Source organism: Streptomyces sp. NRRL F-2664, assembly GCF_000719345.1.
Lineage (GTDB): Bacteria > Actinomycetota > Actinomycetes > Streptomycetales > Streptomycetaceae > Streptomyces.
Genome location: NZ_JOFX01000008.1, coordinates 106,926 through 161,030, shown reverse-complemented (window position 1 = coordinate 161,030; position 54,105 = coordinate 106,926). Strand labels below are relative to the sequence as shown.

59 protein-coding genes and 2 pseudogenes (2 of these 61 running past the window's edge) are annotated in these 54,105 nt (G+C 73.8%); 34 read left to right on the top strand and 27 right to left on the bottom strand.

The window, feature by feature from the left end:
- The 8 genes from IF89_RS0111740 to IF89_RS0111705 form a co-directional block, all read right to left on the bottom strand.
- Positions 1-174, bottom strand: the 5' portion of a protein-coding gene (locus IF89_RS0111740; protein WP_051806983.1) for a TetR-like C-terminal domain-containing protein. It extends 555 nt beyond the left edge of the window; only the first 174 of its 729 coding nucleotides appear in the window; it begins with the start codon at positions 172-174; the stop codon falls past the left edge of the window.
- Between the two features lie 116 nt (positions 175-290).
- A complete protein-coding gene (locus IF89_RS0111735) occupies positions 291-2,843 on the bottom strand; it encodes a discoidin domain-containing protein (protein WP_234327728.1) in 2,553 nt (850 codons plus the stop codon).
- 159 nt (positions 2,844-3,002) lie between these two features.
- Positions 3,003-5,387, bottom strand: coding sequence for an ATP-binding cassette domain-containing protein (locus IF89_RS0111730; protein WP_030765164.1), 2,385 nt, complete (start codon positions 5,385-5,387; stop codon positions 3,003-3,005).
- Positions 5,388-5,477: 90 nt separating this feature from the next.
- Positions 5,478-5,891: a VOC family protein gene (locus IF89_RS0111725; protein ID WP_030765161.1), complete on the bottom strand. Its 414-nt coding sequence runs from the start codon at positions 5,889-5,891 to the stop codon at positions 5,478-5,480.
- Between the two features lie 10 nt (positions 5,892-5,901).
- Positions 5,902-6,390 carry a helix-turn-helix transcriptional regulator gene (locus IF89_RS0111720; RefSeq protein ID WP_030765158.1) on the bottom strand — a complete coding sequence of 163 codons (489 nt, stop codon included), beginning with the start codon at positions 6,388-6,390 and terminating at the stop codon, positions 5,902-5,904.
- Positions 6,391-6,458: 68 nt separating this feature from the next.
- The gene (locus IF89_RS0111715; RefSeq protein WP_030765156.1) at positions 6,459-7,553 is read right to left on the bottom strand and encodes a carboxylate-amine ligase; all 1,095 of its coding nucleotides are present in this window, start codon (positions 7,551-7,553) and stop codon (positions 6,459-6,461) included.
- A gap of 82 nt (positions 7,554-7,635) precedes the next feature.
- A complete protein-coding gene (locus IF89_RS0111710; RefSeq protein WP_030765153.1) occupies positions 7,636-7,887 on the bottom strand; it encodes a hypothetical protein in 252 nt (83 codons plus the stop codon).
- 37 nt (positions 7,888-7,924) lie between these two features.
- Entirely contained in the window at positions 7,925-8,248 is a 324-nt protein-coding gene (locus IF89_RS0111705; RefSeq protein WP_030765150.1) for a hypothetical protein, read from the bottom strand.
- Positions 8,249-8,414: 166 nt separating this feature from the next.
- On the opposite strand from IF89_RS0111705, the gene IF89_RS0111700 reads away from it, so the two are divergent.
- Positions 8,415-8,678 carry a DUF6213 family protein gene (locus tag IF89_RS0111700; RefSeq protein WP_051806982.1) on the top strand — a complete coding sequence of 88 codons (264 nt, stop codon included), beginning with the start codon at positions 8,415-8,417 and terminating at the stop codon, positions 8,676-8,678.
- A gap of 72 nt (positions 8,679-8,750) precedes the next feature.
- Here the strand turns inward: IF89_RS0111700 and IF89_RS46960 are convergent, their stop codons facing one another.
- Positions 8,751-9,206 (bottom strand): DUF5133 domain-containing protein, encoded by a 456-nt coding sequence (locus IF89_RS46960; RefSeq protein WP_234327727.1) that lies wholly within the window; start codon positions 9,204-9,206, stop codon positions 8,751-8,753.
- A 188-nt stretch (positions 9,207-9,394) separates the two neighbouring features.
- Here IF89_RS46960 and IF89_RS0111690 point away from each other — a divergent pair, with 188 nt between their 5' ends.
- Positions 9,395-10,324 carry a hypothetical protein gene (locus IF89_RS0111690; RefSeq protein WP_030765142.1) on the top strand — a complete coding sequence of 310 codons (930 nt, stop codon included), beginning with the start codon at positions 9,395-9,397 and terminating at the stop codon, positions 10,322-10,324.
- A gap of 54 nt (positions 10,325-10,378) precedes the next feature.
- On the opposite strand, the gene IF89_RS0111685 is transcribed toward IF89_RS0111690, so the two are convergent.
- A complete protein-coding gene (locus tag IF89_RS0111685; protein WP_030765140.1) occupies positions 10,379-11,293 on the bottom strand; it encodes a PaaX family transcriptional regulator C-terminal domain-containing protein in 915 nt (304 codons plus the stop codon).
- Positions 11,290-11,847, bottom strand: a complete 558-nt coding sequence (locus IF89_RS0111680) for a GNAT family N-acetyltransferase (protein ID WP_078628237.1) — start codon at positions 11,845-11,847, stop codon at positions 11,290-11,292. The genes IF89_RS0111685 and IF89_RS0111680 overlap by 4 nt, the downstream gene beginning before the upstream one ends.
- Positions 11,848-12,074: 227 nt before the next feature.
- Here IF89_RS0111680 and IF89_RS0111675 point away from each other — a divergent pair, with 227 nt between their 5' ends.
- The 3 genes from IF89_RS0111675 (at position 12,075) to IF89_RS0111665 (ending at position 14,920) form a co-directional block, all read left to right on the top strand.
- Positions 12,075-13,091: an alpha/beta hydrolase family protein gene (locus IF89_RS0111675; RefSeq protein WP_030765134.1), complete on the top strand. Its 1,017-nt coding sequence runs from the start codon at positions 12,075-12,077 to the stop codon at positions 13,089-13,091.
- A gap of 89 nt (positions 13,092-13,180) precedes the next feature.
- Positions 13,181-13,603, top strand: a complete 423-nt coding sequence (locus IF89_RS0111670; RefSeq protein ID WP_030765131.1) for a secondary thiamine-phosphate synthase enzyme YjbQ — start codon at positions 13,181-13,183, stop codon at positions 13,601-13,603.
- 816 nt (positions 13,604-14,419) lie between these two features.
- Complete coding sequence (locus tag IF89_RS0111665) at positions 14,420-14,920, top strand: N-acetylmuramoyl-L-alanine amidase (RefSeq protein ID WP_051806980.1); 501 nt, start codon at positions 14,420-14,422, stop codon at positions 14,918-14,920.
- Between the two features lie 17 nt (positions 14,921-14,937).
- On the opposite strand, the gene IF89_RS0111660 is transcribed toward IF89_RS0111665, so the two are convergent.
- The 3 genes from IF89_RS0111660 to IF89_RS0111650 all read right to left on the bottom strand — a co-directional run bounded on the left by IF89_RS0111660 (position 14,938) and on the right by IF89_RS0111650 (position 17,995).
- A complete protein-coding gene (locus IF89_RS0111660; protein ID WP_030765125.1) occupies positions 14,938-16,413 on the bottom strand; it encodes a M1 family metallopeptidase in 1,476 nt (491 codons plus the stop codon).
- Positions 16,414-16,979: 566 nt separating this feature from the next.
- Positions 16,980-17,264 (bottom strand): DUF11 domain-containing protein, encoded by a 285-nt coding sequence (locus IF89_RS49025; protein WP_267882095.1) that lies wholly within the window; start codon positions 17,262-17,264, stop codon positions 16,980-16,982.
- 272 nt (positions 17,265-17,536) lie between these two features.
- Positions 17,537-17,995 carry a hypothetical protein gene (locus tag IF89_RS0111650; RefSeq protein WP_030765119.1) on the bottom strand — a complete coding sequence of 153 codons (459 nt, stop codon included), beginning with the start codon at positions 17,993-17,995 and terminating at the stop codon, positions 17,537-17,539.
- Between the two features lie 175 nt (positions 17,996-18,170).
- Between IF89_RS0111650 and IF89_RS0111645 the strand changes: the two genes are divergently transcribed.
- The 6 genes from IF89_RS0111645 (at position 18,171) to IF89_RS0111620 (ending at position 24,184) form a co-directional block, all read left to right on the top strand.
- Positions 18,171-19,103: a YhjD/YihY/BrkB family envelope integrity protein gene (locus tag IF89_RS0111645; protein ID WP_234327725.1), complete on the top strand. Its 933-nt coding sequence runs from the start codon at positions 18,171-18,173 to the stop codon at positions 19,101-19,103.
- 17 nt (positions 19,104-19,120) lie between these two features.
- A complete protein-coding gene (locus IF89_RS49325) occupies positions 19,121-21,868 on the top strand; it encodes a LuxR C-terminal-related transcriptional regulator (RefSeq protein ID WP_324605323.1) in 2,748 nt (915 codons plus the stop codon).
- A 116-nt stretch (positions 21,869-21,984) separates the two neighbouring features.
- Positions 21,985-22,182: a hypothetical protein gene (locus IF89_RS0111635; RefSeq protein WP_030765110.1), complete on the top strand. Its 198-nt coding sequence runs from the start codon at positions 21,985-21,987 to the stop codon at positions 22,180-22,182.
- A 123-nt stretch (positions 22,183-22,305) separates the two neighbouring features.
- Positions 22,306-22,764: a DUF7144 family membrane protein gene (locus tag IF89_RS0111630; RefSeq protein ID WP_030765107.1), complete on the top strand. Its 459-nt coding sequence runs from the start codon at positions 22,306-22,308 to the stop codon at positions 22,762-22,764.
- A gap of 371 nt (positions 22,765-23,135) precedes the next feature.
- Positions 23,136-23,375, top strand: coding sequence for a chaplin (locus IF89_RS0111625; protein WP_051806978.1), 240 nt, complete (start codon positions 23,136-23,138; stop codon positions 23,373-23,375).
- Between the two features lie 161 nt (positions 23,376-23,536).
- Positions 23,537-24,184, top strand: coding sequence for a hypothetical protein (locus IF89_RS0111620; protein WP_030765102.1), 648 nt, complete (start codon positions 23,537-23,539; stop codon positions 24,182-24,184).
- A 64-nt stretch (positions 24,185-24,248) separates the two neighbouring features.
- On the opposite strand, the gene IF89_RS0111615 is transcribed toward IF89_RS0111620, so the two are convergent.
- Positions 24,249-25,730 carry a cellulose binding domain-containing protein gene (locus IF89_RS0111615; RefSeq protein ID WP_030765101.1) on the bottom strand — a complete coding sequence of 494 codons (1,482 nt, stop codon included), beginning with the start codon at positions 25,728-25,730 and terminating at the stop codon, positions 24,249-24,251.
- 199 nt (positions 25,731-25,929) lie between these two features.
- Positions 25,930-26,256 (bottom strand): alpha-amylase, encoded by a 327-nt coding sequence (locus IF89_RS37900; RefSeq protein WP_063831284.1) that lies wholly within the window; start codon positions 26,254-26,256, stop codon positions 25,930-25,932.
- Between the two features lie 383 nt (positions 26,257-26,639).
- Here IF89_RS37900 and IF89_RS0111605 point away from each other — a divergent pair, with 383 nt between their 5' ends.
- Positions 26,640-26,924, top strand: coding sequence for a hypothetical protein (locus IF89_RS0111605; protein WP_030765096.1), 285 nt, complete (start codon positions 26,640-26,642; stop codon positions 26,922-26,924).
- Positions 26,925-26,969: 45 nt separating this feature from the next.
- On the opposite strand, the gene IF89_RS0111600 is transcribed toward IF89_RS0111605, so the two are convergent.
- Complete coding sequence (locus tag IF89_RS0111600) at positions 26,970-27,341, bottom strand: VOC family protein (RefSeq protein WP_030765093.1); 372 nt, start codon at positions 27,339-27,341, stop codon at positions 26,970-26,972.
- A 69-nt stretch (positions 27,342-27,410) separates the two neighbouring features.
- The gene (locus IF89_RS0111595) at positions 27,411-28,229 is read right to left on the bottom strand and encodes a LysR substrate-binding domain-containing protein (protein WP_078628229.1); all 819 of its coding nucleotides are present in this window, start codon (positions 28,227-28,229) and stop codon (positions 27,411-27,413) included.
- Between the two features lie 58 nt (positions 28,230-28,287).
- Between IF89_RS0111595 and IF89_RS0111590 the strand changes: the two genes are divergently transcribed.
- Positions 28,288-28,692 (top strand): DUF5997 family protein, encoded by a 405-nt coding sequence (locus IF89_RS0111590; protein ID WP_030765087.1) that lies wholly within the window; start codon positions 28,288-28,290, stop codon positions 28,690-28,692.
- Here IF89_RS0111590 and IF89_RS0111585 read toward each other — a convergent pair.
- Positions 28,640-29,404 (bottom strand): YdeI/OmpD-associated family protein, encoded by a 765-nt coding sequence (locus IF89_RS0111585; protein ID WP_078628228.1) that lies wholly within the window; start codon positions 29,402-29,404, stop codon positions 28,640-28,642. The two genes, IF89_RS0111590 and IF89_RS0111585, sit on opposite strands and share 53 nt — an antisense overlap.
- Positions 29,405-29,453: 49 nt before the next feature.
- Complete coding sequence (locus IF89_RS0111580; RefSeq protein WP_043193683.1) at positions 29,454-29,909, bottom strand: DoxX family protein; 456 nt, start codon at positions 29,907-29,909, stop codon at positions 29,454-29,456.
- A gap of 219 nt (positions 29,910-30,128) precedes the next feature.
- On the opposite strand from IF89_RS0111580, the gene IF89_RS0111575 reads away from it, so the two are divergent.
- Genes IF89_RS0111575 through IF89_RS0111550 form a run of 5 tightly spaced genes read left to right on the top strand, consistent with a single transcriptional unit; the run spans position 30,129 to position 35,047 of the window.
- Positions 30,129-31,076 carry a tellurite resistance/C4-dicarboxylate transporter family protein gene (locus IF89_RS0111575; protein ID WP_234327724.1) on the top strand — a complete coding sequence of 316 codons (948 nt, stop codon included), beginning with the start codon at positions 30,129-30,131 and terminating at the stop codon, positions 31,074-31,076.
- 58 nt (positions 31,077-31,134) lie between these two features.
- Positions 31,135-31,569 carry a VOC family protein gene (locus tag IF89_RS0111570; RefSeq protein ID WP_030765079.1) on the top strand — a complete coding sequence of 145 codons (435 nt, stop codon included), beginning with the start codon at positions 31,135-31,137 and terminating at the stop codon, positions 31,567-31,569.
- A 42-nt stretch (positions 31,570-31,611) separates the two neighbouring features.
- The gene (locus tag IF89_RS0111565; protein ID WP_030765076.1) at positions 31,612-32,298 is read left to right on the top strand and encodes an epimerase; all 687 of its coding nucleotides are present in this window, start codon (positions 31,612-31,614) and stop codon (positions 32,296-32,298) included.
- Positions 32,299-32,355: 57 nt separating this feature from the next.
- A complete protein-coding gene (locus IF89_RS47580) occupies positions 32,356-34,668 on the top strand; it encodes an AAA family ATPase (RefSeq protein ID WP_234327723.1) in 2,313 nt (770 codons plus the stop codon).
- Positions 34,669-34,678: 10 nt separating this feature from the next.
- Positions 34,679-35,047, top strand: a complete 369-nt coding sequence (locus IF89_RS0111550) for an NYN domain-containing protein (protein WP_030765074.1) — start codon at positions 34,679-34,681, stop codon at positions 35,045-35,047.
- Between the two features lie 9 nt (positions 35,048-35,056).
- On the opposite strand, the gene IF89_RS0111545 is transcribed toward IF89_RS0111550, so the two are convergent.
- Positions 35,057-35,626, bottom strand: a complete 570-nt coding sequence (locus IF89_RS0111545) for an SH3 domain-containing protein (protein ID WP_030765071.1) — start codon at positions 35,624-35,626, stop codon at positions 35,057-35,059.
- 402 nt (positions 35,627-36,028) lie between these two features.
- Between IF89_RS0111545 and IF89_RS0111540 the strand changes: the two genes are divergently transcribed.
- From IF89_RS0111540 to IF89_RS45935, 5 genes are all read left to right on the top strand, one after another.
- A complete protein-coding gene (locus IF89_RS0111540; protein ID WP_030765068.1) occupies positions 36,029-36,403 on the top strand; it encodes a YbjQ family protein in 375 nt (124 codons plus the stop codon).
- Positions 36,404-36,453: 50 nt separating this feature from the next.
- Positions 36,454-37,083, top strand: coding sequence for a class I SAM-dependent methyltransferase (locus IF89_RS0111535; RefSeq protein ID WP_030765064.1), 630 nt, complete (start codon positions 36,454-36,456; stop codon positions 37,081-37,083).
- A gap of 176 nt (positions 37,084-37,259) precedes the next feature.
- The gene (locus IF89_RS0111530) at positions 37,260-37,718 is read left to right on the top strand and encodes an LPXTG cell wall anchor domain-containing protein (protein WP_051806977.1); all 459 of its coding nucleotides are present in this window, start codon (positions 37,260-37,262) and stop codon (positions 37,716-37,718) included.
- A gap of 8 nt (positions 37,719-37,726) precedes the next feature.
- The gene (locus IF89_RS0111525; protein ID WP_030765057.1) at positions 37,727-38,416 is read left to right on the top strand and encodes a SigE family RNA polymerase sigma factor; all 690 of its coding nucleotides are present in this window, start codon (positions 37,727-37,729) and stop codon (positions 38,414-38,416) included.
- Positions 38,413-38,946, top strand: a complete 534-nt coding sequence (locus IF89_RS45935) for a hypothetical protein (protein ID WP_051806976.1) — start codon at positions 38,413-38,415, stop codon at positions 38,944-38,946. Before IF89_RS0111525 ends, IF89_RS45935 begins: the two co-directional genes overlap by 4 nt.
- 65 nt (positions 38,947-39,011) lie before the next feature.
- Here IF89_RS45935 and IF89_RS0111515 read toward each other — a convergent pair whose 3' ends face one another.
- Complete coding sequence (locus IF89_RS0111515; protein WP_030765052.1) at positions 39,012-39,467, bottom strand: MarR family winged helix-turn-helix transcriptional regulator; 456 nt, start codon at positions 39,465-39,467, stop codon at positions 39,012-39,014.
- Between the two features lie 189 nt (positions 39,468-39,656).
- Here IF89_RS0111515 and IF89_RS0111510 point away from each other — a divergent pair, with 189 nt between their 5' ends.
- From IF89_RS0111510 to IF89_RS0111500, 3 genes are all read left to right on the top strand, one after another.
- On the top strand, positions 39,657-40,883 hold the full coding sequence (locus IF89_RS0111510; RefSeq protein WP_030765049.1) for an MFS transporter: 1,227 nt from the start codon (positions 39,657-39,659) through the stop codon (positions 40,881-40,883).
- A gap of 32 nt (positions 40,884-40,915) precedes the next feature.
- A complete protein-coding gene (locus IF89_RS0111505; RefSeq protein WP_030765046.1) occupies positions 40,916-41,350 on the top strand; it encodes a GlcG/HbpS family heme-binding protein in 435 nt (144 codons plus the stop codon).
- 64 nt (positions 41,351-41,414) lie between these two features.
- Positions 41,415-43,034, top strand: coding sequence for a beta-N-acetylhexosaminidase (locus IF89_RS0111500; protein ID WP_030765043.1), 1,620 nt, complete (start codon positions 41,415-41,417; stop codon positions 43,032-43,034).
- 29 nt (positions 43,035-43,063) lie between these two features.
- Here IF89_RS0111500 and IF89_RS0111495 read toward each other — a convergent pair whose 3' ends face one another.
- The 3 genes from IF89_RS0111495 to IF89_RS0111485 form a co-directional block, all read right to left on the bottom strand.
- Positions 43,064-43,366: a DUF3040 domain-containing protein gene (locus tag IF89_RS0111495; protein WP_030765040.1), complete on the bottom strand. Its 303-nt coding sequence runs from the start codon at positions 43,364-43,366 to the stop codon at positions 43,064-43,066.
- A 114-nt stretch (positions 43,367-43,480) separates the two neighbouring features.
- Complete coding sequence (locus IF89_RS0111490) at positions 43,481-44,305, bottom strand: endonuclease I family protein (RefSeq protein WP_030765037.1); 825 nt, start codon at positions 44,303-44,305, stop codon at positions 43,481-43,483.
- Between the two features lie 211 nt (positions 44,306-44,516).
- Positions 44,517-45,329 (bottom strand): glutamate ABC transporter substrate-binding protein, encoded by an 813-nt coding sequence (locus tag IF89_RS0111485; RefSeq protein ID WP_030765033.1) that lies wholly within the window; start codon positions 45,327-45,329, stop codon positions 44,517-44,519.
- 217 nt (positions 45,330-45,546) lie between these two features.
- On the opposite strand from IF89_RS0111485, the gene IF89_RS0111480 reads away from it, so the two are divergent.
- Together IF89_RS0111480 and IF89_RS0111475 are read left to right on the top strand one after the other, a co-directional pair.
- Positions 45,547-46,653, top strand: coding sequence for a hypothetical protein (locus tag IF89_RS0111480; RefSeq protein WP_030765030.1), 1,107 nt, complete (start codon positions 45,547-45,549; stop codon positions 46,651-46,653).
- Between the two features lie 123 nt (positions 46,654-46,776).
- Positions 46,777-47,328, top strand: a complete 552-nt coding sequence (locus tag IF89_RS0111475) for a TerD family protein (RefSeq protein ID WP_030765028.1) — start codon at positions 46,777-46,779, stop codon at positions 47,326-47,328.
- A gap of 148 nt (positions 47,329-47,476) precedes the next feature.
- Here the strand turns inward: IF89_RS0111475 and IF89_RS0111470 are convergent, their stop codons facing one another.
- Positions 47,477-48,109 (bottom strand): TetR/AcrR family transcriptional regulator, encoded by a 633-nt coding sequence (locus IF89_RS0111470; RefSeq protein WP_043193678.1) that lies wholly within the window; start codon positions 48,107-48,109, stop codon positions 47,477-47,479.
- A 152-nt stretch (positions 48,110-48,261) separates the two neighbouring features.
- On the opposite strand from IF89_RS0111470, the gene IF89_RS0111465 reads away from it, so the two are divergent.
- The 6 genes and pseudogenes from IF89_RS0111465 (at position 48,262) to IF89_RS0111445 (ending at position 54,101) form a co-directional block, all read left to right on the top strand.
- On the top strand, positions 48,262-49,134 hold the full coding sequence (locus tag IF89_RS0111465; RefSeq protein ID WP_030765022.1) for a phosphatase PAP2 family protein: 873 nt from the start codon (positions 48,262-48,264) through the stop codon (positions 49,132-49,134).
- Positions 49,131-50,030: a DMT family transporter gene (locus tag IF89_RS0111460; RefSeq protein ID WP_078628227.1), complete on the top strand. Its 900-nt coding sequence runs from the start codon at positions 49,131-49,133 to the stop codon at positions 50,028-50,030. The genes IF89_RS0111465 and IF89_RS0111460 overlap by 4 nt, the downstream gene beginning before the upstream one ends.
- A 120-nt stretch (positions 50,031-50,150) precedes the next feature.
- A pseudogene (locus tag IF89_RS44545) lies at positions 50,151-50,312 on the top strand (S-adenosylmethionine--2-demethylmenaquinone methyltransferase); the annotation flags it as partial.
- 62 nt (positions 50,313-50,374) lie between these two features.
- Positions 50,375-51,325, top strand: a pseudogene (locus IF89_RS0111455) (peptide-N4-asparagine amidase); the annotation flags it as partial.
- Between the two features lie 27 nt (positions 51,326-51,352).
- Entirely contained in the window at positions 51,353-53,095 is a 1,743-nt protein-coding gene (locus tag IF89_RS0111450; RefSeq protein ID WP_030765016.1) for a serine/threonine-protein kinase, read from the top strand.
- Between the two features lie 64 nt (positions 53,096-53,159).
- Entirely contained in the window at positions 53,160-54,101 is a 942-nt protein-coding gene (locus tag IF89_RS0111445) for a squalene/phytoene synthase family protein (protein WP_051806975.1), read from the top strand.
- On the opposite strand, the gene IF89_RS0111440 is transcribed toward IF89_RS0111445, so the two are convergent.
- On the bottom strand, positions 54,085-54,105 hold the 3' end of the coding sequence (locus tag IF89_RS0111440; RefSeq protein WP_030765004.1) for a LysM peptidoglycan-binding domain-containing protein. The gene runs 723 nt beyond the window's last position; 21 of the gene's 744 nt are visible here — the last part of the coding sequence; its start codon lies beyond the right edge, outside the window — the gene reads right to left on this strand; it ends in the stop codon at positions 54,085-54,087. The genes IF89_RS0111445 and IF89_RS0111440 overlap by 17 nt on opposite strands.

Sequence of the window (54,105 nt, the reverse complement as noted above, 5' to 3'; positions counted from 1 at the left end):
GCGGTGCGGGAAGACGGCTTCCACAGCGGTGACGGCCAGACCGCCGTCGCGCGCCACGACGTCCAGGGAGAGTCCGGCCGCCCCCGCTCGCGCCAGCTGCCGGCGGGCGATGTCCTTGACGACCGCTGCCGGCTGTACCACGTCGTCACTCGATTGCATGGTGGAAACGTCCATGCGCGAACCGTACCTGCGGGCGGCGGCACGGGGAGCCGGGTGGCCCGAACACCCGTGCCACCCGTCGTGATCCGGCCACGACGGGTGGCACGGGCGGGGGAGTCCGCGTCCCCGGGTCAGGAGACGGTGATGAACTTCCCGATGCTCGGCACCCCTTGGGCGTCCAGGGCGAAGAGCATGTACGTGCCCGGCAGCACCACACCGGTGTCCGCGGGGATCGCCACCGTGTACCCGCCCGTACCCGCGGGGGTGGACACGAGCGGGACCCGCCGCTGGTCGTTGTCGGTGGAGTGGGTCGCGGCCGCCGCCCGCATGAGGACGAACGACGCCACCGCCGAGTCGGTGCTCACCGTGAGCGTGGTCCCGGGAGCCGCCCGCGGGGGCACGCCCCCGGTGACGGCCGGCCGCGGCTTCGGCGTGCCGTCCGCGTTGAGCAGGTAGGGCGGCGTGAAGACCGCCCCGTCGGGATGGTTGGTCGCGCAGTCGCCGCACAGGCCGCCGCCGCCGGAGAAGATCCGGCCGTCCGGCAGCAGGTTGGCCACACTGTGGTAGTTGCGCGGGACGGCCATGGTGGCGAGCGGGGTGAACCTGCCGGTCGCCGGGTCCCACAGCTCGGGCGTCAGGACCGAGGTGGCGTCGCTGAACGGCACCGGATAGGCCTGACCGCCGAAGACGGCCACCTTGCCGTCCGGCAGGACGACGCTGTTGCTGAACGCGCGGGCGTACTCCATGTCCCCGGTCCGGGCCGCCTGGACCTGGCTGCCCGAGATGCCGACGGTGTACGCCCGCCGCGTCGCGGGGGAGTCCTGGTACGCGGGCGAGCCGCCCAGCGTGACCAGCTTGCCGATGTCGTAGGGGACGGCGTTGCCGGTCATGGCGTCCTGGCTGTCGGCCCGGGTGCCGGCCGGGGTGATGGAGCCCTGGCCGCCGGTCGAGATCCAGTTCATCTGCTTGCTGGGCCCCAGCTGCAGGACCTTGCCGCCCGAAGTGGCGTGCAGCCACATGTGGTTGTCGGCGCGGTAGGGGCCGGCGGGATCTGCCGTCAGTGCCGGGGCCGCCGGCACGCCGGGGAGTGTGCGCCAGGTACGGGTGGCCGGCGACCAGACCTCGCCGGCCTTGTCGGTGTCGGCGTTCCCGCTCCAGGACCCGCCGAGGACGAAGGCCTCGCCGGTGGAGAGCAGCGTCATGGCCTGATAGCCGCGGGCGATGCCCATACTGGCGGTCGTCGACCACGAGTCACTGGCCGGGTCGTAGATGCCGGCCTTCTCTGCGTTGCTGCCGCCGGTGACGAGGACCCGTCCGTCGGCCAGCATGGCTATGCCGGGGCAGAACATGTCGTGGCCGGTGTTGTCGATGCGGCGCTGTGTGACCTTGCCGGTCTTCAGGTCCAGGATCGCCGTCTGGGTGTAGCCGTTGCTGCCGCCGAAGCGGTCGACCGCGTACGCGGACCACGCGAGCAGCTTGTCCCCGGGCAGGGCGGCGGTGGCCACGGGCACCAGCGGGAAGCCGATGATCCGGCCCCAGGAGCCGTGCACGGCGGGGCTGGCCGGTCCGCTCAGGCGTATCTCGCCCGCCGAGGTCCACGGGCCGCGGCCGCCGGCTTCGCTGGTCACCGTGAGGCGCACGAAGCGGGCCTGCTCGGGCCGGGTGAAGGTGGCGGTCTTGACGGTGTCGTCGTCACGCCAGGTCCCGGAGGCGACCGCGGTGCCGAAGGCGGTGCCGTCGGTGCTGGTCGTGACGGCGTAGGCGCCCGCGCGTCCGTTCGGCCCGTCAGTGCGGGGATGGAGGACGAGGGCGGAGACGACCGTGGTGCGGTGCATGTCGATGGTGATGCTGTGCGGCAGCGGGGCGGCCGGCGCGGTCCACTTGCTGTGCCAGATGGTGTTCGCGTTGCCGTCGAGCACGTTGGCGGCGCGGCCGTTCTCGCCGGCGGTCTCCTCGTCGCTCGCCGTCGCCGTCCATCCGGACCGGGGCAGGTCGACGGTGGCGGCGGGGGTGCCGGGGTCGCCCAGCAGGTTGATCTCGGCGGCCGAGGTCCACGGGCCGCGGTTGCCGGCCTCGGTGAGTGCCGTCAGGCGTACGAACCGGGCACCCGTCGGGGCGAAGCCGAGGGTCTTGGCGGTGGCGTCGTCCGCGAGCGTGCCGGTGGCGAGGGGGGTGCCCCAGTTCTGACCGTCCGGGCTCACGTGGATCGCGTACTCGCCGACGCGGCCGTTGGGTCCGTCACCGCGGGGGCGGTGGACGAGGGCGGAGACGACGGCGGTGCGGTGCATGTCGATGGTGATGCTGTGCGGCAGCGGGGCGGCCGGCGCGGTCCACTTGCTGTGCCAGATGGTGTTGGTGTCGCCGTCGAGCACGTTGGCGGCGCGGCCGTTCTCCCCGGCGGTCTCCTCGTCGCTCGCCGTGGCCGTCCATCCGGCCCGGTCGAGGACGGGAGCCGCGGGTTCCATGGCGTTCGCCGGTGCGACGCCGTGGTGCGGTGACTGCACCGCCGCCTGCTGGTCGGTGGGGACGGGGGCGGCCCGTGGCCCCGGGGTGCGGCCGGCCGCGGTGCTCGTGACCGCGAGCCAGGGTGTCAGGCCGATCATCAGGGAGCCGAGGGCGAAGGCTATGAGCAGGTGGGAGCGGCGTAAGAGGCGGGAGAGCGCGAGGGAGCGCCTGGACTGCAATCTGACCTCCTGGGGCGAACTGGCGTGCCCCGGAGAACATAGTCAGCGCAGTGGCAACTCGTGCCGGATCGTGGAGAGTTGGCGGGATCCCGTGACGGTCGTCGCGCGTGCCGCGGCCCCCGGCGGCAGTGCCGGGGGACCGCGGGAACCGCAGCGGGGTCAGGCGCCGACGTAGGCCGCGAGGTGCTCCCCGGTGAGCGTCGAACGGTCGGCGACGAGGTCGGCGGGCGTTCCCTCGAAGACGACCCGGCCGCCGTCGTGGCCGGCGCCGGGGCCGAGGTCGACGATCCAGTCGGCGTGTGCCATGACCGCCTGGTGGTGCTCGATGACGATCACCGACTTGCCCGAGTCGACGAGCCGGTCGAGCAGACCGAGCAGCTGTTCGACGTCGGCGAGGTGGAGTCCGGTCGTCGGCTCGTCGAGGACGTAGACGCCGCCCTTGTCGGACATGTGGGTGGCCAGCTTCAGCCGCTGCCGCTCGCCGCCGGACAGCGTCGTGAGCGGCTGGCCGAGGCTGACGTAGCCGAGTCCGACATCGGCCAGCCGGTCGAGGATGCGGTGCGCGGCCGGCGTGGCCGCCGCGCCGGAACCGAAGAAGTCCAGCGCCTCGGTCACCGGCATCGCCAGCACCTCGCTGATGTCGCGCCCGCCCAGGTGGTAGTCCAGCACCGACGCCTGGAACCGCTTGCCCTCGCAGTCCTCGCAGGTGGTCGCCACACCGGCCATCATCGCCAGGTCGGTGTAGACGACCCCCGCGCCGTTGCAGGTCGGGCAGGCGCCCTCGGAGTTGGCGCTGAACAGCGCCGGCTTGACCCCGTGGGCCTTGGCGAAGGCCTTGCGGATCGGGTCGAGCAGGCCGGTGTACGTCGCCGGGTTGCTGCGCCGGGAGCCGCGGATCGCACCCTGGTCGATCGACACGACGCCCTCGCGGGCCGGGATCGAGCCGTGGATCAGCGAACTCTTCCCGGAGCCGGCGACTCCGGTGATGACCGTGAGGACGCCCAGCGGGATGTCGACGTCGACGTCCTGCAGGTTGTGCGTGGTGGCGCCGCGGATCGGCAGCACGCCGGTGGGCCGGCGTACCGTCTCCTTCAGCGCCGCCCGGTCGTCGAAGTGCCGGCCGGTGATCGTGCCGCCCGTGCGCAGCCCGTCGACGGTGCCTTCGAAGCACACCGTGCCGCCCGCCGTGCCGGCGCCGGGGCCGAGGTCGACGACGTGGTCGGCGATGGCGATCGTCTCCGGCTTGTGCTCGACGACGAGCACCGTGTTGCCCTTGTCCCGCAGCCGCAGCAGCAGGCCGTTCATGCGCTGGATGTCGTGCGGGTGCAGACCCGTGGTGGGCTCGTCGAAGACGTAGGTGGTGTCGGTGAGCGAGGACCCCAGGTGGCGGATCATCTTGACGCGCTGCGCCTCACCTCCGGACAGGGTGCCGGCGGGACGGTCCAGGGAGAGGTAGCCGAGCCCGATCTCGACGAAGGAGTCGAGGGTGTGGTGGAGCGTGGCGAGCAGCGGGGCCACCGAGGGCTCGTCCAGGGAGTCGACCCAGGCGGCCAGGTCGCTGATCTGCATCGCGCACGCGTCGGCGATGCTGACCCCCTTGATCTTCGAGGAGCGGGCCGCTTCGGTGAGCCGGGTGCCGTCGCAGTCGGGGCAGGTCGTGAAGGTCACCGCCCGGTCGACGAACTCCCTGATGTGCGGCTGCATCGACTCGCGGTCCTTGGCCAGCATCGACTTCTGGATCCGGGGGATCAGCCCCTCGTACGTCATGTTGATGCCCGCGATCTTCATCCTGACCGGCTCGCGGTGGAGGAAGTCGTGCAGCTCCCTCTTGGTGTACGCGCGGATCGGCTTGTCGGCGTCGTACAGCCCCGACTCGCTGTAGAGCCGGTAGCTCCAGCCGCCCGGCTTGTAGCCGGGGACGGTGAGGGCGCCGTCGTTCAAGGACTTGGAGTCGTCGTAGAGCTGCGTGAGGTCGAGGTCGGTCACCGAGCCCCGGCCCTCGCAGCGCGGGCACATGCCGCCGGTGATGCTGAAGGACCGGCGCTCCTTCACGGTCCGGCCGCCACGCTCCACGGTGACGGCGCCCGCCCCGCTGATGGAGGCGACGTTGAAGGAGAACGCCTTGGGCGAGCCGATGTAGGGCTTGCCGAGCCGGCTGAACAGGATGCGCAGCATCGCGTTGGCGTCGGTGGCGGTGCCGACCGTGGAGCGCGGGTCGCCGCCCATCCGCTGCTGGTCGACGATGATCGCGGTGGTCAGCCCGTCGAGGACGTCGACCTCGGGCCGCGCCAGTGTCGGCATGAAGCCCTGGACGAAGGCGCTGTACGTCTCGTTGATCAGCCGCTGCGACTCGGCCGCGATCGTGTCGAAGACCAGCGAGCTCTTGCCCGAACCGGAGACTCCGGTGAACACGGTCAGCCGGCGCTTGGGGATCTCGATGCTCACGTCCTTGAGGTTGTTCACGCGGGCGCCGTGCACGCGGATCAGGTCGTGGCTGTCGGCAGCGTGCCGGGCGGGCGGCTGCGTGCTCTTCCTCGTGGCCATGCTTGACGTCTCTTTCATCCATGGGGCGGGCCGCGGTCACGGTCGCGCCGGGCGGCCCGGCCGTGACCGGGCCGTCGGGCCGTGTGGTTCCTACTGCTTGCGGGGCTGATTGAAGCGCAGCATGTTGCCCGCCGGGTCCCGGAAGGCGCAGTCGCGGACCCCGTACGGCTGGTCGATCGGCTCCTGCATGACCTCGCCGCCGGCGGCCCGGATGCGTTCGAAGGTCGCGTCGACGTCGTCGGTGCTGAAGATGACGCCGCGGAGCATGCCCTTGGCCAGCAGTTCCGCCATGGCCTGCCGGTCCGCGGCGGGGGCGCCGGGGTCGGCGAGCGGCGGTTCGAGGACGATCTCGACGTCCTGCGAGGGCGAGCCGACGGTCACCCAGCGCATTCCCTCGAACCCGACGTCGTTGCGTACCTCCAGGCCGAGGACGTCGCGGTAGAACGCGATCGCCTTGTCGTGGTCGTCCACTGCGATGAAGCACTGCGCGAGGTTGATGTTCATGGCTCCGACGCTACGAGGCGCCCGCCGATTCCGCTTCTCCATTCCTGATCGGTCCACGGCGGACCGGTTCCCCGCCCGGGACCTGTTCCCCACCCGGGCCCGGTTCACGGCCCCGGACCGGTCGCGTCATGAACTTGGCGACGCACGCGGGGACGGCCTCGCCCGCTCCGTGCGGACGCGCCCGGTAGGAGCTCGGGCTCTCCCCGACCAGCTCGGTGAAGCGGGAGCTGAAGGACCCCAGCGAGGTGCTCCCGACGGCGAAGCAGACCTCCGTCACGCTCAGGTCGCCCCGCCGCAGCAGTGCCTTCGCGCGCTCCACGCGGCGCGTCATCAGATAGCTGTACGGAGTTTCCCCGAAGGCGGCGCGGAAGCTGCGGGAGAAGTGCCCGGGCGACATCAGGGCGACCTTCGCGAGGGCCGGAACGTCCAGTGGCTGCGCGTAGTCGCGGTCGATCACGTCCCGGGCGCGCCGCAGCCTCACGAGGTCTTCCAGGGTCATACGCACCAGCATCGCACGGTGCGCACCGCCCTCCCCGGGGCCCGGCGCCACCCGGGCCGGGCGCCGTCTCAGCCGGTGGGGGAGTCGCCGACGATCAGGTTCCGCAGGGCCGGCATCCCGCCCTCCCGCAGGGCACGGCGCTGCCGGTCCGCAGGCGTCCCCTCCTGGAGGAGCCGGTGGACGAGGGACGACACCTCGCGCTCGTCGCCGGACTCCGCCAACGCCGGAGCGACATGGGCGAGCAGGGAGGACAGTACGTCGCCGCTGCTGCGGCAGCGCCCGTCGGGATCGACCAGGGTGGAGTTCAGGCCGTGCCGGGCCGCGTGCCAGTTGGCCGCCTGCAGCAGTTCCGGCCGGCACCGCACCGGCGCGACCCCCGCCTTCTCCTCGGCGAGGGCGACCGCGACCAGTGCGCGGACCAGGCCGGCCAGCATCACCGCGTCGTCGGCGCGCAACTGCACGTCCAGGCAACGCACCTCGACCGTCGGGAAGCGGTCGGACAACCGCGCCTGCCAGTACAGCTGGCCGCGGTCGGCGATCACCCCCGAGGCGACGAGGGCGTCGATCCGCTGCTCGTAGTCCGCGAACCCGTCGAAGTACGGCGGCGGGCCGCTCACCGGCCACCGGCCGAAGACGATCGTCCGCCAGCTCGCGAACCCGGTGTCCTTGCCGTCCCAGAGGGGAGAGTTCGCCGACATCGCCAGCAGCGTGGGGAGCCAGACGCGGATCCGGTTGAGCACCGCGACGCCGGTCTCCGGATCGGGCACCCCCACGTGGACGTGCATCCCGTTGATCAGCTGCTCGTCCACCAGCTGCCGGGCCTGGTCCTCCATCCTCAGGTACCGGGGCTTGCGGGTGACCGGCACCGCCGAGGTGGACCTCAGCGGCGCGGCCGCGGCCATCGCCACCCGGCAGCCGTGCTCCTCCGCGGCGGACGCGACGGCGTGCCGCAGGCGCAGCAGGTGGCCGCCCACCTCCTCCAGCTCCGTGCAGACCGGTGTGGCGACTTCCACCTGAGCCTGGAGCAGTTCGTCCTGGACCTCGTCGTCCTCCGCGAGCGGCCCGAGACCGGCCGCACCGCGCACGTACTCGGCCCCGGGGACCGGCAGCACCGTCACCGGGTCCACCAGGAGGTATTCCTCTTCGACGCCGAATGTGATCACGCCCTGCGGTTACCCCGCGAGCGGCGCGATCATCCGCCGAATGCGCCGACCGGCGCAAGAGCTGTCCGGCCGACCGTGCGCCTCAGCCGTCCTCCGCGCCGGGCGGTGTGCGGTCGTCGCGCGGGGGCTGGGGGCGGGTCTGCTCCTCCCGCCCGGTGCCGGGCCGCTGCTGCTTGGCGGAATGGCCGCCAGCGCCGGAGCTGCCCGAGCCGCCCGGACCGCCTACGACGGCCTCGTCGGCCTCGCGGCGGGCCTCACGGTCGCCGCTCTCACCCGGAGCCTGCGACGGAGTGGTCCGCCGCCGGCCTTCGTGGCCCTGCCCGTGTCGTGTCATCGCGTGCTCCTCCTGGTTCTCGGGTCGGCGGTCCGGCTCAGTAGCCCAGCTCCCGCTTGAGCGCGGCCTTGTCCATGGAGGAACGGCCGTGGAGGTTCTTGCGCCGCGCCTCCTGGTAGAGCTGGTCGTAGGTCGGGCCCTGGGCCCCCTTGTGGGAGCGCTGTCCACCGCGTTTCGAGGACGACATGTCCTCCAGCGACGTCCGGCTCGCGGTCTTCGACTCGCCGGCGCGCGCCCGTTCCTTGTTCACCGTCCGCGCGGCGATCTCCTTCGCCCGCTCGGGGCTCTCGCCGCGCTCCTCGGCGCTCTCCTTGATGTGCTCGTACTGGCGCTCCCGCTTGGGGCTGGAACCGCGAGGCATGATCACTCCCTGCTGGTGTGCGGACGGTCCGGTACGCCCCGCGCCTACCCCTGGCGGGACCCGGCACACGGAGCCGCCCGTGTACGCCCCGCGGCGGGGCCCTGTGGATTGGCCGGCCGCCGACCGGGTAGCCGCCGCTGACAAGGGTTCTCCGGGAGGGCTTGCCATGATCCACGTGTCGATACCGCTGATCCCCGCGTCGGACGGCGTCCTGCTGATCCCCGCCGACCACGTGACCACCCTGCTGCGCCGTCTCGCGGCGGACTGGGTGGAATCGGCCGAGGCCGGCGAGCTGGGCGGTGACCGCGAGACCGCCGGCGACCTCTCCGGAGTCCTGACGGAGCTGGCCGACCAGATCGACGTCGAGTGCATCGGCTTCGCCTCCGCACTCGACGACGGCGCCTCGGACGACGCCCGGGACGACGCCTGAGGCCGGGCCCGGGCGGCACCGCGGCCGGGGCAGGCCCCGGAGGCCCCCGTACCCCGACGCCGCCCGCGCAGGTCAGTCGCGCCCCGCCAGGTGCAGCTCGGCCGCCAGGACCGCCTCGTGGACGGTCGACCGGCCCATCAGGACGCACAGGGTGTAGGCGATGTCGTCCATCGCGCTGCGGGCCGCCCCGTCGCCGGGGGCGGCGGCGAGCCGCTCCCGGCAGGTCCGGAACCGGATGAGGACCTCCTCCGTGCGGGTGCGGCTGGGCAGCAGCCCCACACCCCGGGCGTCCCGTACGCCCGGGCCGCCGTCCGGGCCGGGCCGGGGAGCCAGCAGGGCCGCGACCGCCCGGCGCAGGGCGCGCCGCCAGCGGGCGGGTACCGGCTGCCCGTGCCCGCCCGCCACCACCGCGGCCGCGAAGTCCGCCACCGGCGCCTGGGCCAGCTCGGCAGCGGCCGCCAGGACGAGCCGCGCCTCACGGGCACCGCAGGGCACCAGGGCCATCACCATCCCCGTCGCCCACTCCACCGCCACCTCGGCACGGGGAACCGGTACATACCCATCAGACGACTGATGAATGCTCAGAGAGGTCACCGATCATCCTTTCAACCGAAGGCTGCGTGCGCCGTGGAGTGAAGTATGAAAGGTATGCCCGCTCCGGTTGCCTTCCCACACCCTCAGGGCCAACCCCGCCCACCGCCTTGTAGGTTCGCCGTATGACCCTCACCACCCCGCCGCGGCCGCTCGATGTCGAGGCACTCTTTCCCGGGCTGGCCGCACACCGGGCGACGGCGACCAGGCTGCACCCGCGGCCCGGGCGTCCGACGGTGCGCGACAGCCACGTCGGCGGGCCGCTGCTGTGGCCGGCGGGCGAGCCGTGGCCGGAGTGCGAGGAGCCGCACCCGCACGCCGGACCACTGCTCGCGGTGGCCCAGCTCCATACCCGCGACATCCCGGACCTGGCGGCCGGACCCGACGGCTGCGACCTCCTCCAGCTCCTCTGGTGCCCGTTCGACCTCCACGGACCGACGGGCCACGGCATGCACGTGCGGCTGACGTGGCGGCGCTCGGCGGAGGTCGGCGAGGTGTCGGCACCCCGGCCCGGACCGGAGCGCGTCGGCTTCGAGGGCTATGTGCCCCGCCCCTGCGTACTGCACCCGGAGCGGGTCGTCGAGTACCCGTACATCGAGCTGCTGGCGGGCGAACTCGGTGAGCGCGTCGAGAAGTGGGAGGACGCCCAGGAGGAGGCCGCGGACGACGACGGGGCCGACGGCATGGACGCGGACCCACCCGATCGCGGTGCCCGGGACGGGGACGGCTCCGGGGACGGCCGGCGCACGGCCCCGCCGACCTACCAGGGCGACCTGTCCGTCGCACCCGGTTGGAAGGCCGGCGGGCACGCCGTGTGGAACGTCACCGGCCCCGGCAGCACGGACTGTCGCGGATGCGGCCGCGCGATGCGGCTGCTGCTGACCGTCGACTCCTACGAGTGGCGCTCCGACAGCGCGAGTTGGCGCCCGCTGCCCGCCGACCCCGCGGCCGACGCGGACCGTCCCACCGGCGTGGCGGTCGGCAACTACGGCCGGCTCAACGTCTTCGCCTGCCCGCACGACCCCGCCCACCCCCACCGCTTCAGCGTGCAGTGAGCCCGGCCCGCCCCGCCCGCGGCACGGCGCGTACGACGCCCCTGCGGGCCGCGGTCAGGCGGGCGGTGGCGGCGGCTCGGCGGCGGTGACGGCCTGTTCGTACAGGCGGAACAACCGCGGCTGCTCCGGGCCGCGGCCGTCACCGGCTGCGAGCTGCTCCCAGCAGCGTGCCGCCAGGCCCCGGGCGCGGGTGCCCGGCCAGGGCTGCGGCAGCAGCTCGGGAGGCAGCAGCGGATCGGGCCGCATGGCGGCGGTGAACACCGCAGCCAGCTCGACGGCGCTGGTCAGACGCTCGGTCCCGGTAGGCCGGTCCGGGCCGGCCAGGCGGCCCAGCAGCGCCGAGGCGAGGGTGGCAAGCGCCCGATGGCGCTCGGCGACCCGGCCGAGCGGCCAGAGCAGCGCGGCCAGCCCGCGCGGATCCGTCTCCTCGCCCACCCGCAGGTCGCGACTGGTGAAACGGGTCAGTGCGGGCAGCACGCCGAGCCGGGAGGCATGCGCCTCGACGATCGAGCCGATCGGGTTGGCGCAGACGTAGAGCCCGCCCTGGAGGGGAGCCGCACCGAGGTGCAGGAGGGTGTCGCGCAGGGAGTCGCGTGCCCGCCGTTCGGCCTCCGGGACGGCGAAGGCGAACAGGTGCCAGGTCCCGTCCCAGGGCGCCAGCCCCCGGTCCTGCCGGTAAGCGTGGCGCACGTACTCCACATCCGGGGCGATGGCCCCGGTGGCGTCGGCGCAGGCCTGCAACCGGGCCTTGCGGCCGCGGCCCTCCTGGGTGAACCGCCCCTCCGCGACCAGGCGCTTGACGCACAGCCTGACCTGCTGGTCGCTCATCCCGAGCGCCTCGGCGACGGCGTACAGCTCACCGGTGTCGACGGTGCCGTCCTCGCGCACCAGGGCGTGCACCAGGGTCCGGGTGCCGACCTCGGGCGCGGTCGGCTCCGACGGGGCCCCGTTCTGCTGTCCGTCGCTCACCGCGGCCCCTCCCCGGTGCGTGCGGGGACGGCCCGGTGCATAGTGGTCACCGCGCCGAAGCCCATGAGGCCCTTGAGGTAGGGCGTCCGCTCCGTCCGCACGGCTCGGAATCCGTGGCGCTCGTACAGTGCGCGGGCGCGCGGGTTGACGTCGACGACGTCCAGACGGATCCGAGAACAGCCCGCCTCGGCGGCGACGGCCGCGATCTCCGCCAGCAGTCGGCTGCCCGTACCCATACCGCGGTGGGAGGCCTCGACGGCGATACCGTCCATCACCAACTCGCCCGGCCGCGGGGTCCGTTCCAGCAGCGCCAGCACGGCGAGGCGGGGGAGGCCGCGCAGGTGCCCGTAGCCGGTGAGGACGTCCCGGACGCCGCCACCGGTGAGCCCCCGCCCGCCGAGCCGGTATCCGGCGACACCCACGACGTGCCGCCCTCCCGGGGCGAGCGCGACGACACCGCGATCGCGGTGGAGATGCCGGGCGATGAACGCCCGTCCCCGCTCCGGCGGTCCCAGGGCGGCACCGAGCTTGCGCCCGAAGGCCTCCCAGTACATCGCGGCGACCTGCTCCTCCGCCCCGCACGGCACTCCGCGCCGGATGCGTACCCCTGTGTCCACGTCTCCTCCTCGGCCTTGTGGACGACCATAGTACGTTCACGCTACGGTCGAATCGCAAACGAGCGTTTTGTGAATGATAGTTTTCGGAGGGGTGGATGGTGGCGGCAACAACACCGGAGCGGGGGGCGGGGCGGGCGACGCGCCGCCGTCGCCGGACGAGAGCCGTGGCGGCGGTGCTGGCGGTGCTGGCGCTCGCCGCAGCCGGACTCGGCACGCTGATCGTCCGGCAGAACACCTACGCACTGCGCGAGGAGACGGTGACCGTCCGCCACGGAGGCCGCGCCCTCGACGGCGTGCTGGCCCTGCCCGAGCGCGGCCGGGGGCCGTTCCCGCTGGTGGTGTTCGTACACGGGGACGGTCCGGTGGACGCCACGCACGAGACCTTCTACCGACCCCTCTGGGAGTCCTTCGCCCGCGCCGGATACGCCTCCCTGTCGTGGAGCAAGCCGGGGGTGGGAGGATCGCCCGGCAACTGGCTCGACCAGTCCATGGACGACCGTGCCGGGGAGGTCGCCGACGCCATCGCCTGGGCCCGGCAGCGGCCCGAGGTGGACGCCGGCCGGATCGGCCTGTGGGGCGCCAGCCAGGCCGGCTGGGTGCTCCCCAAGGTCGCGGCGGCGGACCCGCGGATCCGGTTCGTCATCGCGGTCTCGCCCGCCATCGACTGGCGCCGGCAGGGCCGCTACAACCTCCTCGCGGAACTGCGCCGCGACGGGGCCTCCGACGCCGAGGCCGCCGCCGCCCTGCGCCGCCGCGACACCGTCCTCGACCTGCTCGCGCGAGGAGCCCCGTACGAGGAGTACGTGCAGGCCGTCGGCGATGCGCCGGACATGAGCGCCGAGCGCTGGCGCTTCGTCTCCCGCAACCACACGGCCGACGCGAGCGTCGACCTGCCGGCGCTGCGCGGGCTGCCGGTCCTGCTGGTGCTGGCGGGACACGACCTGAACGTGGACGTCACCGAGACCGAGGCCGTCTACCGGCAGGTGCTGCCAGGGCCGGCGCTGCACGTCGCCCACTACCCGGACGCCACCCACGCTCTCGTCAGACGCTCCGTGGAGGCATCGACCGTGCGCCTGACCCTGACGGCGGTGTGCGCGCCGCGGAGCCTGTTCGCCGACGGCTTCCTGGCCGACCAGCGGACCTTCCTGGCCTCCCTCGGGGACGCCGCGCCCCCGTCGTGAACGAAGCAGCCCCGGCAGCCGTCCCGGGTGCGGCGGCGACACGGGCCCGGTTGCGCCGGCCCGGTCCGGGGCGGCGGGAGGATGGAGCCATGGCCGACACCTTCGCAACGCGCACCATCGACGTGACGACCGGCGACCGGGAGGGCGTCCACGACCTGACCTCCGCCTGCGCCGCCTTCCTCAGGGAGGTGGCGCGCGGCCGCAGCGGACTGCTCAACATCTTCACCCCGCACGCGACCGCCGGGCTCGCCGTCATCGAGACGGGAGCGGGCAGCGACGACGACCTGCTGACCGCCCTGAAGTCGCTGCTGCCCGCCGACGACCGGTGGCGCCACCGCCACGGTTCCCCGGGCCACGGACGCGACCATGTCCTGCCCGCGATCGTTGCGCCCCACGCGACGCTCCCGGTGGTCGACGGGGCGCTGGAGCTCGGAACCTGGCAGTCCGTCACCCTGGTCGACACCAACAAGGACAAGGGCCACCGTCACGTGCGGTTGAGCTTCCTGGGCTGACGCTCTCCGGCCGTCACGACGTCGCGGTGGTGCGCTGATCGGCGCGCGGCGGGCCCACTTCCGCTCGACCCAGTAAGGGTCGTAGGCGTCGAAGGTGGTCAGCTCGATGTCGGTGATCCACGTGCAGGCCGAGCTCGTCGGCCGCGCCGCCCTGCGACGGCGGCCGGACACGGTTGGCCTTGCCCGACACCTTCACCGGCGCGGGGGTGCGGTCGATGACCACGCCCCGACGACCGTCACCGGTCCGGAGGCGGGCCGCACCACGCGGCCGTCAGCTCGACCACCGCCGGCGCGGTGAAACTGGCCAGCAGGCCGGATCCTCTACACCGTGTGCGTACTGATGGCCCAGCCCCACCCCGATGCCGCCATCAGGGCCGCCGTGCAATACACCAGCACCGCGGAACCGCTGTGACCCGGCCCGGCACCGTACTCTCGGCCCGCCCTCCACCCCTGGTCTGCCGAAGGGACGCGGCGGCGCGTGCGCCGACTGGTGGAGGACCGGCTTGCCGGGGTGGTGACGCCGGTGAAGCATCGATGACAAGACGTGTCGCCGGTGCGTGGTGATGCCGGGAGTCGCGGCGCGTCGACCTTCTGCCTGCCTGCTCGACTTCATGAGGAGTGGCCATGGAAGACAGCCTGCTGACCCGTCGACGGCTGTTGTGGGGGGCCGCCGGCGCGGCGGGCACGGCTCTGGCCGCTGTCGGGCTGCCCCTGCTGATGAGACCCGAGGAGAAGGTGAAACCTGCGGTGCCGAGTCCCGGTAGCAGAGCGCCTGTTGCCGCAGGACCGCCCGGGGCAGTGCGAAAGGACTCCTCGGTGGACTACGCGCCCGCAGTCTGGGTCGAAGCCTGCGAGTCCAACTACACGGCCTCCGAGCGCCCCGAGTCGTATCCCATCGAGTACGTCGTCATTCATCTGACAACGGACATCCTGCCGGTCATGTTCGCCAAGTTCAAGGACCCCGCCGAGAGGGTGTCCGCGCACTACATGATCAGCGCAACCGGCACGCGGATCGCCCAGTGCGTGCGCGAACGCGACGTCGCCTGGCACTCCGGCAGCGTCTGGTACAACCACCGGAGCATCGGCATCGAGCACGAGGGGTGGACCGATCAGCCTGTCTACGTCGACAAGATGTACGAGACGTCCGCCGTACTCACCGCCACGGTCTGTGCGAAGTACGACGTCCCGGTCGACCGGGACCACATCATCGGCCACGTGGAGGTCCCGCTGTCCACTCACGACGACCCCGGGGCCGTGTGGGACTGGGACAAGTACATGAATCTCGTCGATACCGCCCGCCGGCGCATCAGGACCTGATGCCGCGGCGGGCCCCGTCAGGCGGGCTTGCCGTCGCCGTAGAGCCACGAATCCCAGATCGCGTCGAGGTCCCGGCCGGCCCTGGCCTCCACGTACGAGGTGAAGTCCTCAGTGGAGGCGTGGCCGTGGCGGTGGCGCAGGGTCCAGCCCCGCACCAGGGCGCGGAAGCCCTCGTCCCCCACGGCCTGGCGGATCATGTGGAGCACCATTGCGCCGCGCACGTACACCGGCTGGCCGGAGATGTCCGAGGCGCTCGGCGGCTCGGCAGGCGGGAAGTCCCACTCGTCGTCGTCCGGGGCCTTGGCGTGGTTGCGGTCGAAGTGGTCCTGGGCGCTGGCCCCGCCGTGGTCCTCGGTCCACAGCCACTCCGCATAGGTCGCGAAGCCCTCGTTGAGCCACATGTCCCGCCAGGTTCGCGGGGTGACGGAGTTGCCGAACCACTGGTGGGCCATTTCGTGCACCACGTTGGTGGTGTGGAAGATGCCGGCCGGAATGGTCGGCCTGGTCTGGGTCTCCAGGGCGTAGGGAACGTCGGCCGCCTGATCGACGATCACCCCGGCAGCGGAGAAGGGGTAGGGGCCGAACCTCCGCTCAGCCCATTCCATGACCTCGGGGAACCGGCCGAGGACCGCGCCGTCCTCGTCCACGCCCGCGGTCGTGTCGATCGCTGACAGGACCGGAATCCCCGACCGGGTCCGTGAGGACCTGATGTCGTAGCTGCCGATGGCCACGGTCGCCACATGGCTGGCCATGGGCTCGTCCTGGCGCCAGTGGAAGGTGGTGCGGCCGCCACTGGTGCGCTGGGTGAGAAGCCGCCCGTTGGAGATCGCCTGCACTCCCTCGGGGACCGTGACGATGATGTCGTACGAGGCCTTGTCCGAGGGGTGATGGCTGCCCGGGAACCAGGACATCGAGCCCGTCGGCTCGCCGAACGCGACCGCTCCGTTGTCCGTCCTCAGCCATCCTTCGCGCCACCCGTTGTCGTGGGTGATCGACGTGGGATTCCCCGCGTAGTGCACGACGCTGCGGAAGGCGGCGCCCTTCCTGAGATGGTCGCGCGGCTGCAGGGTCAGTTCCTGACCGTCATGGCGCAGCTGCGCCCTGCGGCCGTCGACGGTAGCGCTCCGCGCTTCCATGCCGAGGAGGTCGAGGTTGAAGGCGCTGAGGTCCGCCGTGGCCCTCGCGGTCATCTCCGCAGTGCCTTTGAGACGACCGCTGTCGGGGTCGTAGTCCAGGGTCAGGGCATAGTGGGTGACGTCGTAGCCGCCGTTGCCGAGCTCCGGGAAGTACGGGTCACGGGCGCCTGCGGCGCCGGGGTGCCCGCCCCGGAACACCGCGCCGGGTGCCGCCCTCCGAAGGGTGTCCCCGCCGGTGCGGGTACCCGCCGCGCCGCCGCTGCGGCCGTCGGACTGCGAGCATGCGGGGAGGGTGGCGAGCAGTCCCGCGACCGCGACGGCGGCCAGACGTCCGGAAGTCTTCACGCAGCCGATCATGACCCGGGCAGCGAGCGCCCCCACCACGCCACGCCGTGCCCGTGGCCCCCGGCGGGCACGGCCCCCGCATGCCGTCGCCCAGGTGGCGCCGACGGAGCCGGCTACGGTGTGGCGACCCGCCACCAGTGCCATGGACGGATCGCATGCCGGACGAAGCGTCCGACCACCCACGACTGCGAGCGATCATTCGCCCCCTCATATCACCGCAGAACGCGGTCGGCATCAGGGTGTTCACCAAGCTCCGCGGAAGTGTCGTTTCGGCGGTGAACAGGGGCAGGCCGAACGGGTGACTGCGCGATCCGGCCCGGCGCCACCGTCCCCTTCACCGTCCAGCGGGCAGGGCAGACCCTCACGCTCCAGGTCACCCTCGACAGTTGACACGCACCGGCGCGCCCGTGAGTCGCTGTCGTCTTGACGCCGGCCACTGAGACGCGCATCGTCTCCCGTGTCCTCCGGCTCCGGCCGGATGCCGCTGACTGCGCGAGGCCCGTGACCACACCGCAAGTGACGCCGTGACCCGCCCCGTAAGGGCGGGGTCACGGCGTGCGCGCGGGTGCAGGCGGGGGTCAGGCGCAGGGGGAGCAGCAGGAGGGGGCGCGTTCGACGCAGAGGGTGACGGTGTCGGTGTTGTGGGAGGTGTCGAGGTCCTTTTCCTCGGCACGGGCGGTGGCAGTGTTGGTGACCGAGCCGGCCGCGGTGGCTTTGGCGCGCAGTGTGAGAGCGGCGGTGGCGCCGTCGACGAGGTTGCCGACGGTCCAGAGGCCGGTGTCGGAGTCGTAGGTGCCCGCGGAAGCGTCGGCGGACAGGAAGACGAGCGGGCGGGGGAGCCGGTCGGTGACGGTGCTCGGCAGGCTGCCCGGCTGCCCGCCGGTGGCGCCGTTGCCCAGACGGAAGACGACCTGGTTCCCCTGGGCGTCGAAGTGCGCCTGATGTCACTCGGCCGCCTCGCCAGGCGGCCGTGAGGTGCGCGCCGCCCCGCCGCTGCGGCCGAGGAACGTCGCCCTCACCGCCGGTACCCTGGCCTCCTCCACGGCCCGACCGGCTTCGGCCTCCACTCCGGTCCGGGCTTGCGGGTGGCCCAGGGCCGGCTGACGCGCAGGCGCCGGCGTCGAGGGGGCGCAGGTCACCAGCGCCAGACGAGGGATCCGCCGTCCGCCACCTCGGACCAGCGCTCGGCGGCACGGTCGAGCGCCGCGCACGCCAGGGCGACCTGCCGGTCGTCGAGCGGGCTCCGGCCGACCCCCCGGCCCTCGGTGCTGAGCCCGGACCAGACCCGGTAGGCCCAGTTGACGCAGAGTTCGGCCCGCAGCACGGCGTCGCCACCGCGCCGCAGGACCTTCAACCCCGACCGGCGGTGGCGGGACGGGGTCGTCGTCTCGAAGCCCTCGAAGGTCGCACCCCGCGCCATGGCCCCCCAGAACCCGTCGGTGATCTCCAGCGCGCTCTCCACCGCCGCGTGCACGAGGTCGTGGGGCATCGTCGGGCCGGTCGCCCGGTCCGTCAGCCGTACGTCCGGCCCCCGCCGGTCCCGCACCTCCAGATCGTGCCGGTTGTCGGGAAGCTTCCGGAAGATGATCTCCATCGTTCTCTCTCTCGGGCGGCGGCGGTCGGTCGGATGGTAGGCGCCCGGCCCGCGCGGACGCGCGCCCTTTTTCCCCGGGACCGCCCCCGACGTGCCGGACCTGCGGCGCTGCCCCATCCTGCTCATGGAGGGCAACCGCAGCCGACAGGCGCCGTCCGCGGAAGGAGCCCGCACCGTGTCGTCCGGACCGCGCGACAAGCCGCCCCGCTTCACCGTGCCGGGCTGGATGCGCAAGTACACGCCGTTGCTGGGCCGGGTCCTCGAACAGTTCGCACGCGTCAACATCCTGGACTGCGCGACCCGGCTGGCCGCACAGGCCTTCCTCGGCGCGATCCCCGCCGTCTTCGTCGTCGGAGCCCTCGCCCCCGAGTGGCTGCGCACGCAGCTCATCTCCACCCTCACCGCCACCCTGGGCCTGACGGGCCCGGCCCTGGACCAGGTCCGCGCGGTCTACGAAGCCACCGACACCGCGGCCGTCACCAGCACCGGCGTGGTCGGGGTCGTCGTGACCCTGCTGTCCGCCACCGCCTGCAGCCGCGCCCTCCAGCGGACCTGCGAGCGGTCCTGGCACCTGCCGAAGGCCGGGGCCCGGCTCGCGGCCTGGCGCTGGGTGGCCTGGCTGCTCGTCTGGCTGGCCGCCCTGTTGTTCCAGGGGCCGCTGCAGGAGGCCTTCGGTATCGGCCGCGCCCTCGGTGCGGTCGTCTCCCTGATCAGCGGAACCCTGCTGTGGTGGTGGACCCAGCACCTCCTGCTCGGCGGCCGCGTGGCGTGGCTGCCCCTGCTGCCCGGCGCCGTCCTGGTCGCGGTCGGGGCGAGCCTGGTCAGCTTCGGCTCCCGGTTCTACGTGCCCCGCGCCATGAACCACAGCCTCCAGCAGTTCGGCAGCCTCGGGCTGGTCTTCGTCGTCCTGTCCTGGCTGATCATGTTCTTCGTCGTCGTCACCATGGGCATCGCCCTGGGCTACATCCTGGCCCACGAGCCCTGGACCGCCCGCCGCCTGGGCACCCCCGACGACCCGCCGCAGATGCTCCTCGCCGAGCCCGCCGCGCCGCAGCCGACCCGCGCCTCACCCGGACCGGGTGACCCGAGTGGTGATCACCCCCGATGACGGCTTGAGTGGAGCCTGTGGCCCGACCGCAGTGCGATCCGATGCTCACGGCCCGCTTCACCGCACCGGCCGTGCCGAAGACGCTCGTCCACCGGCCCGAACTGCTCGCACGCCTGACCGCCGGGGTGCAGGGCCCCCTCACCCTCATCAACGGCCCCGCCGGCTCCGGCAAGACGGTGCTCACCGCCCACTGGGCGGCGGCCGGCGCCCGCGCCCCGCGGCCCCCCGTGTGGCTGACCGTCGAACCCGACGACGCCCCCGGCGTCTTCTGGGCGTACGTGCTGGAAGCCCTGCACCGGGGCGGCGTCGAGCTGCCCGCCACCGTGGGCGGGCCCACCCGCGCCGAAGGGGTGACCCAGTCCTTCCTGGTACGCCTGGCGGCGGCCCTGGCCGATGCCGTGCAGCCCGTGGTCCTCGTCCTCGACCAGTTCGACACGGCCCAGCCGCCCGCCATGACCGAGGGGCTGGACTTCGTACTCCGGCACGCCGCCGGAGGTCTGCGCATCGTCCTCACCAGCCGGACCGACTCCCTCCTCCCGCTGCACCGCTACCGGGCGGCCGGCGAGATCGCCGAGATCCGGCACGCCGACCTCAGGTTCACCCACGCGGACGCCGAGGCCCTGCTGGGCGAACACCGGCTGGACCTGTCGCAGGACGGCGTCCGGCTGCTGATGCAGCGCACCGAGGGATGGGCCGCCGGGGTGCGGCTGTGCGCCCTCGCCATGCAGCGCAGCCCCGATCCGGAAGCATTCGTGCGCCAGTTCGCGGCAGACCGCACCACCATCGCCGACTACCTGCTCAAAGAGGTGCTCGACGCGCAGCCGCCCGACACACAGGACCTGCTGCTGCGCGTCAGCATCACCGACCGGGTCCACCCCGACCTGGCGGACGCGCTCACCGGCCGCGACGACGCCGCCCGGACCCTGGCCGGGCTGGCCCGCGACAACGCCTTCCTGGAACAGGTCGACGCGTCGGCCTGGTACCGGCTCCACCCCCTGTTCGCCGAGGTCCTACGCGCACACCTGCGGCAGCGCCACCCGGGTCTGGAGCAGCAGCTGCACGGCCGTGCGGCACGCTGGCTCGCGGCGACCGGCCGGCTCACGGAGGCCGTGGTCCAGGCGGCCGAGGCCGGCGACTGGCCGTTCGCGGCGGAACAACTCGTCGACGGCCTCGCGATCGGCCGGCTGTTCACCGGCCTGGAGGCGGAGCAGCTGAACCGGGCCTTCGCACCCCTCCCCGCGGATGCGCCGGGCGTGGCACCCGCCCTGGTCGGCGCGGCCGCCCGCCTCGTCGCAGAGGACCTGCCCGGGTACGAGGACGCGGTGCGGCACGCCGACTCCCGGCTGAGCGCCGGATCCGGTGGGGCCGCCCGGCTCAGCAGGGCCTTCCTGGGGGTGCTGGCAGGACGCACGACCGGCGACGCGGCGGCCACCGAGCGGGCGGCGGCCGACGCCGAGCGCCTGCTCGGCGAGCTGCCGGCGCGGCGCGTGGCCGCGCACCCCGAGATCCGTGCCCTGCTGCTGGGGGCCCTCGGCGTGGTGCGTCTCGGTGCCGGACGGCTCGACGCGGCGGAGCACGTCCTGAGGGCCGCCGTCGAGGCGTGCGACGCCGGGCCGCCGGCGGACCGGTCCACCATGCCGGAGACCGATGGCACCACCGTTCGGGCAGCCGATCCGGCGACGCAGCATCCGCTCAGCGACGCGCTCGGCTCGCTCGCCCTCGTCGAGCTGGTGCAGGGCCGCTTCCGGGAGGCCGCCGACCACGCCCGCGCGTCCCTCGCGGTGGCGGAACGGTCGGCCCTCCCGCCCGAGCGGCGGTCCGGCGCCGCCCACCTCGCGCTGGCGGGCGTCGCCGTCGAGCACGGCGACCTACCGGCTGCGCGTTCCCACATGCAGCAGGCGACCGCCGCCGCCGGCTCCCGCCCCGAACCGGTGGCGGCACTCCACGCAGCGGTCATCGGCACCCGCATCGCGGCCCACGAGGGCGACGGACGGGCGGCGCTCGCCGTACTCGCCCGCCTGCGCCCGGCCGCCACGGCCGCGCCCGCGTCCGCCTGGGCCGTGGACGAGCTGGCCGTGGCCGAGTCGGCCGCGCACCTGGCGTGCGGTGACGCCGCAGCGGCCCTCCGGGCGCTCGACGCCGTGCCCCGCGGGCGGCCCGAGCACGCGCTGGCCCGCGCCCGCGCCCTCCTGGCGGCCGGCCGTACCGGCCCCGCCGCGCGGGAGCTGGCGGCCCTGCCCGCCGAGGACCGCCTCGCGCCGCCGGCCCAGCAGGCCGCCCGCCACCTGCGGGCCGCGATCGCCGCGGCGCAGCACGGTCCCGGCACGGCCGGGCCCGGGCCGGCGGGAGCCGCGCTGCAGGCCGGCGCCGGGACGGAGGAGCTCCTCCGGCCGCAGGAACTGCGCCGGCCCGAAGAGCTCCGCCAGCCGGACGGACTGCGCCGGCCCCCCACCCGCAGCGGGCCCCCGGACCGCCGCCTGCTGCGGGAGGGCCCGCGGCCGTCGCCGGGCCGCGGCCGCCCCGTCCGCCACCACCGGCCCGGCCGCGCCGCCGACGGGGCGCCGCCCGTGGTGGAGGCGCTCAGCGTCCGGGAGACCGAGGTGCTGCGCCACGCCGCGCGGATGCTGTCCACCGACGAGATCGCGGCCGAGCTGTACGTGTCCGCCAACACGGTCAAGACCCATCTGAAGAGCATCTACCGCAAGCTCGGCGTCACCCGGCGCAGCGACGCCGTCCACCGGGCCGAGGACCTCGGGCTGCTCTGACGCACACGGCCGGCGGCCGTCTCGCCCGCACCGGGCGATGCCGGGCGGCGGGGTACGGGCGACGATGGCACGGCACAGCACCTGAAGTCTTTCCGTCGGAGAGAAGTGAGTGCGCTATGCGCTACGAGTTCCGCATCTCGGGCGTCGTACCGGACACACTCGCCGCGAGCTTCCCCGAGCTCGACCGGATCCCCGTCCGGGAGCAGACGCTCCTGCTCGGCGTCGTGGCGGACGAGGCACACCTGTACGGGCTTCTCACACGCTTCCAGTCCCTGGGCCTGCGGGTGCTCGAAATGCGCCAGGTACCCGCCTGACGCCGTCCCGCCACACGACCCGGAAGGGAGGACCACCCGCTTCGGGTGATCACGAGAAGCCGAGGGCCGGACGACACTGTGATGAGTGTCCGGCGCGGTACCGCCAATTGTGAGGTGAGTTCGATGGGCCAGTCGACACCGACCGGGGGAGCTTGGAACACCGGCCCCGCGCCGGGCACCACACCGCTGTCCAGCGGTGACGACGGAACCGGAGGAGCGGTCGGCACGTTCTTCGCCGCGGTCCTCCTCGTCGTGACAGGATGCCTGGCGATCTTCCAGGGCATCGCCGCCATCGCCGAGGACGACGTGTACGCACGCCTCGGCAACTACGTCTTCGAGTTCGACCTGACGGCATGGGGCTGGATCCACCTCATCGTCGGACTCGTCGTCGTCCTGACCGGGGTGGGTCTCTTCCTCGGCTCCAACGTGGCCAGGGGCGCGGGCATCGCGCTCGCCGGCCTCAGCATCATCGTCAACTTCCTGTGGCTGCCGTACCAGCCCTGGTGGTCGATCATCATCATCGCCATCGACGTGTTCATCATCTGGGCCCTGTGTACCAGTTGGACGCACAAGCCCGCCTGACCGGACGCGGCGCACAGGCACACGAGCACCCGGTCCGGCCCCGCGCCGGACCGGGTGCCGCCGCGCGGGCGGCCTTCCTTCCCGCGGCCGATGACGCCCGGGCCGGCGCTGTGGACCGCGAGGACCTCCCCGCCTCCGCCGATGCGCCGTACCGGGTCCGAGCAGCCCTGCCCACCGCGGAAGTTGCTCGAACAGGGCCTCGAACCGGCGCCGGTGCCGTACGACCGAACGGAGGCCCGGGGGCACCTCTTCGAGGGAACGGGGGCCTTCCGGCTTCGGCCCACGGCGGTCGGCTGCCGAAGAAGGAGGGGCGGCCCCCCTCGGGGCCGTGCGGTGCTCCGGCACCGCCCTGCACGACAAGGAGATTCCTCGTGTCGCGTGTTTGGAAGAGTGCGGGCCTCGCTCTGGTGCTGGGCCTGGCAGTCATCGGCGGTGCGTCCTCTGCCTCGGCGGACTCCGTCGCCGAGGGAATCGCGGTCGGCTCGCCGGGTGTCCTCTCCGGCAACGTCGTCCAGATCCCGATCCACATTCCGATCAACGTCTGCGGGAACAGCATCAACGTGATCGGCGCGCTCAACCCGGCCGCCGGCAACACCTGCGTCAACGCCTGACCGGCGTAGCGCCGAGCCCGGCCCGGTCGGAGCCCCGACCGGGCCGGACTCCACGCCTCTCCCGGCCGGCCGGCCCGACCGGGCGCCCGCTGCGGACCCGGGTGGGGGCATCGGTGCGGCGGCGTGCGAGGCTGGGCCGGGACCTGGAAGGAGACCCCGCCATGCACACGCCGAGCCGGCCCGAAGACCTCGACCACCCGTCGCAGTTGTGGGCCAGAGCCGCCATCATGGCGATGGTGGACACGGCCTTCGCCCGCGGTACGGAGTTCGCCCTCGACGAAGATGGTCTGTGGTGCCACTCCACCGGCGCCGGCGGCTGGTGGCGCCTGACCGTGTTCGAGGGGGGACGAGCTGTGTTCTGCGGCCAGGACCCCGACGGCAGCCACACCCACATCGGCGGCGAGCAGATCGACTTCCTCGCCGGCGGACCCGACTGGCTGCCCTGGGACCTCCTGCGGGACGACGCGGACGGCAACCTGTTCGGCTTCGTCTACTGGTGGGAGGACGGTGCCTGGCACCGCATCCCGTACCCGGAGGAGCTGCGCGAGGACGGGCTGGAGGGAGCCGCGCCCTGGGTCGGCTCGCACGAGGAGTTCCTGGGGCTCACGGCTGCCTCCTTCGACGCCCCGTACGTGCAGGAACGCGCCCTCACCGAGGCCGTGGACCGGTTCGCGGCCCTGGCCCGGGACGGCAAGGCCGACGCCGACGCGGTGACGGCCCTGCTGACGGCCCCCGGTTCCGACGGCGGCACCGCTCCGCGCCTGGACGCGGCCCTCGACATCGCCGCCCGAGCGGGCATCCTGGCCTGAGCCGATCGCGATCTCGGGCCCGGACCCGACAGGGGCGCCGGGCCCGAATCGGTCCGGGCGGTGGCTACTTGAGGGCGGCGAATGCCCTGGTGAAGGCCAGCGGCTGCTGGAGGATCGAACTGCACGTGGCGTCCGCACGGTTGACGGCACCCGCCGCGCACTGCTTGTCGCGCGTCGAGGACCACATCGCCAGCCTGCCGATGCCCTTGGCCGCCGCGAACTCCACGAGCTGCGTGGCGTCCGCGACGGTGAAGACCTCACTGACCACGTCGTTGACCCCGATCATCGGCGTGACGGCCACGGCCTTCCACGCCGCGGCGTCGGACAGCCCGAGCACGCCCTTGATCTGGGCCTGCGTGGCCGTCGCGGCCTGGATCGCGTACTGCCCCATGTCCCCGCTGTACGCCGGACCGTAGTCCATCGCCATGATGTTGACGGCGTCGACGCGGACCCCGTTCTTCCGGGCGTCGGCCAGGAGGGCCACGCCCGGCTGGGTCAAGCCCTCGGGCATCACGGGCAGGGTGAAGGCGACGTCCAGGCCGGGGTGGGACTTCTGGAGCTTGGCGATGGCCTGCGCCCGGCGGGTGTTGGCGGCGGTGTCGGGCAGCGCCGCGCCCTCGATGTCGAAGTCGACCTTGGTGAGCCGGTAGTGGTCGATCACCTTCCCGTAGGCGTTGGCCAGGTCGTCCGCGGTGGCGCAGTTCAGGGCCAGTTCGTGGCCGGCGGCCCCGCCGAAGGACACGCGGACGTCGCCGCCCTTGGCGCGCAGGGCTCCGATCTGCGCGGCCACCCTGTCGTTCGCGAGGTCCGTGACGCCTCCCCACAGCGGGGCGCAGCCCCCGCCCGAGGTGATGAAGGCGAGGTGGAACTCCTTCACGCCGGTCTGCGCCGCGGTGTCGAGCAGGTCGTAGGCGGGGTACAGCGAGGTGTCCACGTACGGGGCGAAGCGTGCGCCGCCCGTGGGGGCCGGGGCGGTCGCCGTGGGGGAGGGCGCGGCGGTCCGGGTCGGCGCGGGGGAAGTGGCCGACGCCGTCGGGGCGGTGGTGGGCGCCGCGGTGGCGGTGGGGCGGACGGTGGGGCGTCCGCTCGGCCCGGCCGTCGCGCCCTGGTCCACGGAGCACTTCACGCCGTCGATGCGGCAGCCCGTGGGGTCGCCGGGCGCACCGGAACCACTCGCGACGAAGCCCACGGTGACGGAGGCTCCGGCCGCCAACTGCGCGTTCCAGCCGGCGGGCTTCACGGTCACGCGCCGGCCGGAGACGGTGTGGGTGCCGTTCCACAGCGAGTCGATGTTCGTACCCGCCGGCAGGTCGAACTCCAGCGTCCAGCCCGACCGGGCCTGGCCGGTGCTGTTGGTGATGACGTACTGACCGGTGTAACCGCCCTGCCAGGAGCTGGACTTCGTGTAGACGGCGCCGACGGCTCCGGCCTGCGCGGTCCCGGTGAGCGCGAGGGCGGCACCGCCGATCACCGCCGCCGCCACGATCGCGCCCGTGACCTTCGCCGTACGACTCGTCCTGCGCCGGTGCCCGACTGTGCTGCCCATCACGTGCCTGCCTTTGTGTTACTGGGGAGTTGGGGTTGCGGCAGCACGCTAGCCGCCCCGAAACGGACAATCGTTCGCTTCGGGGCGGCCGCGATGAGTCTTAGGTTCCGCTTAAGGCAGGGACAAGCGGGGGATCAGGTAGCGGGCCCGCGGCCGGGGCACGAGGGCCGGAAGTGCTGCGGTCCCGGCGGGATCGGGATCAGGCGTGGCCGGTGGCGGCGGGGTCGCACGTCCGCAGCCCCGTGGCGTAGTTGCCGCTCGTGCCGTAGCCGGAGAAGGTCGCCCGGCCGCCGGGCTCGATGACGCGGCACGGGGCCCACTGGCCGTTCGTGTACTCGACCGTGACGGAGACGGTGTCGCCGCAGCCGTTGTGGACGTCGGTGTAGCGCCAGCTCTGGACGTAGTGCACGCACTCCGGAGCCGGCGATCCGGTGGCTGCCGCAGCGGGAAGGGCGGCGCTCAGGGGCAGCAGGAGGGCCGCCGCGGTCGTGGCGGCGAGGGCGAGGGGACGCGATCTGCGTGTCATGTGGTGGGGCATGGGCCGCATCTTCGAGTGCGGAGGAAGAGCTCTGCAAGTTTCTGCAAGAATTTTCAGCCAAGATCCGGACGTGCGTGCTCCAGGCCGGCTCAGAGGAAATTCACCGCTTGAAAGAAGGCGGGCCGCGGGAGCGGCATGCGCACGACGTGTGGTTCGGCAGCCAGACCATGAGGGTGCCGGGAGTCCGCCTCGGGCGCGGCGCGGTCATCGCCGGTCTGTCCGGCACCCACGACGATCTCGAAGAGATCGCCCCCGGACCTGAGCCGACCCTCCGGGGAACGGCGCCGGCCCGGTCGGCCGGGGTGTCGGGTGGGGCGGGCCGCCGTACGGTGGGAAAGGGCTCGGAATCGACCGCGGGTGAGGTGTACGCCATGGGAAGGTCCGTCCGAATCGGTGGCGGGATCCTCACCGGCTTCGCTCTCGCCCTCGCCCTCGCAGGCGGCGTCGCCACCGCCCCGGCCGCGTCGGCGGACATCCCCGCCTGTACGCAGACGGCCGCCCAGGCCGGTACGGCCACCACCGACGCCGTCACGGCGGCGTGCCGCCTCGGCGTGGTCGGCGACCTCCAGGGCTGCGTGAGCGGCCTCACCGGGGCCGGCGTCCCCGGTGGCGCGGCCCACGGCGCCTGCCGCCTCGCCGCCCAGGAACCGCGTTAGCGGCGCCCCGACGGCGCCGACCGAACCGACGACTCCGCGGCCGCGTCAGCCGTGCGTCGCATCGATCACACAGAAGCGATTGCCCTCGGTGTCCGCCAGGACCACGAAGTCGGGATCCTCCGGATACGAGTCCCACGCCACACGCCGCGCACCCAGGGCCACCAGCCGCGCCACCTCCGCCGCCTGATCGGCCGCGTCCGCCGCGTAGAGGTCGAGGTGGACACGGGGGCGTTCCTGGAGCGGGGTGACGCTGCGGCCGAGCGCCAGCCCGGGCCCGCCGCCGTCGGCCGGGACCAGGACGGTCCAGCCGTCGTCCATCTCGCCGTCGCGGGGTACGTAGCCCAGCGCTCCGGCCCAGAAGTCCGCGGCCCGCCGTACGTCCTCGGCGCCCATGACGATCGTTCCGATGGTCAGCATGATCCGATTGTGGCAAACGCGACCGGGCCGGCCGGCCGATCCGGCGACCCGCTGTCCCGTGCCCGGACCCTAGGGGCGTCGGCGGGGCTTGCCCGCCCGGCCGCCCTTGGCGCCGCCGGATGCGCCGCCGCGCGGAGTGCGGCCGCCCGACTTGCCGGACGCGGACTTCCCCGTCCCGCCTGCGGTGCCGGCTCCCCGCCGGGCGCCGGCGCCGCCGCCCTTGCCCGCCGCCTCCGGCCGCTTGCCCTTCGCCTTGGGCTGCGGCGGCGTCTGCTGACGGCCCCGCGTGCTGTTGACGGTCCGGCCGCGGACGATCCCGATGAACTCCTCGACCAGGTCGGGGGTGGGTTCCGCCTGCGGCCAGGACAGTGCGACGCGCGAGGTGGGCGCGTCCGTGACCGTCCGGTAGGTGAGGTCCTTGCGGTGGTGCAGCCGGGCCAGGGACTGGGGGACGACGAGTACGCCCACGCCCGCCGCCACCAGCTCGATCGCGTCCGCCGTCGTGGCGGGCCGCTCGACCGGGGGCAGGCCGGGCAGTTCCTCCCAGTCGAGGGTGTCGTCGAGGGGCTGCCACAGCACCTCGTCGGCGAGGTCCTCGGTGGTGATCTCCTCGGCCGCCGCGACGACGTGGTCCTTCGGTACGACGACCACCGTCGTCTCGGTGTAGAGGGGGATCGCGCTGAGGTCCGTACGGTCGACCGGGAGCCGGACGAATCCCGCGTCGGCGTCACCGGAGCGCAGTACGCCGCACACCTCGGCTGAGGAGACCTGGAGGAGGGTCAGCGGGACGTCTGGCAGCCGCTCGTTCCAGATCCGCACCCACTTGGCAGGGGTCACGCCGGGGACATAAGCGAGCCGAAACGCTTGGGGTACTTCCGAGCCTGTCACGCCGCAAGGTTACCGGGCGTGGTCGGAACCCGTGCACACGCTCGATACCCTTGACCTCATGACGTCGCACCAGAACACCCAGACGATGAAGCCCGCGACCGCGGCGAAGAAGCTGGGCGTGTACCTCGAGGCCACCCCCGCAGAATTCCGGGAGGGTGTCGTCTCGCGCAGTGAATTGAGTGCGCTCCAGGCCGACCCGCCCCAGTGGCTCCAGGAGCTGCGCCGCAACGGCCCCCACCCCCGCCCGGTGGTCGCCTCCAAGCTGGGCGTCTCCATCGCGGGCCTCGCCCGCGGCGGGGTCACGGAGCCCCTCACCACCGAACAGATCGAGGCTCTGAAGCAGGAGTCCCCGGAGTGGCTCCAGCGGGAGCGGGCCACCCAGGCCGAGGTCCGCAAGGAAGCCGTGCGGATCAAGGAGCGGAACGCGGAGCGGGCCGAGAAGGCGGGCAACCAGGAGTCCTGACCCGCGCCCCGGACGCCGTCGGGCCCTGCCTCCGCCCTGCGCGGAGGCCGGGCCCGACGTGTTCTCCCGGGCCCTGCCCGGTCACCGGCTCACCGCGACGGCGAGGCGGCGAAGCGGGACCCCGCGGGTCCGCCTCCGGCTTTGCCGCCCCGCCCGCCAGCAGCCGTACGGCCCGGTCGAGCCGGGCCTGCCGGGTCTCCGGAGTGAGCGCCTGGAGCAGCGGCAGGGCCACCAGGTAGCGCCCGGTGCGGTCGAGTGCCTCGAAGGCCGCGCGGGCCTCGGGGCGGTCTGCGAGCGCCGCTTCCAAATCCTGCGGCACCCCCGCCGTCCGCTGCGACGCGTAGGCGCCGTCCCAGCGGCCGTCCGCCTGCGCGCGGCGTACTTCGGCCAGCCCGGGCTCGCGCATCCGGCCGGCGGCGGTCAGGGCGGCGACCTTGTCCACGTTCACCTGCGACCACAGGCTCTTCGCCCGCCGCGGCACGTACTTCTGCAGGTAGTGCGAGGCGTCCAGGGAACGCCGCTGCCCCGAGATCCAGCCGTAGCAGAGCCCGATGTCGACGAGCTCGTCATCGGTGACCGACGCGATGCCGGACTTCTTCTTGGCGAGCTTGATCCACACGCCCTCCTGGCGCGTGTGGTGCTCGGCGAGCCAGCTCTCGAACGCCGCGGCGTCCGCGAAGCCGACGATCTCCACCCCGTTGAGTTCGTCCATGCGCCCCAGGCTATCCGCCGGTGAGGCGCCGCAGCGTCGTTCGATTCCCTCAGGCGGCCACGGTCTCCGGCCGGGTGTCGTCACGGCGCCCGGGGGAGGCGGTGGGGCGCGACGCGAACAGCGAGTCCAGGGCGAGCGCGCCGGGTCCCGTGAACACCAGCAGCAGGAAGGCCCAGCAGAACATCGCGGAGGCCTCACCGCCGTTCTGCAGCGGCCAGAGCGCTTCCGGCTGGTGCACCGTGAAGTACGCGTACGCCATCGAACCCGAAGCGAGGAAGGCGGCCGGCCGGGTGCCCAGCCCCAGCAGGACCAGGGCGCCGGCGACCAGCTGGATGGCGGCCGCGTACCAGCCGGGCCAGGTGCCGGTCGCGACGGTGCCACCGCCGGGCGCGCCGCCGAGGACGCCGAAGAGGGACGCCGCCCCGTGCGAGGCGAACAGCAGACCGGTGACGATCCGGAACAGGCCGAGGGCGTAGGGCCGGGCGTGGTCGAGACGTGCGTTCATGGGGGGGAGGCTCCTTCGGTGGGGGACGGGGCCCGAAGCGGTGCCGAACTGCTCGATCGCAGGCGAGCGACTGAGCGAGCACAGGTTAGGGAGGCCTAACCGGTGTGACAAGCGCCAGTTCCGGCCACCACCGGGCCGGGGCATCCCTCCCCGTGACGGAGGCGGGCCGGTCGGCGCAGTCCGCTGGCGGTCCCCGTGCCCATGGGATCCGCTGGAGGCGTGAGCATCCTCCCCGGCCCGGGCTGGTGGGCGGGTCTTCCGCCGGCGGCCGGGGCCGCCGTGATGGCCACCGGCATCCTCTCCGTCGCGCTGCACATGACGGGGCACCAGGGGGCTTCGGCGGTCGCCTTCGCCATCGCCGTCGCCCTGTGGCTCGTCCTCGCCTTCGACTTCACGGCCCGGCTGCTGGCCGACCGCGGGCGGTTCCGGGCCGAGGCCGACACCCCGGCCGCCCTGACGGCCGTCGCCGCCACCACCGTCGTCGGCACCCGGCTCTCCCAGTTCGGCTGGCAGACCGCGGCCGCCGCCCTGCTCGCGCTGGCCGCGCTCGTCTGGCCGGTACTCCTGCTCAACGTCGTGCGGCACTGGGGCCGGCGGATGCCCGGCGGTGCCTTCCTCGGATGCGTGGCCACCCAGGGGCTCGCCGTCCTCGGCGCGGTCCTCGCCCCCGTCTACGGCGCGCAGTGGCTGGTCCGGGCGGCCCTGGCCGCGTTCTGCCTGGGCCTGCTGCTCTACTTGGCCGCCCTCTTCCGGTTCGACCTGCACGAGGTGGCCGGCGGGGCGGGCGACCACTGGGTGGCCGGCGGCGCGCTCTCCATCTGCGCGCTGGCCGGCTCCAGACTCATGGCGTCACCCGTCTGGTCGGGTCCGGTGCACACGGTCCTGCGGACCGTCACGCTCGTCGCGCTCGCCGTGTCCCTCGTCTGGTACGTCGTCCTCCTCACCGCCGAACTGCGCCACCCCCGGCCGCGCTACGACATCCGCCGCTGGGCCACCGTCTTCCCGCTCGGCATGACGTCCACCGCCTGCCTCTCCGTCGCGGATCCGGCCGGTCTCCCCCGGCTGGTGGTGCTGGGCGAGGTGCTGCTGTGGATCGCCGTGGCCGCCTGGCTGTTCACCGTCGCCGTCCTGGTCGCCTCGCACCTCGCGGCCCGCCGCACCCCTTGAGGCACGCCCGGCCGGCGCTCCTGTGGCGGGGGCGGGGCCCGGTCAGTAGGGTCCCGGCATGGCGTACACGTTCCAGGTGACCATCGACTCGCCCGACCCCCACCCGCTCGCCGACTGGTGGGCGGACGCCCTCGGATGGGAAGTGGAGCCCAGCGACGAGCAGTTCATCCGAGGCCTGATCGCCGCGGGGCACGCGACCGAGGACGACACCACCACCCACCGCGGCACCCTCGTCTGGAAGGCCGGCGCGGCCATCCGCCACCCGGAGGGTCTGGCGGGTGCGCCCCGCATCCTCTTCCAGTTCGTCCCCGAGGCCAAGACCGTCAAGAACCGGGTGCACCTCGATGTGCGGACGGGCGACGACGACCCGCGGGCCCTGGTCGAACGCCTGCTCGCCAAGGGCGCACAGCACCTCCACGAGGGCCGCCAGGGCCCCAGCACGTGGACGACCCTCGCCGACCCCCAGGGCAACGAGCTGTGCGTGTCCCACTGAGCCGCCCCCTGCGCAGCGCCGGAACGCCCTAGGCTGACCCGGGTGAAGGTCATCCTCTTCGGCGCGACCGGGATGCTCGGCCGGGCCGTTCTGCGCGAGTGCCTGCGCGACGACTCGGTCGAGGCCGTCCTGGCCGTCGGACGCCGACCGCTCGGCGTCACCCACTCCAAACTGCACGAGCAGGTGCAGGACGACCCGTCCGACCTGACCGCCGCCGGGGTCGATCCGGCCGCGTACGACGCCTGCTTCTTCTGCCTGGGCGTCTCCTCCCTGCGCATGAAGGAGGAGGACTACCGGCGCGTCACCCACGACCTGACCCTCGCCGTGGCCCGGCCGCTGGCCGCCGCCAACCCCGGAATGACCTTCGTCTACGTCTCGGGCGAGGGCACCGACAGCACCGGACGAGGCCGGTCCATGTGGGCGCGCGTCAAGGGGAGGACCGAGAACGACCTGCTCGAACTCCCCTTCCGCGCCTACATGTTCCGCCCCGGCATCGTCCAGCCGGTGCGCGGCGTCCCCTCCAGGACCCGGCTCTACCGCGTCCTCTACGCCGTCACGAGACCCCTGGTCCCGCTGCTGCGACGGTTCGCACCGGACCTCGTCATCACCTCCGAGGCCTTCGGCCGAGCCATGATCGCCGTCGCCACCCCCGGCACCGAAGTCCCCGGCCACATCCTGCGGCCCGCGGACATCAACCGCCTCGGAGCCGCCCGGACCAGGCGGAATTGACTACCGGGCACACCCTCCCGCAGGCGAGAATGAGCCATCTCGAACCGGGAGGACCCCATGAGCCAGGAGACCCTGACTCTGCACGACCTGCTGCCCGCCCAGGCACTGGCGGACTCGATCGACGCCGGGTACGTGACCCGCAAGGCGCACCCCGAGCTGCCGCTGTCCATCTACACCTACACGCGGACGGCCCAGTACGAGCGCGTATGGAACGAGGTCACCACACGCTGCCGCGGACTCGTCGCCGACGACGAGACCGGCGCGATCGTCGCCCTGCCGCTGCCGAAGTTCTTCAACGTCGGCGAGCACGAGTCGGGTCAGCCCTACGCCCCGGCCCTGCCCGACGAGCCGTTCGAGGTGTACGACAAGGTCGACGGCAGCCTCGCGATCGTCTTCCACTACGCCGGCCGCTGGCGGGTCGCCTCCAAGGGTTCCTTCATCAGCGCCCAGGCCGTCTGGGCACAGCGCCGGCTCGACGGCGCGGACACCGCGGCCCTGCGCCCGGGCACCACATACCTCGCGGAGATCCTCTACCCGCAGAACCGCATCGTCGTGGACTACGGCGACCGCCGCGACCTCGTCCTGCTCGCCGCCTTCGGCCCGGACGGCACCGAGGTGCCGCTCGCCGAGGCCGCGGCCCACTGGGAGGGCATCGGCTCCGTCGTCACGGTGTGGCCCGCCATGCCCCTCGACGAGCTGCTCGCGCTGACCGAGTCCAACACCCTGCCCGGAGGGGCCCCCGCGAACGGCATGGACGCCGAGGGCTTCGTACTGCGCTTCGCCTCCGGCGTGCGGGCCAAGGCCAAGCTGTCCGAATACGTGCGCCTCCACAAGGTGCTCACCGGCGTGACCGCGCGCGACATCTGGCGCGGCCACGGAGTGCAGCGCTTCGCCGGCATGCCCGCCAAGCAGCTCGCACAGGGACTGAACTGCACCGTCGCCGACGTCGAGGCCTGGGGCGGCAAGCCCCTGGACGCGCTGCTGGAGCAGGTGCCCGACGAGTTCGACCAGTGGGTGCGCGAGGTCATCGCCGGTCTGGAGGAGGCAGCCGCCCGCCACGAGCGCGCGATCGACGAGGCCTACGCGGGCCTCGCCCACCTGACCGCCGACCGGGGAGCCTTCGCCCGGGCGGTCGCGCAGCTGCCCGACCGCACCGTCCGGCCCGCGATGTTCATGCGGCTCGACGGCCGGTCGACCGAGCTCACGACCTGGCGCCAGGTGCGGCCCGAGGCCGCCGACCCGTACATCACCGACGAGGAGAACAGGACCGTGTCCGAGGCCGGGAACCGCACCGTCCCCGAGGAGGGGAACCGGTCCGCGGCCGCGCCGGAACGCCGGGCCGCCGCGCCGGCCCCCGCCCGCACGCCGCAGACGGCGCCGCGCGTCCCGGCGCCGGCGGCGGCCCGCCCGGACGGGCCCGCCCGACGGGAGGCCCCGCTGCCCGTCGTGCACGTCATGACGGGCCTGCCCGCCTCGGGCAAGACGACCGCCGCGCGCGCCCTGCAGGCGGAGGCCGGCGGCCGGATGCGCCGGGTCAACCTCGACGACCTGCGGGCCATGCTCGACCTGCCGGACCCCGCCCGCGGCCGCAGCTTCGCCCACGAGCAGACGGTCCTTGCCGTTCAGGACGCGGCGGTCCGCGCGGCGGTCGACGGCGGCTTCGACGTGGTCGTCGACAACACCCACCTGACCAAGCACATCCCCAAGCGGCTGAAGGCGGCGGTCGGCGGTCTCGCGACCTTCGTGGTGCACGACTTCACCGACGTCCCGCTGGAGGAGTGCCTGCGCCGGGACGCCGCCCGTGAGCGCAGGGTCGGCGAGGAGGTCATCCGCGTGCTGGCCGAGAAGCACCGCAACGCCCGCAAGGGCGGCTGGCGGCTGACGGCCGAGTGGATGAACGGCGGGTCCGGTGCGGCGGCCGCGCCGCCCGTGACGCCGTACGTCCCCGACCCGGCCCTGCCGACGGCGGTCATGTGCGACATCGACGGCACGCTCGCGCTGACCGGCGACCGGGGGCCCTACGACTTCACGCGCTGCGAGCTCGACCTGCTCAACGCGTCGGTGCGGCACGCCCTGGACGCCTTCCGGCGCGCGGACGGCGACGTGGTCGTCCTGCTGTCGGGCCGCAGCGAGGAGTACCGGCCGCAGACCGAGGCCTGGCTGCGCCGGCACCAGGTGCCCTACGACGAGCTGTGGATGCGCGCAGCGGGCGACACCCGCCGCGACGACGTGGTCAAGGCGGAGCTGTTCGACGCCCACGTGCGCCACCGGTACGCGGTACGGGTGTCGCTCGACGACCGGGACCGGGTCGTCGCGGTCTGGCGCCGGATGGGCCTGCCCACCTGGCAGGTCAACTACGGCGACTTCTAGAGGGCGCCGCGTGAGGACCGTCCTGATCGTCGACGCCGCGAACGTCGTCGGGTCCGTGCCCGACGGCTGGTGGCGCGACCGGCGCGGTGCCGCCGAGCGGCTGCGCGACCGGCTCGCCGCCCGGGCCGCCACCGGGGAGGGCGACGAGGAGATCGTCCTCGTCGTCGAAGGCGCCGCCCGCGGCGTCGGGTCCGTGCCCGGCGTCCGGGTCGAGGCGGCGCCCGGCAGCGGCGACGACCTGATCGTGGAGCTGGCCGCCGCCCGCGCCGGGGCCGGACGGGCGGTGGTCGTGGTCACGGCCGACCGCGCACTGCGCGAACGGGTCCGGGCGTACGGTGCGCGGTGCGTGGGACCGCGTGCCGTACGCCCGGTGGACTGACCCGGTGGGTCAGCGGCAGTACTTCACCTCGGAGAGGTTCCTGACGTAGCGGGCGGAGACCCAGCGCTCCTGCTCGTAGGCCTTCGCGCGACGGTCCTCGCGGCCCGTGTCCTCGCGGTCCATGTCTTCGCGGTCCATGTCTTCGCGGTCCATGTCTTCGCGGTCCATGTCCTCGCGGTCCATGTCCTCGCGGTCCATGTCCTCGCGGTCCATGTCCTCACGGTCGGAGCCGTTGTCCCCGTTCTCGCGGTCGTCGTGCAGGCGGTACCAGACGCGGTTGCCCGAGACGTTCTCGCCGTACTTCTTGCACTCGATCTCGACCCGGCTGTTCGGCTGCACCTGGCCGACGGCGCGCGACGTGGTGGTCGGCTTGCTGCGGACCTTCAGCGGGCCCCGGGAGACGACCTTGCCGAAGGCGTACCGGTCGTACGGGTACCCGCCGGGCTGCGCGGACGCGGGCCCCTCGCCGACGATGATCTCCCGCGGACCCTCGTCCGCGACGGCGGCGCCCACCCCGAGCAGACCGAGAACCAGGCTTCCGGTGGCGAGAGCGAGGATGGTTCTGGTGGGCTTCAGCATGAGCCGACTCCTCTGTGAAGACGTCCGACCGGCCGCGGCACGCGGCACGGGATGGCAACGGACGGTTGCCACGGACGACTATGACCAGGGCGGCGACCGCAGCCCCGGTGGCTCACCGGCCTTTAGCCCGATATGACCAATCTGTCCACCGGGGGAGGCGGCGTGCCCGCCCCCGTACGGGCACGGCCGCGTGGCGGGCCCCGGGGGGACAGGGCCACCGCCGGCCGGTCGGCCGGCAGAGCAGCACTGTACGGACGCGACGCGAGTCCGGCATGGTGCTGGGAACCGGCACGGGCCACCGGGCCCGTGCCCCCCTCTCCGCACGGCACCCGCCGCCCGAATGCCCTCATCGCCGGTACTTCCCGGATGCGGGCGCCGGCGGGCGGCGCCACAGTAGGGCGCATGGGTATCGATGACTACGGCGGCGGGGCCGGCGCGCACGAGACCGGCGTCCTCGTCGTGACGACCAACGACGTCCCCGGCTACCGGGTCGAGCGGGTCATCGGCGAGGTCTTCGGCCTCACGGTGCGCTCCCGTCACCTGGGCAGCCAGATCGGCGCCGGCCTCAAGTCGATGATCGGCGGTGAGTTGAAGGGCCTCACCAAGACCCTCGTCCAGACCCGCAGTCAGGCGATGGACCGGCTCGTCGAGCAGGCCAAGGCGCGCGGTGCGAACGCCGTGCTGATGATGCGCTTCGACGTCACCGACGCGGCCGACGTCGGGACCGAGGTGTGCGCCTACGGAACGGCTGTCGTCCTGGTGCCCGCCTCCACCTGACCGCCCATGTACGGTGGTTCCCCTCCGACGGACGAAGGGGCGGCGGGCCGATGGGTCGACGCACGTCAGCGGCAGAGGTGTTCGACGCGCTGGGGGAGCGCTACGAGGAGGTCTTCGGGCAGGTGCCCGGCCAGATCGAGGCCCTCGACTGGCTCACCGCCCGGCTGTCCGCGGGAGCCCGCGTACTGGATGTGGGCAGCGGTACCGGTCGGCCCACCGCCGAGGCACTGGTCCGGGCCGGATGCGACGTGATCGGCATCGACGTGTCGGCGGCCATGGTCGCCCTGGCCCGCGCCAGGGTCCCGCAGGCCCGCTTCGAGCAGGCCGACGTACGCACCTACACCCCGCCGCCCGGCGGCTTCGACGCGGTGTGCTCCTTCTTCCCGCTGCTGGTCATGGACCAGCCGGAGGTCGCGGCGGCGCTGGACCGGATGGCCGCCTGGACCGCGCCCGGCGGCTACTTCGTGATGGCCACGGTGCCCGGGGACATCCGGGGCCTGGACATCGAGTGGATGGGCCACGAGGTCACCGTCAGCAGCCTCTCCACGGAGGACCACCTGGCCAGGCTCGCCGACCGGGGCCTCGATGTGCTGCACCACCACACCGCGACGTTCCACCCCGCCGACGAGGGCGCGGGCCCGGAGGAACACCTGTTCTGCTACGCCCGCCGCAGGTCCTGACCGGGGGCACGGCGGGTGGGGCGGGTGCGGTGTGCGCCGGGGGCGAGGGCCTCGTCGCCCGTTGACGCCCGGCCGAAGATTTCTCGCGAGCGGCGGCAACCTCCCGGCGGGTCGCGCGTCGTGCGGGGGTGAAGGGGCGCAGTCCCGCGTCCCCGAACCGACCGTGGAGAACCACCGTGAACAACCTGAAGTGTGTCCCCCTGGCCGTCCGCCGCACGGCCGTCGCCGCAGCCGCCGCGGGCACGGCCCTCGCCCTGGCCGGTCCCGCCCACGCCGCCGGCGGCGCCTCGGCCGCACCCTCCCCGTCGGTCAGCGTCCCGGCGAGCGCCTCGCCCAGCCAGGGGGGACCCGCTCCTGCCCCGTCGGTCAGCACCCCCTCCGGCGGCGGCAGGGGCGCGGGCGGCGCGTCCGCGAGCGCCGCGCCGATCGCCTCGCCGAGCGCCGCAGGCGCGAGCACCGGGCCCAGCGCATCCCCCTCCACCCCGGCCGCGGCGCCGGTCGGGGCCGACGCAGGCGCCGAGCTCGCGCACACTGGCTCCTCGGCGACGACCCTCGCGATGGGGGCGGGGGCGACCGGGCTGGTCCTCGCCGGCGCCGCAGCGCTCTACGCCGTGCGGCGCCGCACGAACAACTGAGGAACCCCGTGCTCCACATCGCACCACCCGTCGGCCCCCTCGTGCCCGGCTTCGGCCGGGCGTGGCGGGGCCCGTGGTCATTGCTGCGCCGCGAACGCTCCGCGGCCCCACGGGTCTCGCCGCGCCCGTCCGGCCCGGCGTACGGGTCCCCGTACGGCTCCCGGTACACGCCGGCGCAGTCCCATGCCCACCCGGGCGCGGACGACGAGAAGCCGCCCTCCGTCACGGAGCTCTACCACGCGCACCGACTGGGCATGGTCCGGCTGGCGGTTCTGCTGGTCGACGACCTGGCCACCGCCGAGGACGTGGTCCAGGACGCCTTCACGGCCCTGTACCGGCGCCACGGGGAGCGGATCGCCGATGTCGACAACGCCCTCGGCTACCTGCGCACCGCGGTCGTGAACACCGCCCGGTCGGTCCTGCGCCGTCGGCGCACCGTGCGGGCCTGGACCCCGCCGCCCGCGGCCGCCGAACCGTCCGCCGAGGACCATGTGGTCCTCGACGAGGCGCACCGCGAGGTGCTCGCCGCGCTCGCCCGGCTCACCCCCCGCCGCCGGCAGGTCCTCGTCCTGCGGTACTGGGCGGACCTCAGCGAGGCGGAGATCGCGGCCACCCTGGGGATCAGCCGCGGGGCGGTGAAGTCCAACGCGAGCCGAGGCCTGGACGCGCTGGAACGGAATCTGGAGGGACGGATATGACGCCCGACGGCGAGCGCCTCGGCGCACACCCGGGGGAGCGCCCCGTGGAGCGCAGGCTGCGCCAGGCGCTCGACGCACGGGCGGACAGCGTCGACTTCCGCCGGCTGCGCCCGGCGCGCCCGCCGGGAACGCGGGCCGGGCGGCGGTCGCGGGAGGGGGTGCGCCGGTTCGCGCTGCCGGTCGCGGGTCTGGTGGCGGCCGCGGCCGCCGGGCTCGGGTACCTGGTGCTGGGTCCGGACGCGCCGCCCGGCCCCCGGCTGCCCGCCACTACGCCGCCGCAGGTCACCTCCCCGGGTCCGGACACCGGCAGCACGCCGACTCCGACGCCGACGCAGTCGGCGAGCCGGCCGGGCCCGGCGCCGAGCGTCGACCGGTCGTCGGGCCCGTCCGGGTTCCCCCTCCCCCTACGGTCGGGGAGCCCGTCGGCGCAGGCCTCGCCGCAGCGTTCGGCGCCGCTCACGCCCTCGCGCGGCTCGTCCGTCACCCCGGGTGCGGTGGCCACCTCGTCCCCGCCGCCGTCCGGGTCGTGACGGAAGCCGTACGGACGGGCCCCGGCCCGGTCCGTACGGCTCGGCGGCGTCAGCGGCTGCGCACGTCAGGGCCTGCGGAGGTTCTCCACGGCCGCGACCAGCGGGGCCAGTTCCGGATTGCGCGCTGCCTCGTCGAGCGCTTCGCGCAGGGCGGTGTCGTTCGTGGGGCGGGCCGCGGCCAGCAGGGCGAGGCCCGACTCGCTCACGTCGGTGTAGATGCCCCGGCGGTCCGTGTCGCAGAGGTACCGGTTCAGCAGACCGCGGTCCTCCAGCCTGCTCACCAACCGTGTCGTCGCGCTCTGGCTGAGCACCACCGAGTCGGCGACCTGGTGCATCCGCAGGTGTCCGCCCGGCCCGTCGTGCTGTCGGCTCAGGACGTCGAGCAACGAGTACTCGCGGACGCTGAGGCCGTGGCCTGCCTGCAGGGCCCGCTCGATGTGCGCCTCGATGCGGCCGTGCAGCAGCGAGAGGGCGCACCAGCCCTGGGAAAGGGCGGTGAGCGCGCCGTCCGTGGCCGTCATGGCTCTCCTCCGTCATCGGTGCGGGCGTGTACCCCCAGGATATGCCAACACCGCAATATCCCGCGCTTGCAAATATCCCGCGCCTGCAATTAATGTGGACGCGTGTTGGCGGCGCAGGCATCGATCAGTCGATGGGCGCAGACCGCACCACACCGCACGCACCACCACCTCCCTGGAGGGCACCTCCCCATGCCTCTCGCACTGCTCGCCCTCGCCGTCGGGGCCTTCGGAATCGGCACCACGGAATTCGTGATCATGGGCCTGCTGCCCGAGGTCGCCGCCGACTACGGCGTCTCGATCCCCACCGCGGGCTTCCTGTTCACCGGCTACGCCCTCGGCGTCGTCCTGGGTGCCCCCCTCATGACCGTGCTCGGCACCCGCATCCCCCGCAAGCGCATGCTGATGCTCCTGATGGGCCTCTTCATCGCCGGCAACGTGCTCTCCGCCCTCGCCCCGGCCTTCGGCGTCATGCTGACGGGCCGCGTCGTCGCCTCGCTCGCCCACGGCGCCTTCTTCGGCATCGGCGCGGTCGTCGCCGCCGAGCTCGTCGCCCCCGAGAGGAAGGCCGGCGCGATCGCCATGATGTTCACCGGGCTCACCGTGGCCAACGTCGTCGGCGTCCCGCTCGGCACCCTCGTCGGCCAGACCCTGGGCTGGCGCGTCACCTTCCTGATCGTGGCCGCCCTCGGCGTCGTGGGACTGCTCGGCATCGCCCGCCTGGTGCCCGACCTGCCCCGGCCCGCCGGCGGGGTTCGCGTCCGCCGCGAGCTCGCCGCCTTCCGCAACGTCCAGGTGCTCCTCGCGATGGCCATGACCGTCCTCGGCTTCGGCGGGGTCTTCGCCGCGATCACCTACATCACGCCGATGATGACCGAGGTCGCCGGCTTCGCCGACTCCTCCGTGACCTGGCTCCTCGTCCTCTTCGGCCTCGGCATGGTCGCCGGCAACCTCGTCGGCGGCCGCTACGCCGACCGTGCCCTGATGCCCATGCTCTACGTGTCCCTGGGCGCCCTCGCCGCCACCCTGGCCGTCTTCACCCTTACCGCCCACAGCAAGGCCGGCGCCGCCGTCACCGTCGTCCTGATCGGCGCCCTCGGCTTCGCCACCGTGCCCCCGCTGCAGAAGCGCGTCCTCGACCAGGCCGCCGGCGCGCCCACCCTGGCCTCCGCCGTCAACATCGGCGCCTTCAACCTGGGCAACGCGCTCGCCGCCTGGCTCGGCGGGCTCGTGATCGCCGCCGGCCTCGGCTGGACCGCCCCCGACTGGGTCGGCGCCGCACTCGCCGCCTCGGCCCTGGCACTGGCCCTCGTGTCCGGCGCACTGGAGCGCCGTACGGCCGGGCGGACCGCCCCCGCCGACCGGGTGGCCGCACCCGCGGCCCGCGAGGCGACCGCCGCCGCGGCCGGCCACCACTGATCCCCGTACACCCCCCTCAAGGAGACACCGGCATGTCCACTCCCACCGCCACCCGTACCGCCGTCACCCCCCTGACCACCGAGGACGCCGAACGGCTCGTCACCACGGCCGCCTCCGCCGCCGCGGCGGCCGGGGCCGCGGTCAGCGTCACCGTCCTCGACGCCGGCGGCCACCTGCTGGCCTTCCGCCGTGACGACCGGGCCGTACTGATCTCCGGCGAGACCAGCACCCGCAAGGCCTACACGGCCCTCCAGCTCGACGCGCCGACCGCCGACCTGGCCGATGCGGTCCGCCCCGACGGTCCCTTCCACACGCTGCCCACCGCCCTGGACCGCCCGCTGCTGTTCATCGCGGGCGGACTGCCGGTCCACCGCGGCGGCCGGCTCGTCGGGGCCGTGGGCGTCGGCGGCGGTGCTCCCGAGCAGGACCACGCCTTCGCCGCCGCGGCACTCGACGCCCTGGTCTGAGACCGCCGGGTCGCGCGAGCGTGGCCCCCGTGCCACGTTGGTACGGGGGACACGGGTGCATCACATGCGGAAACTTGAGCGGCACAGGAGGATCCACGCCCTCGCGACGGCAGCGGCCGCCGCGCTGGTCAGCCTTGCCCTCCCGGGCTGCACGGCCGCCTCCGACGAGGTGCGCGCCCCCAGCCCCACGGCGCCCCGCGCGGCCGGCACCACGACCGCCCCGGCCGCCGCCCCCACCCCGCCGGCCCCGTCGCCCACCTACGCCCTGTCCGCGGCCCCCCGCACCATCCCGGCCGTACGGGAACACGAGCCGGCCCGCGGCCCCGGCTGGAAGCCCGCCCCCGGCGCCCGCGTCGTCGTCGCGCCGGACGACACGGCCGCACTCGGCGACGAGGCCCGGTTGCTCGCCGAGGAACTGGGCCTCGCCCACGGCGGGCCCGCGGCGCCGCGCGCCGGCGACGTGGAGCTCTCCGTGGAGGGCGCGGGCACGCCCGAGTCGTACACGCTCACCGTGCAGGACGGCCGCGTCCGCATCGCCGGCCCCGACGAGGCCGGCGTCTTCTACGGCACCCGCACCCTCAAACAGGCCGTGCGCGCCGCAGGCTCCGCCCCCGAGGGCACCGTCCGGGACGGCCCCGCCAAACCGCAGCGCGGCCTCAACCTCGACATAGCGCGGAAGCACTTCACGCCCGACTGGATCAAGGGCCGACTGCGCGAGATGGCCGATCTCAAGCTCAACCAGCTCGGCCTGCACTTCTCCGACGACCAGGCCTTCCGGATCCAGTCCGACAGCCACCCCGAGATCGTGTCCACCCCGCACCTGACCAAGGCGCAGGTCCGCGACATCACGGCGCTCGCCTCCCGGCTGCACATCACGGTGGTGCCCGAGATCGACTCGCCCGGTCACCTCGGCGCGGTGCTGCGCGCCCACCCGGACCTGCAGCTGCGGGATGTGAGCGGAAGGGCCGTCAAGGGAGCGGTGGACATATCCAACCCGGCCTCGGCCGCGCTGATCGACGACCTGCTGCGCGAGTACCGGCCGCTGTTCCCCGGCGGTGCCTGGCACCTCGGCGCCGACGAGTACCAGGCGCTGGTCGTCCGGGACCCGCAGGCCTCCTTCCCGCAGCTCGCCCGCGCGGCGCAGCAGCGCTACGGGCCCTCCGCCCGCGTGCAGGACCTGGCCACGGGATGGCTCAACGACCGTGCCGCGGTCGTCCGCCCGTCGGGCAAGGCGCTCAAGGCATGGAACGACGGCTTCTTCGCCGGCGGCGTGACGAGCGCGGCCAAGGACATCCAGGTCGACTACTGGACCGGCAAGGAGATCGGCGCCCGTCCGCCGCTGGAGTACCTCCAAGAGGGCCGCAAGCTCGTGAACCTCAACGACGAGTACCTCTACTACGTCCTCGGCGAGCCGAACGAGTTCACCTACCCCACCGGCCGGCGGATCTACGAGCAGTGGACCCCGCTCGTCCTGCGCGGCAGCACCCCCGTCCCGGCCTCCTACGACGGCCAGATCCTGGGCGGGCGGCTCGCGGTCTGGGCCGACCTGGCCGGCGCGCAGACCCAGGACCAGGTGGCGGCGGGCATCAGGATGCCGCTGGCGGCCCTGTCCCAGAAGGTGTGGGACGCGCGGACGCCCCAGCTGCCCTGGTCCGATTTCCAGGCCCTCGCCGGCCGCATCTGAGCGAGTCCACGGGCCGCCGACGCCGGCCGCTATCCCGGCGGGCGTGGCCGGAGCCGTCTGCGGCGGTGGACCCACTGGACGGCCGCGGGCAGGGCCGTGGCCACCGTCAGCGCCCAAGCGGCGGCGCAGCCCCAGAGCAGCGGCTCGGAGACACGCACGGCGGCCGCGACGAACAGCGCCACGGTCGCCGCGGCCCACACCGCGGTCCAGACGGCACGACGGCTGGGGCGGCCCGACCGCAGCATCCGGTCGAGGGCGCGGTCGGCCCTGAGTTCTGCCTCGATCGCGGAGAGGGCGCGCTGCTCGCGATCGGAAAGGCCGGCTCCGTCCATCACCACGCACCTCCGTGGGCTGCCGCCGACGGGCGCGGAGCGCAGCCTGTGACCTGCGCATACCCGCACCCGCGCGCGTCAACCCCGGGGGGCCGCCGCAGCCGCCGCCCGCCGTCACCAGATGGCGTCGACCCACTCCGGGTGGTCGATGAACGGGTTGCGGTTGTGCTGGTACACATCGAATATGACCTGGTTGCGGCGCTGCTCGAAGGCGTCCGGCGGGTCCAGCTGGTTCCACTGCTTCAGCAGTCCGATGCGGCCGAAGAGCGGGGCGGAGCCGTTGTTGACCTGGTCGTTCATCTCGAGGTTCGCGAAGCCGTCCCCGCCCTCGTAGCGGACGGCCATGTAGAGCAGCATGCGGGCCACGTCGCCCTTGACCGCGTCCCGCGGTTCGAAGGAGTCGGCGTCGGTCAGACTGCCCGGCGCCTCGGCGACCGGGCTGCCGCCCTTGTCGAAGTCCTTGTTGCCGCGGGTGCTGTTGACGGTGACGTCCTCGGGCCGCAGGTGGTGCAGATCGGTTCCGGGGCCGGTGGCCGTGCCGAAGTCGCCGTGGCTCTTCGCCCAGACGTGCTCGCGGTTCCAGTCGTTGGCGCCGCCGCCGTTCGTCGCCTTGGACTGCGAGCGGCCGGAGTAGAGCAGGATGACGTTGTTCGGGTTCGCCGGGTCCTGGTCGGTCACCTTCAGGGCGTTCCACACCCCGTCGTACGTCAGCTTGGACTGCGTCTTGATGATGCCGTGCAGAGCCGCCTTCAGTGCGGTGCCCGTCTTGCCCTCGGCAGGCGCGTAGTACGCGTCGTACGAGGCGGCCGCGGCGGGAGCGGCCCCGGGCGAGGGGGGCGCCGCCGCGTCCTGCTGGCCGGCGGACGCGGCCGCCGGTACGGCGACCAGGGCGACGGCCGCGAGGCCGGCCGCCCAGGGGGTCGAGCGCGAGATTCTCATCGGGTGGGGGGTGCCTCTCCGTACGCACCGTCCCCGCCCGGGGATTCGGCGGGGGATCAGGTGGCACCCCGAGGATGGCATTGTCATGTGCCCATCAGGCAAAAAACATGTGGCCGGGACGTGGAAGTCGGGGTGTGCGGCCCGCTCGGCCCGGGAGACGCACGGTGGCCGTGCCCCCGATCCGGGGGCACGGCCACGCGTCCGGCGGGCGTCAGCCTCCGGTGGTGATCGCCGGAGCCGGCTCGTACTTGTAGTTCGGGCCGAAGTTCTTCTTCACGGCCGCTTCCCAGGACCCGTCCTGGACCATCTTCCGCAGCGCGTTGTTGATCTTGGCCTGGAGTTCCTTCTCGCCCTTCTTGACCCCGATGCCGTAGTTCTCGTTGCTGAGGCTCTGGCCCGTCAGCTTGAACTTGCCCTCGTTGCCCTTGCGTGCGGCGTACCCGGCCAGGATGGCGTTGTCCGTGGTCATCGCGTCGACGCGGCCCTCCTGCAGCGCGACGACGCAGTCCGAGTAGCCGCCGAGCTCCAGCAGGGCCGCCTTGGGGGCGAGGTTCTTCTTGAGGTTCTCGGCGGAGGTGGAACCGGTCACCGAGCACATCGTCTTCGAGTTGAGGTCCTCGGCCTTGGTGATGGAGGTGTCGTCGGCGCGGGTCAGCAGGTCCTGGTGCGCGACGAAGTACGGGCCGGCGAAGTCGACCTTCTCCTTGCGCTTCTCGTTGATCGAGTAGCTCGCTACGACGAACTCGACCTCGTTGTACTGCAGGAGCAGCTCGCGGTCGTTGCTGAGCACCTGCTTGAACTCGATCTGGTCCGGCTTGTAGCCGAGTTCCTTGGCCACGTAGGTGGCGACGTCCACGTCGAAACCGGTGAAGACGCCGCCGGTCTCGCGCATACCGATGCCCGGCTGGTCGAACTTGATGCCGATGGACAGGGTCCCCTTGTCCTCGTCTCCGCCACCGCACCCGGAGGCGGTCAGGGCGAGGGCGATCACCGCGACGACCGCGCCGGCCTGGGGAACCTTCATGCTTGCACTCTTTCCTGGGGGAACGCGGGACGCGTCACCGGGATCGCCGGGCGTGTGGAACCGCGGGGACGTACGACACGTCGAGACATGTGTACGAGGAAGCTAGGAAGAGGGCGACCGCAGCGTCACTACATTTGAGCGAAACTTGAGGATAACGATCCGGCTCGACCGTAATTTCTTCGGTGCAACCGGGTCTCACCAGCAGAAAGGGGCGGGTGTGGGAACAGGCTCGGTACGGGTGGACGGAAATGCGCTGCTTTTGGGAGAAGGGGTGCAGATCCGGTTCATAGGGACGCTGCGCCTGCCCGAATCCGGAACGCACGCGCTGCCGCCGGGGCTCGGCGAATTCCCGCTGCGCAGGGTCGAGGACCATCCCGACACGGTCCCTCCCGAATGGCTCGCCAAGGGCGGCGTGATGCTGCCCGTGTACCTGCGCGAGGCGATGTGGCTGAGCTTCGGCGGGACCCGCACCCCCGCCGCGCTCCAGGTCGGCGTCGGGAAGGTGTGCGCGGTCTCCGGCGAGCGCTGGAGCGGCCGTTTGGCACGCACCCCGCAGAACTACGTGGTCCTGCCGCGGCAGCCCTGGCTGGACGGCATCAACTCCGGCGACGGGACGGTGCGCCAGTTCGTCGCCGTGCCGCTGGGGCTCGGCGCCACCGTCGAAGGGCAGGTCACCGGGGAGGAGACCACCGGCGGCGTGCAGCTCCAGGCTTTCGAGCTGGGCCGTGAGGCGCTCGCGCAGTGGCGCCGGGCCGAGCGGGCCCGGCCGGCCCCGCCCGGCGGTGCCGGGCCCTACGGCGCCGCGCCCGCCCAGGCCCCCATGGCCGCCGGCTTCGGCGGCCCGGTCCCCGCCCCGATGATGGCTCCGCCCGCGCCGGCCGGTGCCCCGGCGCCGCGCTCGGCGGCTCCGGGAGGCAGGTCGGGACCGCCGGCGGCCCCCGCGATGGGGCTCGGCGTCGGCGGCAGCATGCGGCAGGAGGTCTACCGGGACGAGCGCCCGCTGTCGGACTGGGCCGAGGAGCCGACCGCTCGGGTCTTCGTGCACCTGGTGCCGCCGCCCGCATGGCGGGCGATCACCGGGGAGGAGGCTCCGCCTTCGCCCGTCGACCGGGCCGCCTACACCAAGGCCGGACTGCCGTGGTTCGACTACTACGACGAATCGGCCACCGACCTGGCACCGACCGACGCCTTGAGCGGGGTCAAGCCGGTGGGGGAGTGGCTCGGGGACGACCACGCCCCGTGGGCCGAGCCCGCCCCCGGCCAGGTCAAGCCGCTCGGCAACGCCCCCAGGCCGGGCAAACCCGTCCAGGACGGGGACTGGTAGCCGCCGGACGCCGCCGGCGCGAGAGGGTGTCCCGACTGGCCGGGAACGTACGGCCGTTCGGGCCGCGGCGGCCCGCCCGTGGGATCATGGGCGGGCAGTACCCGTAAACGAAGGGGGAGTTCGGTGACCGGTGTACGCAAAGGACTGGCGAAGGTGGAGGTCGCGCTGCGGTGGGACCCCAGCCCGGCCGGCACTCCCGCGAACGACCTCGACCTCGTCGCCGCGGTGTACTCCGCCGCGGATCCGCACGGGACTCCCGTCCAGCTCGTGCACTTCGGCAGCCGGTCGCCGGACGGGACCATCAGTCTCAACCGGGACAGCCACACCGGCCAGGGCTTCGGTTACGACGAGGTCATGATCCTCGAACTGCACCGGATGCCCCCGGAATCGGCCCGTGTGGTGATCGGCGTGGTCATCCAGGACAGCGGCGCGGGGACGGGGCGGGGGGACGGCCGCGCGAAGACCTTCGCCGACGTCGCCGGTACGGGCTTCCGGATCAGGGAGGGCCATACCGACCTCGCCCAGGGCGACTTCGCGGGCCTGCCCGCCGCCACCGCCGCCACCGTCGGCGAGTTCACCAGGGACGGCTCGGGCGCCTGGTCGCTCGACGTACGGCTGGCCGGGTTCGACACGGACCCCGAGTCGTTCACCCGGGCCATGGGCGGGGTCCGCTGAATGCGGCGGAGACCGTCGGGCCGCTCAGAACGGGCGGCGGGCACTCGGGTGAGTGGCCGCCGCCCGGTCCGGGTGGCGCGCTGCCGCCGTCCCCACGAGGCAGCGCGGGCGGGTCGTCGTCCGGTCACCGGGACGACGGCCCGCCGGTTCAGGGGGCCTGGTCGGGCGCCGGCCCGGCGGGGCGGGCGGGCGCGAGACCCAGGGCCGGGAGCATGACCGCCTCCACGAACCGGATCAGGTAGTCGGCGTCCGCGTACCGCCCCTCCAGCACCGGCCGGATCCGGAGCACGCCCATCAGCTGGGCGGGCAGGAACTCCACGGCGGGATGGTCCGCGGCCAGCTCGCCGCGGGCCACGGCCCGCCCCACCATCGCGTCGAAGGCGGCCAGTTCGGGCTCGACCAGTGCCTCGCGCAGGGCGGCCTGGAGCGCCTCGTCGCTGAGCACGGCATGACCGAGCGCCTGCGTGAGCCGCGTGTCCCGGCCGGAGGTGCCGGCCGCGATCCGGGCCGCCTCGCGCAGGTCGCCCGCCAGGCTTCCGGTGTCGACCGCGGCGAGGGTGCCCCGCCGGGCAGAGCGCAGGGCGGCGGCGACCAGCTGGGGCTTGCTCTTCCACTGCCGGTAGAGCGTCGACTTGCCGCAGCTGGCCCGGGCGGCGACGCCCTCCATCGTCAGGGCCTCGTAGCCGTGCTCGCGCAGCTGCTCCAGGACGGCGTCGAAGAACTCCTGCTGCCGCTCCGGCGTGATCTTGGAGCGGCGCGCGGGGGTCGGCGTCGACGTCATGGGGTGCGGCTCTCCTCGGGGCGCCGGGGGTACGGGTTCCGCTCCGAAGTGTACGGGAACGCGACCGTATCGGTACATCAGCGTATCGATACGCCAATGTATCGATACACTGGCGTGTCGCTGTGCGCGCAAACAGGAAGAGAGACCGGGGGATGACCGCCCACACCACGCCGGCCAGGCCGCCGACCGCCGGCCCCGGAGCCGCCGCCCGCCGGCGCCTCATACGCGAGTTGCTCCTCGTCGTGGGCTTCTTCGCCCTCTACAAGGCGGGCCGGCTGCTCTCGACCGACCGCACCGGCGAGGCCTTCCGCAACGCGGACCGGATATGGGACGCCGAGCGCCTCCTGCACCTGCCCGGCGAAGGAGCGGTGCAGCGGCTGATGCTCCACGGAGACGCCCTGGTGACCGCCGCGAACAGCTACTACGCGGTCGTCCACTTCCCCGCCACCGCGCTCTTCCTGATCTGGCTCTACGTCCGCCGACCTGCGCACTACCTGTGGACCCGCCGGGTGCTCGCCGCGCTCACCGCCGCCGCGCTCGTCCTGCACCTCGCCTATCCCCTCGCGCCCCCGCGGATGCTCCCGGCCGCCCGGCTCGTCGACACCGGACAGGTCTACGGCCCCACCGTCTACCGCGCCGCGCCGGACGCCGACACCCTGGCCAACCAGTTCGCCGCGATGCCCTCCCTGCACTTCGGCTGGGCGCTGATGCTCGCGGTCGGCATGATCGCCGCGACCCGGAGCGGGAAGCGGTCGCGGTGGAGCCTGCTGTGGCTGCTGCACCCGCTGGTGACGCTCCTGGTGATAGTCGGCACCGCCAACCACTACTGGCTCGACGCCGCCGTCGCCGCCGCCCTGCTCGGGATCGCCCTGCTGCTCGTCCCCCGCCCGCCCGCGCACGACCCGGACCCGCAGGGCACCGGCGGGGTCGGCATCGGCAGCGCCACCGGCACCGGGGCGGAGGCAGCCGTACCCCCCTTGCCGCGCCGGGAGAGCACGGCCGAAGCCGTGGGAGCGGGAAAGTGAACGACACACTCCTCGCCGTCGGTCTCTGCCTCGCCTCGGCCGTGGCCTACGCCGCCGGCGCCGTCGCCCAGGAGCGGCTCGCGCGCGCCGGCGTCGCGCGTACCGCCGGCGCCCTGCTGGGCTCGGGCGTGTGGTGGTGGTCGGCCGGGCTGAACGCAGGGGCCGCCCTGCTGCACGCGGCGGCCCTGCGGTACGGCCCCCTCACCCTGGTCCAGCCGCTCGGAGCGCTCACCCTGGTCGCCGCCGTCCCGTTGGGCGCGCGCCGGGCCGGCCGCCGCGTGGCGGCCGGGGAGTGGCGCGGCACCCTCGCCACCGTCGCCGGCCTCGGCCTGCTGCTGCTCCCGGCCTCCGGGCCGGCCCCGGACGACACCCTCACCCTGGCCGAGGCCCTCGTCGTCTCCGGGGCGACCATCGCCCTGATCCTGCTGCTGACCGCGGCCAGGGACCCCGGTGCGGGGTTGCGGCACGCCACCGCCTCCGGGCTGGCGTCCGCGGTTGCCTCCGCGCTGACCCAGACCGTGGCCGTCGCGGGCGGCCGCGGAGGCCCGCTGCTCAGCTTCCGGGTCGTCGCCGTGGCCCTGCTCGTCGTGGTCTTCGCGGTCGGCGGGATGCTGCTGTCCCAGCGGGCCTACCGGGGCGGCGGTCTCGGCGCCCCGCTCGCCGTGGTGAACCTGGCCAACCCGCTGGCCGCCGCGGCCATCGGCGCGGTCCTGCTCGGCGAACGCCTCCAGGGCGGGCCGGCGGGCCTGGTGCTGGCTGCCGCCGGAGCGCTCGTCGCGGCGCGCGGGGTGGTCCTGCTGACGCGGGCGCCGGCCGGCGCGGCGCCCACCCCGACGTCCCGGATCCCGGCCGCCGCGGCCGAACTGGCCGTGCCCGGGGGCCGGCTGCCCGCCTGACCGGGCCCGGGCCGTCGGGTTCCGGCCGATGTTCGCCGCCCCCGCCCGGGGGACCGGGGCGCACTACGCCGGCCGCGCCACGCCCCGTACGAGAACGAGCAGCGGGCGACCGGTACCGAGATGAGCGTCACTCCCGTCCCCACGGCCGACCTGTACGGCAGGTACGGGGAGGCTCTCGGTATCTGCACCACCGGCTTGCGCCACTTCGGCGGCCGCCGGCTGTTCGCCGGCCCCGTGCGCACCGTCCGCTGCCGCGAGGACAACGCCCTGCTGCGCCAACTCGTCCGCACGCCGGGCGGCGGCGCCGTCCTCGTCGTGGACGGCGGCGGCTCCCCGCGCACCGCGAGGAGTACTGGTACATGGCCACCCCCGCCGGAGCCCCGTACTCCTGCACTGCGGACGGCGGCTCCCACCGCGAGGTCCGCGTCACCGTCGACGGGCGGCTCGCCGGCATCGCGGCGCCCTTCCCCACGGTCTGGACCGGCGGCTGGTCCAACCCCTTCCTCTGGTACGTCACCCCCGGCCCGCGTGCCTTCGACGTCCGGCCGATCCACTACGACCTCACGCCCTACGCCGCCCTCCTCAACGACGGCCGCCCGCACCGCATCGAGGTGTCCGTCGCGGGACTGCCGGCCGGACAGAGCGGCTGGAGCACCCCCACCAACCTGCTGCTGTGGCAGGACGAGGCCCGCCGCGTCGTCACCGGCGCCCTGACCCGGCACGAGGAGAGCGCCCCCTCCGGCCACTCCCGCTGGACGCCCGCCGGCCCCGGCGGACAGCACCGGGTGGACACCGAGGGCCAACACCGGCTGACCGTCGCCGGACACCTGGACACCTCCCGCGGCCGCGTTACTACCACCGTCACCCGCTCCGTGCACCACAGCTCCGTCCACCGCTGGACCGAGGGCGAGAGCCGCGACGCGCTCACCGCGGCCTGGACCGACTCCGGGACCGTGACACACGGCCCCACGACCACCCGGACCGACCGCACCTACACGATGGACGGCGAGACCGCCCTCGGCGCCGGCGACCGCCTGCGCACGGTCCTCTCCCTCGGCGACCGCGCGGACACCGCCATCCTGCGCGGCGGACGGACCGTCGACGCCTCCCGGCTCGACGACCGGTACACGGGCGACGCCACCTACACCGCGAACGTCCCCCGGGACCAGCGCCACGCGGTCGCCACCACCTCCGCCCGCTACCGGCTGTACGGGTCCCAGGCCGGCGGCGGATGCTACGACCGCACGGTGGGCACCGTCCAGGGCACGGTGACGGTGGACCGCCGACGCTGTTGACGGCGCAGGCGCCTACGATGATCCGCCATGGACACGAGTGAGGCCGGCAGACAGCTGATCGACGGGCGCTTCGAACTGGTAGCGCCCCTGGGCAGCGGCGGCATGGGTACCGTTTGGCGGGCGCGCGACATCGCCCTGCACCGAGAGGTCGCACTCAAGGAGGTCCGTCCGCCGGACCCGGCGACCGCCGCCGCACAGCCCGGCCTCGCGGACCAGATGCGCGAACGCGCCGTCCGCGAGGCCCGCGCCCTCGCCCGCCTCGCCCACCCCCACGTCGTGACCATCCACCACATCGTCGAACCGGCGGACGGCACCGACGGACACCCGTGGATCGTCATGGAGATGGTCCGGGGCGGCTCGCTCCACGACCGCCTGGAGTCCGGTCCGATGCCGCCCGCCGAGGCGGTACGGCTCGGCCTCGACGTGCTGTCCGCGCTGCGCGCAGCCCATGCCGAGGGAATCCTCCACCGCGACGTGAAACCGGCCAACGTGCTGCTGCGCCCCGACGGCTCGGCCGTGCTGACCGACTTCGGCATCGCCGCGCTGCACGACTCCACCGGGCTCACCGCGACGGGCGTGCTGATCGGCTCGCCGGAGTACATCGCGCCCGAGCGGGTCCGGGGTGAGGAAGGGCTCGCCGCCTCCGACCTGTGGTCGCTCGGCATGCTCCTGTACGTGGCCGCCGAGGGGACCAATCCGCTGCGCCGGGCCACCAGCCTGGCCACGGTCGTCGCCGTGCTCGACGAGCCGATCCCCGCGCCGGTGCGGTCCGGCCCGCTGGGGCCCGTACTGGAACGGCTCCTCGTGCGGGACCCGGCCGCACGGCCCGACGGCGCGCAGCTGGAGCAACTGCTCCGGGACGCCGGCGCCGCACTCGGCACGGGCGCCGGTGCCGGTGCGAGTGCCGGTGCGGCGTCCGCCGCCGCGCAGCCCGTCGGCCCGCCGCCGTCGGTCGCCCCGGCCCCGTACGGGCAGTTCGGTCCGTACGCCCCCACCGGTACTCCGCCCACCAGCATTCCGTCCGTACCGCACACCCCGTCGCCGTACGGTTCCGGCGCCTCCCCGTACGCCGCCCCCACCACGCCCGTCCCCGTGGGGTCCGCCCCGCGCCGCCGCCCGGCCCTGATCGGCACCGCCCTCGCCGCGGTGCTGGCGGCCGGCGTGTTCGGCATCGTCCAACTGCTGCCCGACGGCAGCGACGGCGAGGACACCGCCAAGGGCGGCCCCGCGAACCGCCCGACCGTCGCCGCCGATGCCACCCCGTCCGCACGGGACGCCTCCGCGGCCGCCTCCCCGAAGGCGAGCGCGCAGAAGGCGGACGCCCCCCGCGGCAGCATGATGACGCCGGGGAACATCCGCACCGCCCTGGAGGCGTTCAAGAAGCAGACGGGGACGACCACCTTCGTCGACATGACGCTGTACGACGGCTACATCCTCGCCTCGATCCCCACCGCCGCCGGAGCCGAGACCGTCGACTCCTGGCAGTACCGGGACGGCATGGCCAGCCGCACGGGCCCGGACGGCACCGTCAAGGACGGCGCGCCGCTGATCGACATGGCCGCGGTCGACTGGGACAAGCTGCCCGGCCTGCTGGAGCAGTCGAAGAAGGACCTCAAGGTCGAGAAGCCGACCTCGCGCCACGTCATCATCGACCCCTGGATGATGGACCAGTCGCCCTCCATCCGCACCTACCTCAGCGACGAGTACGGGCGCGGCGGCTACATCCTGTGGGGCGTCGACGGCAGCCTCAAGAAGGTCTACGCCTCCTGATCCGGCGTCCCGCGCGTGGCGCCGGACCCGCCCGCCCCATCCGTACGACGAGGAGCTTGCCCCCATGCGCAGCTGGCGCACCACCCTCACGGCGGCCGGCGTGTCCGGCACCCGGCTGCGGGACGACTACACCTACGCCGCCCGCCGGGTCCTGCGCCGCGAACCGGCGCCGTACCTGGCGCTGCGCCTGCTCGCCGCGCCGCCCCTGGTGCCGGCCCTCGCCGCCGGACTGGCCTTCATGAACCTGGTCGACGACGTGGCCGAGTCCGGCACTCCGCAGCAACGGGCCGACGGCCTCGCCGCGTTGACCGGGCGAGTGGGGGCGGCCCTCAGGAGCGGGGACAGCCCCGACCCCGTCCTGCGGGCCTACGCCCACGCCGTGGACTCCCGCGGCCTGCCCCAGCACTGGGTGTCCCGCTTCCTCTCCGGCGCCGCCACCGCGGAGGCCGGCTTCGACGGCTTCGCCGACGAGGAGGACTTCCAGGCGTACCTCGACGCGTACGCCTGGCCCGGTGTGCTCGTCTTCACCGGACTCCAGTACCAGGGCGGCCCGAACCCCGAACAGGCCGCCGGCCTGCGCCGGTTCGTGGACGCCGCCCAGCGCGTCGACTTCCTCGCCGACCTCCACGGCGACCTCGCCGACGGGCGGCTGTGCCTGCCGCGCGCCCGCCTCGACGAGCACGGGGTGACACGCGCGGATTTGGAGGCGGCCCGTGACACGCCTGCCGTACGGGCCCTCCTCGCCGACGAGACCCGGCGCGCCCGGGCGGCCCTCGACGCCACCCACGGCATCCTGGACCTCGCCGAGCCCGGCCTGCGCCCCGTGGTCGCCACCATGGTCGACCTCATGGCGCACCAGCTGACCGCCGTCGAGCGGGCCGGCGCCGACGCCCTGCGCCGGGACGTCGGCTACGGCATCGGCGCGCCCCTGCGGATCCTCCTGCGCGCCGCCCGCCGCCGTCCGCCCCGCCGGAGCGTCCCCCGGCCTTCTAGTACGCGCCGTTGACGTT

What these genes read in the sequence shown, in the direction of transcription:
- IF89_RS0111515 (WP_030765052.1), bottom strand. Translation starts at nt 39,467, where the DNA reads ATGACGGCCACGGACGGCGCGCTCACCGCCCTTTCCCAGGGCTGGTGC.
- IF89_RS0111725 (WP_030765161.1), bottom strand. Translation starts at nt 5,891, where the DNA reads ATGAACATCAACCTCGCGCAGTGCTTCATCGCAGTGGACGACCACGAC.
- IF89_RS0111600 (WP_030765093.1), bottom strand. Translation starts at nt 27,341, where the DNA reads ATGCTGACCATCGGAACGATCGTCATGGGCGCCGAGGACGTACGGCGG.
- IF89_RS45935 (WP_051806976.1), top strand. Translation starts at nt 38,413, where the DNA reads ATGACGCCCGACGGCGAGCGCCTCGGCGCACACCCGGGGGAGCGCCCC.
- IF89_RS47580 (WP_234327723.1), top strand. Translation starts at nt 32,356, where the DNA reads ATGAGCCAGGAGACCCTGACTCTGCACGACCTGCTGCCCGCCCAGGCA.
- IF89_RS0111620 (WP_030765102.1), top strand. Translation starts at nt 23,537, where the DNA reads ATGCACACGCCGAGCCGGCCCGAAGACCTCGACCACCCGTCGCAGTTG.
- IF89_RS0111450 (WP_030765016.1), top strand. Translation starts at nt 51,353, where the DNA reads ATGGACACGAGTGAGGCCGGCAGACAGCTGATCGACGGGCGCTTCGAA.
- IF89_RS0111445 (WP_051806975.1), top strand. Translation starts at nt 53,160, where the DNA reads ATGCGCAGCTGGCGCACCACCCTCACGGCGGCCGGCGTGTCCGGCACC.
- IF89_RS0111485 (WP_030765033.1), bottom strand. Translation starts at nt 45,329, where the DNA reads ATGAAGGTTCCCCAGGCCGGCGCGGTCGTCGCGGTGATCGCCCTCGCC.
- IF89_RS0111705 (WP_030765150.1), bottom strand. Translation starts at nt 8,248, where the DNA reads ATGCCTCGCGGTTCCAGCCCCAAGCGGGAGCGCCAGTACGAGCACATC.
- IF89_RS0111465 (WP_030765022.1), top strand. Translation starts at nt 48,262, where the DNA reads ATGACCGCCCACACCACGCCGGCCAGGCCGCCGACCGCCGGCCCCGGA.
- IF89_RS0111495 (WP_030765040.1), bottom strand. Translation starts at nt 43,366, where the DNA reads ATGGACGGAGCCGGCCTTTCCGATCGCGAGCAGCGCGCCCTCTCCGCG.
- IF89_RS0111585 (WP_078628228.1), bottom strand. Translation starts at nt 29,404, where the DNA reads ATGGACGAACTCAACGGGGTGGAGATCGTCGGCTTCGCGGACGCCGCG.
- IF89_RS0111590 (WP_030765087.1), top strand. Translation starts at nt 28,288, where the DNA reads ATGACGTCGCACCAGAACACCCAGACGATGAAGCCCGCGACCGCGGCG.
- IF89_RS0111690 (WP_030765142.1), top strand. Translation starts at nt 9,395, where the DNA reads ATGACCCTCACCACCCCGCCGCGGCCGCTCGATGTCGAGGCACTCTTT.
- IF89_RS0111730 (WP_030765164.1), bottom strand. Translation starts at nt 5,387, where the DNA reads ATGGCCACGAGGAAGAGCACGCAGCCGCCCGCCCGGCACGCTGCCGAC.
- IF89_RS0111670 (WP_030765131.1), top strand. Translation starts at nt 13,181, where the DNA reads ATGGCCGACACCTTCGCAACGCGCACCATCGACGTGACGACCGGCGAC.
- IF89_RS0111570 (WP_030765079.1), top strand. Translation starts at nt 31,135, where the DNA reads ATGGCGTACACGTTCCAGGTGACCATCGACTCGCCCGACCCCCACCCG.
- IF89_RS0111615 (WP_030765101.1), bottom strand. Translation starts at nt 25,730, where the DNA reads ATGGGCAGCACAGTCGGGCACCGGCGCAGGACGAGTCGTACGGCGAAG.
- IF89_RS0111510 (WP_030765049.1), top strand. Translation starts at nt 39,657, where the DNA reads ATGCCTCTCGCACTGCTCGCCCTCGCCGTCGGGGCCTTCGGAATCGGC.
- IF89_RS0111505 (WP_030765046.1), top strand. Translation starts at nt 40,916, where the DNA reads ATGTCCACTCCCACCGCCACCCGTACCGCCGTCACCCCCCTGACCACC.
- IF89_RS0111535 (WP_030765064.1), top strand. Translation starts at nt 36,454, where the DNA reads ATGGGTCGACGCACGTCAGCGGCAGAGGTGTTCGACGCGCTGGGGGAG.
- IF89_RS37900 (WP_063831284.1), bottom strand. Translation starts at nt 26,256, where the DNA reads ATGACACGCAGATCGCGTCCCCTCGCCCTCGCCGCCACGACCGCGGCG.
- IF89_RS0111605 (WP_030765096.1), top strand. Translation starts at nt 26,640, where the DNA reads ATGGGAAGGTCCGTCCGAATCGGTGGCGGGATCCTCACCGGCTTCGCT.
- IF89_RS0111580 (WP_043193683.1), bottom strand. Translation starts at nt 29,909, where the DNA reads ATGAACGCACGTCTCGACCACGCCCGGCCCTACGCCCTCGGCCTGTTC.
- IF89_RS0111635 (WP_030765110.1), top strand. Translation starts at nt 21,985, where the DNA reads ATGCGCTACGAGTTCCGCATCTCGGGCGTCGTACCGGACACACTCGCC.
- IF89_RS0111540 (WP_030765068.1), top strand. Translation starts at nt 36,029, where the DNA reads ATGGGTATCGATGACTACGGCGGCGGGGCCGGCGCGCACGAGACCGGC.
- IF89_RS0111630 (WP_030765107.1), top strand. Translation starts at nt 22,306, where the DNA reads ATGGGCCAGTCGACACCGACCGGGGGAGCTTGGAACACCGGCCCCGCG.
- IF89_RS0111650 (WP_030765119.1), bottom strand. Translation starts at nt 17,995, where the DNA reads ATGGAGATCATCTTCCGGAAGCTTCCCGACAACCGGCACGATCTGGAG.
- IF89_RS0111470 (WP_043193678.1), bottom strand. Translation starts at nt 48,109, where the DNA reads ATGACGTCGACGCCGACCCCCGCGCGCCGCTCCAAGATCACGCCGGAG.
- IF89_RS0111660 (WP_030765125.1), bottom strand. Translation starts at nt 16,413, where the DNA reads ATGATCGGCTGCGTGAAGACTTCCGGACGTCTGGCCGCCGTCGCGGTC.
- IF89_RS0111710 (WP_030765153.1), bottom strand. Translation starts at nt 7,887, where the DNA reads ATGACACGACACGGGCAGGGCCACGAAGGCCGGCGGCGGACCACTCCG.
- IF89_RS0111720 (WP_030765158.1), bottom strand. Translation starts at nt 6,390, where the DNA reads ATGACCCTGGAAGACCTCGTGAGGCTGCGGCGCGCCCGGGACGTGATC.
- IF89_RS0111680 (WP_078628237.1), bottom strand. Translation starts at nt 11,847, where the DNA reads ATGTACTGGGAGGCCTTCGGGCGCAAGCTCGGTGCCGCCCTGGGACCG.
- IF89_RS0111500 (WP_030765043.1), top strand. Translation starts at nt 41,415, where the DNA reads ATGCGGAAACTTGAGCGGCACAGGAGGATCCACGCCCTCGCGACGGCA.
- IF89_RS0111545 (WP_030765071.1), bottom strand. Translation starts at nt 35,626, where the DNA reads ATGCTGAAGCCCACCAGAACCATCCTCGCTCTCGCCACCGGAAGCCTG.
- IF89_RS0111700 (WP_051806982.1), top strand. Translation starts at nt 8,415, where the DNA reads ATGATCCACGTGTCGATACCGCTGATCCCCGCGTCGGACGGCGTCCTG.
- IF89_RS0111490 (WP_030765037.1), bottom strand. Translation starts at nt 44,305, where the DNA reads ATGAGAATCTCGCGCTCGACCCCCTGGGCGGCCGGCCTCGCGGCCGTC.